Below are 57671 nucleotides of genomic sequence, written 5' to 3'. Positions count from 1 at the left end.
GATGATCCCGAAGCCTTCCGCGGCGGCGGTGTCGAGCAGCCCCTCGGTTTCGATCCAGCGATTCAGCATCGAATACGACGGCTGATGGATCAGCAGCGGAGTGCCCAGCTCCCGCAGGATTCCCGCCATCCGCGCCGAATGCTCGGCATCATAAGAAGAGATCCCGATGTACAACGCTTTGCCCTGCCGCACCGCGGTATCGAGCGCCGCCGCGGTCTCCTCCAGCGGCGTGGTCGGATCGAACCGGTGCGAGTAGAAGATGTCGACGTAGTCCAGACCGAGTCGCGACAACGACTGATCCAACGAGGCCAGCACGTATTTGCGCGAACCGCCGCCCTGTCCGTACGGGCCGGGCCACATGTCCCACCCGGCCTTGGTGGACACGATCAGCTCGTCGCGATACGCCGCCAGATCCTCCCGCAGCAACCGCCCGGCATTGATCTCCGCCGAGCCGTACGGCGGGCCGTAGTTGTTCGCCAGATCGAAATGCGTGATCCCCAGATCGAATGCGCGCAAGGCGATCTCACGCTGCACCGAGAACGGCCGATCATCACCGAAGTTGTGCCAGAACCCGAGTGAGAGCACCGGCAGATCCAGGCCCGACCGCCCGGTGCGCCGAAACTGCATGGTCCCGTCGTAGCGGGTGGGTTCGGCACTGTAGGTCATCGGACTCCTCTCACGGTGGGCTCAGTGATTCAAGCACGAGACGTCATCGGCGGCAGCGCATGCCGCGCTGGTTCCGCCATTCACACCGTGGGAGGTGGTGTGCTGACCGACAACTCCGGCAACGGCTCCCGATACGGCTCGATCTGCACCAGACTCAACTGCCCCGTACAGCCCTGGCTCAGCATCGAGGACGGCCGATCCGCGGTGAGCACGTTCGGATTGCCGTGCCGACAGAAACTCGGATCCGCCGGATCCGGGTCGTACCAGGCGCCGGTGGACAGCTGCGCGATCCCGGGCTGCACCGCATCGGAGACGACCAGACCCGCCAGGCAACTGCCGCGATCGTTGAAGATGCGCACCACCTCTCCCGCATTCAGCCCACGCGCGGCGGCTTCGTCCGGATGTAGACGCACCGGTTCGCGACCTGCCACCTTCACCGATTGGCTGTGCGCACCGACATCGAGCTGGCTGTGCAACTTGGTATGCGGCTGGTTCGCGATCAACTGCAACGGGAAGTGCTGGGCCGCACCACTTCCCAGCCACTCCTGCGGCTCGATCCAGACCGGATGTCCCGGACAGTCCGCGTAGCCGAAACTGTCGATGGTCTCGGAGAAGATCTCGATCCGCCCGCTCGGCGTACTCAGCGGGTGTGCCTCGGGATCGGCGCGGAAATCGGCGAACACCACCTGCTCCGCGTCGGTGACCCCGAGTTCGAATCCCTCTCCCGCCCAGAACTCCTCGAAGTCCGGAACGTCGGTGTGCCCCACTCCGGCATGCCACTGGTCGTACAGGTGTCGCAGCCATTCCTCGACGGTGCGTCCCTCGGTGAATTCCTTACCGATACCCAGTTTTTCGGCCACATCCGCCAGAATCGAATAGTCGTCGCGCGCCTGACCGTGTGGACGGGTCAGCGCGGGCATCGGGAAGAACATGCGATCGTTGTCGCCTGCCCCGTAATCGTCCCGCTCGACCGACATCGTGGACGGCAACACGATATCGGCATGTCGCGCGGTGCTCGTCCAGAACGGATCGTGCACCACGATCGTGTCCGGACGGCCGAACGCCTCCCGCAACCGCGCCAGGTTCTGATGGTGATGGAACGGATTGCCCCCGCACCAGTACACGAGCCGGATATCCGGATACACCAGCCTGCGGCCGTCGTAGTCGTACTCCGCACCGGGATCGAGCAGCATATCGGCGACCCGGGCGACCGGGATGAAGGTCTGCACCGGATTCACTCCCTGGGGGAGCCTCGGCACCGACACCTGCCGGGCGGGCTCGCCGATACTGCTGGTGGATCCGTAACCGTGCCCGAATCCGCCACCCGGCACCCCGATCCCGCCGAGCATCGCCGCGAGTACCACGCCCAGCCACACCGGCTGCTCACCGTGCTCGGCCCGCTGCAACGACCAGCTCACCGTGACGAACGTGCGCGCGGCCGCCATCTCCCGGGCCAGCTCGCGAATCCGGCCCGCGGGAACCCCGGTGATCGCCGCGGCCCACTCCGGATCCTTCACCACACCGTCGTGGGCGCCGCGCAGATACCGGGCGAACCGATCGAAGCCGACCGTGTATCGATCCAGGAAATCGGTATCGGCCAAACCTTCCGCATCGAGTACCTGCGCCAATGCCAGCATCAACGCCGCGTCGCTGCCCGGACGCGGCGCGATCCACTCCGCCTGCGCCTCGTCGGGCATATCGTCACGCAGTGGACTGACCGAGACGAATCGGCAGCCCCGAGCCCGCGCCGCGACGATCCAGCCGCGGGCGTGATGACGCGACACACCGCCGGGTGTCACCGCGGAATTCTTCGGCGACAACCCGCCGAACGCGACCACCAACTCGGTGTGCTCGGCCAGGACCGACTTCGAAGTGCCTTGTTGCAGCAGCCAATACAGATCGGCCAGCACATGCGGCAGCAGCACCGTCGAGGTGCCCATGCTGTAGCTGTTCACGTGCCGCACATAGCCGCCGAGGCAGTTCAGGAATCGGTGCACCTGACTTTGCGCGTGATGGAACCGCCCCGCACTGGCCCATCCGTACGACCCGCCGTAGACCGCCTCGGGCCCGAATTCGCCGTACACCCGGCGCAATTCGCCCGCCAGCAGATCCGTCGCCCGCTCCCAGGACACCGGCACATACGAATCCGCCCCGCGCCCCGGCGCGCCCGGCCCCTGCTCGAGCCACCCGCGCCGCACATACGGTTGAGAGATCCGCGTCGGATGATGTTGCGCCGAAGCGACATTCTCGATCAACGGCATCGGCTCAGGATCACCGCGCCACGGCCGGACCCGCGTCAGCCGCTCGCCATCGCTGACCGCCTCGAATGCCCCCCAGTGGGTCAGATGCGTCGTCATGGCTTCACGGTAGACCTCGCCACCGACAGATTCACACAACTGGACACACGACCATGTTCGGCGAACAATGACCAGCGCTCCGGAGCGTCCGACCAGTACAAGGTCGACGTCCCGGCTAGCGTTTCAGCTCGACCATCAGCAGTACTCGACGCCGAGGAGTCCGATGCGCCCGCTCACCCGACGCCACGCCCTGGCCGCCTTCGCCGCGGGCACCGCCGCCGCCCTGGCCGGACCCGCGGTCACCGCCGCGGCGCGCCCGGCACCCCCGGCGAACCTCCCGCCCTTGGGCCACGATTTCCTCTGGGGCGTCGCCAGCGCCGGATTCCAATGCGAAGGCCACGCTCTCGACAGCAACTGGACCCGCTACGTCGCGAAAAACCCCGACTACGACCCCTACCGCAACGCCGTGGACTTCTACAGCCGCTACCCGGCCGACATCGCCCTGGCCGCACAACTGGGCGTGCGGGTCTACCGCATCAGCATCGAATGGTCCCGCATCCAGCCCCATCCGGACACCTGGGACGAGGCGGGCTTCGCGTTCTACGACCACGTCGTGGACACCATCACCGCACACGGCATGCGCCCCATGCTCACCCTCGACCACTGGGTGTACCCGGGCTGGGTCGCGGACCGCGGCGGCTGGGCCAACCCCGACATGACCGCGCTGTGGCTCACCAACGCTCGAAAAGTGGTGGACCGCTACGCATCCCGCAATCCGCTCTGGGTCACCTTCAACGAACCCGCCTTCTACATCGTCAACGAGCTCACCAACGGTGGCCTGGCCGCGGACCGCGTGCCGATGATGCAGCAGCAGCTCGCCCGAGCGCACAACAGCATCTACGACCACATCCACCAGCGCCGGCACGGCGCACGCGTCACCAGTAACGTCGCCTACACCGTCGGCACCGCCGAGCCCGTCGTCAACGACCCCATGCTCGATGCCATCGCCGCCAAACTCGACTACATCGGGATCGACTACTACTACGGCTACAGCCCGCAATCGGTCCTGACCACGTCCCCCGCCGACTTCAAGAAGCTGTGGAATCAGCCGCTGCAGCCCGAAGGGATCTACTACGCGCTGGAATACTATGCGCGCCGATTCCCCGGCAAGCCGCTGTACATCGTCGAGAACGGCATGCCCACCTACAACGGGCAACCCCGCGCGGACCACTACACCCGTGCCGACGACCTGCGCGACACCGTCTACTGGCTCCAGCGCGCCAAGGCCGACGGCATGCCGCTGATCGGCTACAACTACTGGAGCATCACCGACAACTACGAATGGGGCAGTTACGCACCGCGTTTCGGCCTCTACACCGTCGACGTACTCACCGATCCGGCACTGACCCGACGGCCCACGGACGCCGTGCCCGCCTATTCGGCGATCACCCGCGCCGGGGGCGTCCCCGCCGGATACCGGCCCACTCGCGCCCCGGCAGCCTGCGCCCTCGGCGATGCCCCCACCAGCTGCGTCGACCCGGTCACGCTGCCGCACTGAGACGTTCATGGTTTGCTGCTGTGGTCACCGCACCACGACTGACGAAACCCCCTGCGCGCCTGCGCCTTCCGCGCATTCATGCTGGACCGTGGTGGCCGGGCGCTTCCTGGCCGGAGCCGCCCATGACTCAGCAGGATCATCCGCCCCTCGAGGTCCGAGCGGGCGTCCGACAACCTTCGACAGTCCGGCTCAGCTCACAGAGCGGACCATTCCTCGGACACGACGAAGGCCCGGAAGCGGTCCACCACCGGGGACTCGGGCTGGTCCGCGCGCCACACGAGCCCGAGCACCCGGTGCGCGGCGGGGTCGGTGAGGGGGAGGTAGACCGCATTCGGGTCGGCTCGGTGCGGGCGCGGCCGGGGTACGACGGTGACGCCGAGCCCGGCCGCGGCCAGGCTCTCCATGGTTGCGATCTCGGCGCTCTCGAAGGCGATCTCCGGCTGCTCGCCGACACGGGCGAGCAGGTCCTCGGTCAGTCTGCGCAGGCCGAAGTCCGGGCCCAGCAGGATGAACGGCTCACCCGCGGCCTCGGCGATCTCGACGCTGTCCTTGCCGGCGAGCCGGTGGCCGCGCGGCACGACCAGGCACAGTTGCTCGGTGTGGATCGTGTGCCAGGCCAGATCCCGGGAGTCCGGACGCGGGCCGGTCACGGCCAGATCCACGACGCCGTCGGTGACCAGCGCCTCCAGCTCGTACGTGGCCGCCTGCGTCAAGGTGAACTGCACCTGCGGCGCCCGCGCCCGGAACCCGCGGATCACCTCCGGCGCCAACCAGGTCGCCACCGAGTGCAAGAATCCGAGCCGGACCGTACCGTGCTCCGGATCCCGCAGCACCCGGATGTGCTCGGTCGCGGTGCGAAGTTCGAGCAGGCTGCGCCGCGTGTGCCGGAGCAGCACCTCACCGGACGGGTTCAGCCGCAGACGTCGATTGACGCGGTCGAACAGCGGCGCCCCGATCTCGTGCTCCAGCCGCGCGAGGCTGCGCGACAGGGTGGGCTGGGTGATGTTCAGCCGCTCGGCCGCCTGCGTCATGTGCGACGTCTCCGCCAGCGCCACGAACCACTCCAGATCCTCGGTGTTCATGCGTCGATCGTATCGAGACGATGAAAATGTTTCATTTCACGTATCACGGTTGCTGGGGCACGATTCAAGAACGCCGCTGAAGTCGACCGACGGAGGAACCAGCATGCCCACACCGGACACCGAGGGCATCCTCGCCGCAGCCCTGCGGGACTGGCGCCCACCGATCCTCGAATCCGCCCGGCGCGTCGACCCCTGGCAGTCCGCGGCCTTCGCCGCGCTGCTCGATGCCCCCGCTCCGGCGGACGAGCTGCCCCCGCTGTGGCACTGGTTCACCCTGATCGAGCACCCCGCGCAGGCCGAGATCGGCGAGGACGGGCACCCGGCCGACGGACCGTTCCTGCCGCCGATTCCGGGCCGCCGCCGGATGTTCGCGGGTGGTCGCTTCGAACAGTGGGCCCCCATCCCGCACGGCTGCGAGCTGTCCGCCCGCTCTGCGGTGGCCGAGGTGAACCTCAAGACCGGACGAACCGGGGAGATGGCATTCGTGACCGTCCGCCACGAGCTCGCGGCGGACGGCGAACCGGTCGCCCGCGAGGAGCAGGACATCGTGTACCGGTCAGAGCCGGCGGGCACGCCACCGCGGACGATGCCCAGGCCGGACGGCGACGAGCCCGAACCGGCCGGAGCGTGGCGGCGCAGTCTGGTCACCGATCCGGTGCTGCTCGCCCGCTTCAGCGGGCTCACCTACAACGGGCACCGCATCCACTACGACCGGCCGTACGTGACCGGCGTGGAGGGCTACCCGGACCTCGTCGTGCACGGGCCGCTGCTCGCCCTGCTCGCGCTGGAGCTGCCGCGCGTGCACGACGCTCGCGTGCGCAGCATCTCCTACCGGCTCGTCCGGCCCGCTTTCGTACCGGCAACGGTGGTGGCCGCGGGCTCCCGCGACGGCGACGAGCTGGAGGTCACCGTCGCCGCGCAGGGTGCCACGCCGTCGCTGACCGCCTCGATCCACCTCGTCTGAAAGGCCGGACCCGATGACATCCCAGGCCGCTCCCCCGCCGCTGCACGGCCTCACCGTGGTGAGCCTGGAGCAAGCCGTGGCCGCCCCGTTCGCCACCCGCCAGCTCGCCGACCTCGGTGCTCGCGTGATCAAGGTCGAGCGCCCGGGTTCCGGCGACTTCGCCCGCGGCTACGACGAAGCCGTGCACGGGAACTCCAGCTATTTCGTCTGGCTCAACCGCGGCAAGGAGTCGATCACCCTCGACGTCAAATCCCCGGACGGACACGCGGTGCTGGGCGAGTTGCTCGACCGCGCGGACGTCCTCGTGCAGAATCTCGGCCCCGGCGCGGCGGAACGGCTCGGTGTGGACGCGGCCTCGCTCGCGCGGAGCCACCCCCGGGTCATCCCCTGCACGGTGTCCGGCTGGGGCACCAGCGGTCCCTGGGCGGACCGCAAGGCCTACGACCTGCTCGTGCAGTGCGAGACCGGGCTGCTCTCGATCACCGGGACCGCGGACGAGATGGCCAAGGCCGGGATCTCGGTGGCCGACATCGCCGCCGGCATGTACGCGTACTCCGGCATCCTCACCGCTCTGCTGCGTCGCGCCACGACCGGGCTGGTGTCCGCGGTGGAGGTGTCTCTGTTCGAGGCGCTCGCGGAATGGATGGGCGCGCCCGCGTATTACACCCGCTACGGCGGTCGGCAGCCCGCCCGCGTCGGCGCGCAGCATGCCACCATCGCCCCGTACGGCCCCTATGACACCGCGGACGGCAGCCTGCTGCTGGCCGTGCAGAACGACCGCGAGTGGCACGCGCTGTGCACGGTCGTGCTCGGCGATCCGGCCGTCGCAACCGATCCTCGCTTCGCCTCCAATTCGGCGCGGGTGGCCCATCGCGCGGAACTGAACGAACTGATCGGCCGCACACTGAAGACGGTAACGACCACGGCCGCCGCGGCTCTGCTCGACGAGGCCGGTGTGGCCAACGCCGGCCTCAACCGGATCGAGGAGTTCCTCGACCACCCGGTGCTCGCCGAGCGCGGGCGGTGGCACGAGGTCGCCGTACCCGGCGGCGTCGTCGCAGCCCTGCGGCCCCCGGCCGATCTCGCCGACGTCGAGCCGGTGATGGGCGCGGTCCCCGCACTGGGCGAGCACACCGACACCATCCTGCGCGAACTCGGCCGCTCCGCCGCCGACCTCGCCGACCTGCACGACCGCGCCGTCGTCTGAACCTTCCCGACCCTTTCGAAAGGACACCACCATGAGCACGCTGAGCAGCGAGGAACGGTACGTCGTCGATACCGTCCGAGAGTTCGTCGATCGCGAGGTGAAACCCGTTGTCCAGCAACTGGAGCACGCGAACGAATACCCCGAGAAGATCATCGAGAAGATGAAGGCGCTCGGCATCTACGGCCTCGCGATCCCGGAACCCTGGGGCGAGGCGCCCGTCTCCATGCCCTGCTATGCACTGGTCACCGCCGAGCTGGCCCGGGGCTGGATGTCACTGGCCGGGGCGATGGGCGGGCACACCGTCGTCGCGAAACTACTGCTGGCCTTCGGCACTCAGGAGCAGAAGGACAGGTACCTGCCGCGAATGGCGACCGGGGAGCTGCGTGCGACCATGGCGCTCACCGAACCCGGCGGCGGGTCGGACCTGCAGGCGATGTCCACCCACGCCCGCCTCGACGGTGACTCCTACGTGATCAACGGGACCAAGACCTGGATCTCCAACGCCCGCCGCTCCGGGCTGATCGCCCTGCTGTGCAAGACCGACCCGAAAGCCGAACCCCGCCACAAGGGCGTCTCGGTACTGCTCGTGGAGCACGGACCGGGCCTGACGGTGTCCAAAGACCTGTCCAAGCTCGGGTACAAGGGCGTGGAGACGTGCGAGCTGGTCTTCGACGACATGCGGGTGCCCGCCTCCTCGGTGCTGGGCGGCGTCGAGGGCAAGGGGTTCGCGCAGATGATGAAAGGGCTCGAGACCGGCCGCATTCAGGTCGCCTCCCGGGCTCTGGGCGTGGGGCAGGCGGCATTCGACGATGCGTTGCGTTACGCCCAGGAGCGCGAATCGTTCGGCAAGCCGATCTGGCAGCACCAGTCCATCGGGAACTACCTGGCGGACATGGCCACCAAACTGACCGCGGCGCGCCAGCTGATCCTGTTCGCCGCGGAGAAGTTCGACGCCGGTGAGCGATGCGACATGGAGGCCGGGATGGCGAAGCTGTTCGCCTCCGAGACCGCGATGGAGATCGCGCTCGACGCGGTGCGGATCCACGGCGGCTACGGCTATTCCACCGAGTTCGACGTCGAGCGCTACTTCCGCGATGCACCGCTGATGATCGTCGGCGAAGGCACCAACGAGATCCAGCGCAACGTGATCGCCGCGCAGCTGGTCAAACGCGGCGGGCTCGACTGATGCCCGCACACGTGCGCGGTCCGGCACTGCTGTTCTGCCCCGGTGACCGGCCGGACCGGTTCGACAAGGCGCTCGCCGCGGCCGACTCGGTGATCCTCGACCTCGAGGACGCCGTCGGTCCGCAGCACAAGGACCTCGCTCGCAAACACGTGGTCGAGGCGCTGGGACGTCTCGACCACGAGGCCGTGCTGGTCCGGGTCAACGCCCTCGAAACCCCGTGGCACGAAGATGATCTCGCGGCGCTCGCCCCGTTCCCGAACGTCGTGGTGATGCTCCCGATGACCGTCTCCGCGGCGGCAGTCGAGTCGATCGCGCACCCGGTCGTCGCGCTGTGCGAAACCGCCCGCGGGATTCTCCGCGCTCCCGAGATCGCCGCGTCACGCAACTGCGTCGGGATGATGTGGGGCAGCGAGGATCTCGTCGCGGACCTCGGCGCTGACCGCGGGCGGGCAGCGGACGGCGGTTACCGCCCCGAGGCCGTGCACGCCCGAACCCAGATACTCTATGCCGCCCGCGCGAACGGGGTGCCACCGATCGATACCGTGCTGGTAGATATCGCCGACCTGGACACCCTCACGGCGGACAGCGCCACCGCGGCCGCCTCCGGCTATACCGCCAAGGCCTGCATTCACCCGACGCAGGTCGCGGTCGTGCGGTCCGCGTTCCGCCCCTCGGACGACGAGATCCGCTGGGCGCAAGACGTTCTCGCCGAAGCCGAGGCACACAGCGGGGTCTTCACCTTCGAAGGCCGCATGGTCGACGCACCCGTACTCACCCACGCCCGCGGTGTCCTGCGGCGGCTCCGGTAGTGCCACAAACCCAATACGATCGATGGGACGGACCCATACACTCACGCTGGTTCAGCCCTCCTGCGACACCCGCTTCGCGGCCCAGCGGTAGTCCGGCTTGCCGTTGCCCAAGCGCCGGATCTCGGTCACGAACACGAATTCCTTCGGCACCTTGAATCCGGCCAGCTCGAGTTTGCACACCCGACGCAGCGCCGCCGCGGTGAGTTCCGCCTCCGGCTGCGGGCACACCAGGGCCACGACCTCCTGCCCCCAGCGCGCGCTGGCCCGCCCCACCACCAGCGCGTCGGCGATCCGCGGATGTGCCCGCAGCACCTCCTCGACCTCCTCCACGAAAACCTTTTCGCCGCCGGTGTTGATCACCAGCGAGTCGCGGCCCAGGAATCGCAGGGTGCCATCGGCGGCCACGCTCGCGCGGTCGCCGGGGATGGCCATGCGCTGTCCGTCGATCTCCGGGAAGGTGCGCTCGGTGGTCTCGCGGTCGTCGAAGTAGCCGAGCGGAACCCGGCCCGTCCTTGCCGCCCAGCCGATCTCGCCGTCGCCGGGTTCGAGGAAACGGCTGCGATCGTGCGAGACCGCGGTCGCACCCGGCCCCGGATCGAAGGTGTCGACCTCGGCGCCGCGACGGCTGCGCCCGTAGGCCATACCGCCGGTCTCCGAGGCGCCGTACCCCTCCACGACCATCACGTGCGGCAACAGTTCCAGCAACTCGCGCCGGTGCTGCGCATTGGTCGCCGCTCCCCCGGTCCCGATGACGAACAGCGACGACAGATCGTAACGGCCACTACGCAATTCGCGCACCAGCGGGCCCGCATACGCGTCGCCGACGATCGTCATCAACGCCGCACGCTCACGCTGCGCGACCTCGAGTGCGGTACGGGGATCGAAGGATTCGCGATCGTCGTACAACACGATCGTCTGCCCGGCCAGCAGGCCCGCGAACGCGGTCATGATCCCGGCGGCATGTGACAGTGGCGACACCGCGAACCACACCTGCCCGGTCGCGTGCGCGAGTTCGCGCAGCGGCGCGGCGGATTCGTGATCGGCGCCGTTCATCGCCGACACGTACAGATCGCTCTGCCGCCACAGCACCCCCTTGGGACGTCCGGTGGTCCCGCCGGTGCACAGCATGATCACGTCGTCGGGGCTCGGCGCGACCACCCGCTCGGCGCTCCCGAGAGCGATCGCGGTCTCCAATGGCACCGTCCCCTCCGGCGCGGCGGCATCATCACCGTCCTCGATCGAGACCAGCAGCTCCACTCCCGCCGGCGCGGCCTCGGCGACCACCGGCCCGAAGGAACGGTGAAAGACGATGCCGCGCGGCCGGATACAGCCCAGCAGCTCGCGAATCTCACGCGCGGTGTAGTGGTAGTTGATGTTCACCGGGACGACCCGGGCCTGCACGCAGCCGATCAGCGTCTCGAGATACAGGTCGTTGCGCATGAGCAGCGCGACGCGGTCCTGGCCGCACTCCCAGCGCTGCAGTTTCTCGCGCGGCGTGTGCGCGCCGAAACCGCGCTCGGCCAGGAAGTCGGCGAACCGCCGGGCGCGCTGTGCCGATTCACCGAAAGTGCTCCTGCGAGAACCGCAGACGGTCATCGTTCGATCCGGGACGGCCTCGGCTACCGCGTCGAACACGGCCCCTATCCTCCATTCGCTCAACGCCGCCCCGATCTCCCACGGCCGCCGCGACGGGCGGACCTGACCGTTCTCTGGTAGATAACGCTGCTGTATCCCTGTCGGTCACCGCATCGTGAGCGTCGGCTCCGAACACCGGCGTCGAACCGACCGGAGACTGCCGCGCATCGTGGTGGCCCCCGACCGGGTTCGCCGCGACGCGCTGGGCAGCCTCCCTCGCGCTCATCGCGGCTGGAACCGCTGTGCTCCGTCGAGCCGCACGACCTCACCGTTGATGTAGGGGTTCTCCAGCAGGTGCTGGGCCAGGAACGCGAATTCGTCGGGTGCGCCGAGCCGCTTCGGGAACGGCACGGCGGCAGCGAATTTCGCGAGTTTCTCCTCGCCGAGGAATTCCATCAGGGGCGTGCGCATGGTGCCGGGCGCGATGGTGTTGAGCCGGATGCCCACCGAGCTCAGGTCCCGGGCGCCCGGCAGGGTCAGCCCGATCACCCCGCCCTTGGCCGCCGCGTAGGCGGACTGACCGATCTGGCCCTCGTACCCGGCGATCGAACTGGTCATCACGATCGCGCCGCGTTCACCGTTCGCCTTCGGATCCAGTGTCGCGATCCGGGCCGCGGCGACGCGCAACACGTTGAAGGTGCCGCTGAGATACAACCCGATCGTATCGGTGAAACCCTTGAAGGTGTGCGGGCTGCCGTCTCGGTTGACCACCCTCTCCAGGACTCCGAAGCCGCCGTGCGCGATCACCACGTACCGCGGCACACCCAGCTCGTCGGCCTTGGCCAGGCTGGCCGCGATGGCGTCCTCGTCGAGTACGTCGGTGTGCGCGTAGGCCACCTTGTTGCCGAGCTCGTCGGCCAGTTCCTTGCCTTTCTCGTCGTTGACATCGCCGATGAGGACCGCGGCTCCGGCGCCGTGCAGGCGACGCACCGTGGCCGCACCCAATCCACCGGCGCCACCGGTCACCACTACGACTTCACCTTCGAACGACACAGCGTCTCCTGACTTTCATGATCATTTGTCCGGGTGAGGCGGCCGCCGCGGCGGCCGAACGAAAACCCTTATGTACCGGTCCATTCGGGCTTGCGCTTCTGCGCGAATGCCGTCGCGCCCTCCTGCGCGTCCTTGGACTGGAAGACCGGGATGACGAGTTCGAGCTGTTTGCGCCACATCTCCTCGGTGGACCAGTCGCTCGACTTGACCAGGACCTCTTTGGTTTTGGCCACCGCGAGCGGGCCGTTGGCGGTGATCCGCTCGGCCAGCGCCAGCGATTTCTCCAGTGCCGCACCGGGTTCGGTCAGCTCGTTCACCAGGCCGTAGCCCGCGGCCGCCTCGGCGGTGAAGCTCTCGCCGGTCAGTGCCAGTTCCATCGCCTTCTGATACGGGATGCGATGTTGCAACCGCAGCAATCCGCCGCCCGCGGCGACCAGGCCCCGTTTGACCTCGGGGATACCGAATTTCGCGGTGCGCGAGGCCACGATGAGATCCGTCGCGAGCACCAGCTCGGTGCCACCGGCCAGGGCGTACCCTTCGACCGCCGCGATGATCGGCTTGACCGGTGGACGTTCGGTGAAACCGAGTCCGCGACCGGGCACGATCACCACCTCGCCCGCGGTGAACGCCTTCAGATCCATTCCCGCGCAGAAATTTCCGCCCGCACCGGTCAGCACGGCGACCGAGAGTTCGGGACTCTCGTCGAGTTCGTCGATCGCATCGGCCAGCCCCTGGCTGACCGCGGTGTTGATCGCATTGCGCGCCTCGGGCCGGTTGATCGTGATCACCAGCGTGCGCCCGCGGCGTTCGCGCAGCACTTCATCGGACATCTCAGACCTCCACCACGAGTGCGCCACCCTGGCCGCCACCGGCACACATCGCCGCGATGCCGATGCCGCCGCCGCGACGGCGCAGCTCGTACAGCAGCGTGGTCACCATGCGCGCGCCCGAGGCCGAAATCGGGTGTCCGAGACTGCATCCGCTGCCCGAGAAGTTCACCAGTTCCTCGTCGATCCCGTGCTCGCGACAGGCCGCGATCGGCACCGAGGCGAACGCCTCGTTGATCTCCCACAGCGCCACGTCCGAGACCTTCAAGCCCGCGCGATCCAGGATCTTGCCGATCACCTTGCCCGCTGCCAAGCCGTTGTCCGCGGGGGTCATCGCGGCATTGGCCCAGGCTCGCACGGTACCCATCACCTCGAGCCCCTCCGCGGCGGCGAAGTCGTCACCGACCACCGTGACCGCGGCGCCGGCATCGTTGATTCCGCTGCTGTTGCCCGCGGTGATCGAGAAGCCCTCGATCTCCGGATGCAGCACCGGCAGTGCGGCCAGCCGCTCCAGAGTCGTTCCTCGCCGGGGGAATTCGTCCACCGCGAAGTCGACCACCGAACCGTCGAGCTGCTGGACCTTAATCGGGACGATCTCGTCCAGGAATTTGCCCGCGTCGATCGCGGCGATGGCACGCTGATGCGACCGCAGCGCCCAGGCATCCATCTCCTCGCGCGAGATCCCGGCCTTCTTCGCGGTGTTCCACCCGACGGTGATCGCCATGTCCAGGGTCGGCGCGTCGGGCGTCTCGGGGTGCGAGGGCGGCATCCACGGCTCGACGAATTCCAGCTCGGCCTTCCCGGGCACCCGCCACTTCATCAGCGGCGCGGTCGACAGCGACTGCACGCCACCGGCGACGATCACCCGCTCCATCTCCGAGACGATGTGCGCCGCACCGTTGGCGATCGCGGTGAGACTGCCGGTGCAGTGCCGGTTCACGGCCTGTCCGGGGACGGTCTCCATGCCGCAGGCCACGGCCGCGTGTCGCGCCAGATCACCGCCGCCGTAGTTCAATTCGGCCAGGATGACGTCGTCGACCACCGTCGGATCGATACCTGCCCGGCGCACGGCCTCCGGCAGGACGGTGGTCGCCAATGTCTCCGCGGGCACATTCGCGAGCGCCCCTTTGAAGGATCGTCCGATCGCGGTCCGGACCGCACTCACGATGACGGGTTTCGCCATACCTCTCAACCTCTGCACCACTCGTGCCGCACCACTCGGGCGCGGCGAGCCAACACTGTTAGTACGAATTACTGTAACAAGTACGGTATAGCACCGTCATGGTTCGACCTCGATCATTCTTCTCACTTGCCCCACGGGACGGCCTTGACGTAACCGCCTGCGTCCACCCGCAATTGGCTGCCGGTGATGTAGCGCGCCCGGTCGCTCGCCAGGAAGACGACGAGATCCGATACGTCCTGCGGTTCGATGTACGGGATCGGCATGGCCTGCATCGCATGGAACGCGGGCTCGGCCTCCTCCCGGGTGGGCGAGGTCTTGTCCGGGCGGAACACCTGATACATGCCCTCGTTGTGCAGCATGTCGGTGTTCACGTTGGTCGGGTGCACGGCGTTGACCCGAATCGACTGCTTGGCCAGCTGGATCGACAGGTCGTTGACGTAGTGTGCGACAACCTGTTTCGCGAAGCTGTAGGCCGACCCGCCGGGACCCTGCTTGGTGGAGCTGCCCAGTTGCGCTGCCAGCGATCCGGTCGCGATGATGGCCCCGCCCGCACCCAGGTGCGGCAGGCTGCCCTGGATGACGTTGAACACCCCCGCGAGATCGGTGTCGATCGTGTCCGACCAGGACTGCATGCTCTGTCCCTTGCCCAGGGGCGCGATACCGGCGTTCGCGACGACGATGTCCAGGCGTCCCAGCGCCCGCACCCCGTCGGCGATGCAGGTCCAGACCGCGCTGCGTTCGCGCACGTCCACGATGACGGGATGGGCTCGCACGCCGTGCTTTTCGACCAGGCGGACGGTTTCGTCCAGATCCTCGGGCCGGGACAGCGGATAGGTGTTGCCGTCGAGGTCCGCGCACAGATCCAGGGCGATGATGCTCGCCCCCTCGGCCGCGAGATGCACCGCGTGCGAGCGGCCTTGCCCGCGTGCGGCACCGGAGATCACCGCTACCTTGCCATCCAATTTTCCCACGGGTGACATCCTTTTCCTCAGTTCGGTGATCGGCCCTGCGGCCACGAATCGGTCAGTGCTGCCTGGGAATCCGAATCCGGCTGCCGATGGTCTTGGTCTCGAGGTACTGCCCGAAGCCCTCCAGGCCGCACTGGCGGCCGACGCCGCTGTTCTTGTAGCCGCCGAACGGCGCGTCCGCGCCGTAGAACATGCCGCCGTTGACGCCGATCGAGCCGGTGCGGACCCGGCGTGCGACCGCCATGGCCCGGTCGGCCGATGCGGACAGCACCGCACCGGCCAGGCCGTAGGCGCTGTTGTTGGCGATGCGGATCGCCGCTTGGTCGTCGTCGAACGGGATCATCACCAGCACCGGCCCGAAGATCTCCTCCTGGGCGATCGCCAGATCGGGGTCCTCGCAGACGAATACGGTCGGTTGCACGTAGTGACCGCCCGCCAGTTCCGCGGGCAGCGACTCGACGCTCCCGCCTCCGGTCACCAGACGAGCGCCGTCCACCGTCGCACGGGTGCACGCGTCCAGGACACGCTCCTGCTGAGTCGCGGTGATCACCGGGCCGACCAGCGTGTCGGGTGACGCGGGATCGCCGACCGGGACCGCGTCGAACGCCGACGCGACACCGGCGACCATGTCGCCGAATGCCGAGCGATGCACCAGCATCCGGCTCGTCGCGGCGCATGCCTGCCCGGCGTGCACGCACACGCCCACCGCACTGCGCAGCGCGGTGACCGGATCAGCGTCCTCCAGCACGATCAGCGCCGACTTGCCGCCCAATTCGAGGAATGTGCGCTTCATCGTCTCCGCGCCCAGCCGCATCAGCCTCCGCCCGACCGCGGTCGACCCGGTGAACGAGATCATGTCCACCCGCGGATCGGTGGCCAGCAGGCTCGCGACGTCGTTGGACGGGGTGGGCACGATATTGACCACACCCGGCGGGATATCGGTGCGCTCGGCGATGATCCGGCCGATTCGGGTGGCGTTCCACGGCGTGTTCGGATCCGGCTTGAGTACGACGGTATTTCCCGCGGCCAGCGCGGGACCGAGCTTGTTCAGGATCACCTCGACCGGAAAATTCGACGGGCAGATCGCCGCGACCACGCCCACCGGTTCCTGAACCACCGTGCGCACATTGCGTTCGCCGAACAGCCCGCCGCCGGGAAGGGTTCGCTCCCATTCGAATTCATCGATCAACCGCGCGGGGTACCGCAACGATTCGGCCAGCGGCCAGTCCAGCTGCGCGTTGCGCAGAGTCATCGCGGGACATCCGACCTCCGCGACGAGTTCGTCGGCGAACTCCTGCTTTTCGTCCTCCAGCCCCTGCTGCAGTTGTCCCAGGCAGCGCCGGCGCAGCGCTCGATCGGTGGACCAGCCGGTCTCGTCGAACGCACGCCTGGCGGCCTCGATCGCGCGAAGCATGTCCCGCGGACCGGCCGCGGCGGTGACACCGAGCGAAGCGCCGGTGGCCGGGCTGAAGTTCGCGAACTCCTCGCCGTCGGTCGCCGAGGTCAGCTCGCCGTCGATCAGCAGACGAGTCTCGGCTCGCGCCGCTGCGCGGCGACCTACATCGGCACTGGTGGCCGGGGTCTGCCCGACGATCTCGCGCACATTCCCTCCTGATCCTCGGCAGCCGCATCCGCGATGTCACGAAATCCATTCTGGATGAGTAACTGTAACGTTTACCGTATAGTTCTTCAAGACATCGAGCGATCGGAAGAAGGGAACACCCATGTCGGGCCTGCTCAACGGCATTCGGGTTGTCGAACTGGCGTCCTGGACGTACGTCCCCTGCGGAGGCGCCGCCCTGGCGGACTGGGGCGCGGAGGTGATCAAGGTCGAGGACACCACCGGGGGTGATCCGTGCCGCAATCTGGTGGTCGGCGGTCTGACTCCCGAAAGTTCCCCGGTCCGTGCGAATTTCATGATGGAGCTGGGCAATCACGGTAAGCGCAGCATCGGGGTGAACATCAAGTCCGAGCGTGGCCGCGCGATCATCGGCAAGCTGATCGCCAGCGCGGACGTCTTCCTGACCAACTGGCTCCCGGGGCCGCTCGAGCGCGCGGGCCTGACCGTGCCGCAGATCCGGGAGTTCAACCCGAAGGTCGTCATCGCCCGCGGCAGCGGCCACGGCAGCCGAGGCGCCGAGCGGGACCGGGGCGGCTTCGACGCGGCCAGCTATATGGCCCGCGCCGGGGTCGCGTATGCCCTGTCCCCCAGCGACGTCGAATATCCGGTGACCCAGGGCCCGGCGTTCGGCGATCTGCAAGGCGGGATAACCCTCGCCGGAGGCATCGCCGCGGCCCTGTTCCATCGCGAGCGCACCGGCCGTGCCCCCATCGTGGACAGTTCCCTACTGGCCCAAGGCATGTGGGCGATCGCACCGGACATCGGGGCGGCGGACTACTACGGAGTCGATCGCATCCCCGCCGGGCCGGCGGGCACCGCACTCAACCCCGCGGTGAATCGCTACCAGACCCGCGACGGACGGTGGGTGCAGCTGATGCTGTTGCAGACCGACCGCTTCTGGCAGGGGTTCTGTGAGCGGATCGGCCGGCCCGATCTGGCGACCGACGAGCGCTTCGTTCCGCTGTCGAACCTGGTCGCCAACCAGGAAGCCGCCACCGCCGAATTGCGCAGGACGTTCGCCGAACGCGATCTGAGCGAATGGCAGAAGACGCTCGCCGACGAGCCCGCCGTCTGGGCCACCCTCGCCAGCCCTCGGGAAGTTCTGGACGATCCGCAGGTGGCAGCCAACGGGTATCTGATGGACGTCACCGACGACGCCGGTAAACACTACCGAACCGTCTGCGCCCCTGTGCAATTCGACGAAACGCCGCCGCCGCCGAGTCGCTCTCCCGAATACGGCGAGCACACCGAGACGATCCTGCTCGAGCTCGGGCTGGACTGGGACGACATCATCGCAGCCAAGGACGACGGCGCGATCCTCTGAGCGTCGGCACCCGTCCCGCGCGAGCAGTCCCTATTGACGAGTCCGCCAGGACAGCTACCCTAAGCTGTATCGTAAGCAATACAGTATGCCTTTTCGAAGGAGCGTGATCGTGGACGAGAACGACATGATCCTGATCAGCGTCGATGACCACATCATCGAACCGCCGGACATGTTCAAGAACCATCTGCCGCAGAAGTACGCCGCGGACGCCCCGCGGCTGATCCACACCGACGACGGCGCCGATGTGTGGAAGTTCCGCGAGGTCACGGTGCCGAACGTGGCGTTGAACGCCGTCGCGGGGCGCCCCAAGCACGAGTACGGCCTCGAACCCGAAGGGCTGGACGAGATCCGGCCCGGCTGTTACGACGTGCACCAGCGCGTCAAGGACATGAACGCGGGCGGGGTTCTGGCCTCGATGAACTTCCCGTCGTTCCCGGGCTTCGCGGCCCGGCTGTTCGCCACCGAGGACCCCGACTTCTCCCTGGCTCTCGTGCGCGCCTACAACGATTGGCACATCGATGAGTGGTGCGGCGCCTATCCCGGCCGCTTCATCCCGATGGCCTTGCCGGTGATCTGGGATGCGCAGGCGTGCGCGGCGGAGGTCCGCCGCTGCGCGGACAAGGGCGTGCATTCGCTGACGTTCTCGGAAAACCCTGCCGCACTGGGCTATCCGAGCTTCCACGACCCGTACTGGAATCCACTGTGGCAGGCACTGGTGGACACCGACACCGTGTGCAGCGTGCACATCGGATCCTCCGGCCGGTTGTCCGTGCCCGCGGTCGACTCGCCCCCGGATGTGATGATCACGCTGCAGCCGATGAACATCGTGCAGGCCGCCGCCGATCTGCTGTGGTCGCGGCCGGTCAAGGACTACCCGGACCTGAAGATCGCGCTGTCCGAGGGCGGCACCGGCTGGATCCCGTACTTTCTCGAACGCGTCGACCGTACCTACGAGATGCACTCGGCCTGGACGATGCAGGACTTCGGCGGCAAACTCCCCTCGGAGGTGTTCCGCGAGCACTTCCTGACCTGTTTCATCAGCGATCCGATCGGCGTGCGGCTGCGCAACGAGATCGGCATCGACAACATCTCCTGGGAAATGGACTACCCGCACAGCGATTCCATGTGGCCCGACGCCCCGGAGGTGCTGCACGAGGTGCTGCAGCGCGAGCAGGTGCCGGACGACGAGATCCACAAGATGACTCATCTCAACGCCATGCGCTGGTACTCCTTCGATCCGTTCCAGCACGTGCCGCGCGAGCAGGCGACCGTCGGTGCGCTGCGAGCCGCGGCCGCCGATCACGACGTCAGTATTCAGGCGCGCAGTCACAAGCACACATCGGCGGAAGACAAGCTCGCCGCCTTCCAGACCCAGATCAAAGCGGCCACCGCGCACACCGCGAGCTGACCCGGTGTCGCGGTCCTGACGGACGCCCACCTGGCCGGTCCGGGGCCAGGTGGGCGTCCGCCGTTTCTCTACGAATTTCGCGACTACGCCGGCCAACCCGCGCGGATCGCATGGCTTCGCGCAAACGACGGACGACCACTGCGACCGGAAAAGTGTTGCGGCGCAATCTGGTCGAAGCACTCCCCTAGCCGGACTGGTGCGCCCAGGCGCCGATCAGCTCAGCGGTCGTGGTGACCGTGGCCAGCAGGGACAGGGTGTTGTCGATGACGGCCGCGCCGTATTCGCGTGGGACGCCGGCCACCGCGTCACGTGGGAGCACGACGCGATAGGCGGCGTTCACCGCGTCCATCACCAGATTCGGGATGGCAACGTTGAGGGATACTCCGGTCGCGACGATCGTCGTGATGCCGAGATTGCGCAACACCGCGTCGAGATCGGTGCCACCCATGGGACCCAGACCGTGTCCGCGGGTCAGGACGAGGTCGGCTGGTTCGGGGCCCAGCTCGGGCAAGACCGCGGCTCCCGGACTTCCGGGCGTCACATCGACTCCGCGCCGCCCGATGTCGAACAGTTTCGCATTGTGGTTGGCGCCCTGGCCATCTGCGCGCCGCGTCACCACGCAGTGCACGATCCGAACTCCGGCCGCCCGCGCTACGGGCAGCAGTCTGCCGATATTGGGCAGCGCCTCGCGCCGGGCCTCGTGCGCCAGTGCCGCAAGCCCAGCATCCGGGCCCACCACCGCACCCTGGCACTCCTGAACGACCACGGCCGTGCGGTCCGGCGCGACCAGCTGTGCCGGTAACGCCGGGCGCGTCGCGGCGCCCGGATCCCGGCCGCCGCTCGATACGCTCACGCCGGGGTGCTCGCGGTGTCCTGCGGGGACACGTCGTAGAACTGTGTAGCCCATTTCCGCAGCGACAGATACGGTTTCACATCCTTGGGCGACAACGGAGGATGCTCGACGTACTTCTGGTATCGCCAGATGCTGAGGTCTTCCCAGACGGTGATCAAGAACTGCTTCTCCACCCGCTCGCGAACCTCCGGCGGCGGCACATCGGATTCGTCGCCGGGATTTCGCGGCCACCAGATGGAGTAGAACAGGTCCGAGCATTCGTCATCGACGGGCGTCGTCGCGAAGATGAGCCGGTGTTTCGAGGAACCTTCGAAGGCGCTGATCGACCCGCCCAGTCCGAACATCTGCGCATGGATTCGCATCGCCATCTTGTCCGGGTCGGCACTGCGCGCGTCCGGCCACCCGGTCAGGAAGGACCAGGTGTGGTCCTCCTCGCGCCAGTCCAGCATCTGCGGGGTGACCGTGGCGCCGTGCACGTATTCGAAATGCAAACTGTCCGGGCCGTTTTCGAGAACCACCTGTGGATGTACCGGCTCTCGCTCGCTCTTGCGGGAGAACTCCGGATACGGCCGGTAGTAGCCGGACGGGTCGGTTCCGACATCGGGGAACAGTTCGAAGATGTCGGGCATCTGCCATCGCGGCTCCTTGCCGTGGGGCTGATGCCACATGAACACACAACCGTTCTGTTCATCGACCGGGTAGACGCGCAGCCGCAGACCACGGTTGACCCGGTCCTCCCCCGGAATCCTGCGATTGCGCCCGTCCGGGCCCCATCGCCAGCCGTGGAACGGGCACTCGACGCAGTCACCGACCACCTTGCCGCCGTGGCCGATGTGCGCGCCGAGGTGCCGGCAGTGACCGGTGAGAATATGCAGCTCGCCGGATTCGTCGCGGTAGGCCACGAGATCCTCGCCGAAGTACCGCAGCGGCCGGGCCTGTCCCTTCGGGAACTCCGCGGACCACCCCACCATGAACCACCCGGTGACCTTCCAGGTGAAGGGAACCTTCACGTGACACCTCCAGAGGACACTTCAGTCGTACTGTTTTATTTACAGTAGTACATCCAGCAGGTCGGCGCGACCCCCGGCTCCAGCCGACCGCGGGTGATGCGGGCTCCGCTTTGCTGTGCCGCAGCGGCGATCTCGCGGATCACCGCGCCGATCGCAGCAACAGGACGCCACTGGGCGTCAGTCCACCGCTGGTGACGACCGCGACCCGGGCGTCGGGAATTTGGCGCACCCCGCCGTCGCCGCGCAGTTGGGTCACCGCTTCGTGCACCAGGCCCATACCGTGGGTCCGGCCGTGGGACAGCTGGCCGCCGTGGGTGTTCAACGGCAGGATCCCTTCTCGCGCAATGTTTCTGCCCCGGTCGAGGAAGTCCTTGGCCTCGCCGATGCCGCAGAAGCCGAGCGCTTCGATCCACGACAGGCAGTTGAAGGTGAACCCGTCGTAGAGTTCGGCGACATCGACGTCGCCGGGCCGCAAGGTCGTGCGGGTCCACAGATGCGCGGCTTGGCCGAGCACCTGCGGCTCGTGCGTCAGTGTGCTCTGGTCCCACTCCAGGCGTTCGAGGATCTGCGTGCCCACCGCCTCGACCAGTACCGGCGGCCTGGCCAGATCCCCCGCGGTCTCCCGCGCGGAGACGATCACCGCGACCGACCCGTCGCACGGCACATCGCAGTCGTACAGGCCGAACGGTGTGGTGATCGGCCGGGCCGACAGATAGTCGTCCATGGTGAGCGGATCGCGGTAGATCGCCGTGGGATTGTGTGCCGCGTTGGCCCGCTGATTGAGCGCGATCCAGCCCAGGGTCTCGCGATCGGTGCCGTAGGTGTGGAAGTGCCGTTGCGCGGTCTGGGCCAGGATGTGTGCGGCCGAGACGGCGCCGAAGGGCGCCAGCCAGCTGTCGGTGATGCCCGCCGACGGCGAAATCCGCCCGGCCCGAACCAATTGCGCGTAGGTGGACTCCCACACCGTCCGGAAGCACAGCACGTGCCTGGCGAAGCCCGCCGCCACCGCCAGCATCGCCGCGATCACCGAACCGCCCGGCCCGAACGTCTCGCCGCCGCCGTTGTACCAGGTCGGCCGGATCCCCAGCGCCGATTCCACCGCGGTGACACCACCTTCGCTGAACGGGCCGAGGGCACCGGAGCCGGGGTAGGTGGACAGACCGTCGATATCGGCCAGGCTCAGCCCCGCGTCCTCGACGGCCGCCCGGCACGCCTGCACGGTCAGCGACAGCGGATCGGCCATCAGTCGACGCCCCAAGCGCGACATGCCGATTCCCGTGAGCGCCACCTTGTCCTCGAACTTCTCGGCCGAAGCCATCGGCCGGACCAGCCCGCGTATCGCATCGGGCCGAATAGCGTCGGCGGGCAACGGATTCGGCGGGTTCGGCGGTGGCGCCGGGCGGAACATCGGTAACCAGACCGCACCGGCGCGCTCGAACACCACTTCCATCCGGATGCCGAGTTCGAGTTGCTCGGGGTCGCATTCCACGACGTTGGTCGTCAGCCGGACCCGCGAATCCTCCTCGAGCGCAACCTGTGCCACTACATAAGGCGGCGGCAGGCCGGGCGGGGCGAACCGGTGATTCACCGTGTAGCCGATGAGCGTCCCGAATCCGGAGACCACTCGCACACCCATGTCCGAGCCGTGGCAGCACCGGCACACCGGCTGCGGCGGATGGATCAACGCCGAACACGCGGCGCACTGCTGAATCCGCAGTCGTCCGTCCGCACCGGAGCTCCAGTAGAACTCGGTCTCGGGTGTCACGGACGGCAGCGGACGCGTCGGATCCTCGGGCACATATCCTCCTCGTGGCCCGGTGCGGATTACCGCTTCTGCTGTGCGGCTTGGTTTTTCATACCGTCCAGGGCCATCAGCACCGGTTGTCCGGTCTCGGAGATCGCGTGGGCGTGGCCCAGCTGATGGATGTCGAACACCGCTTGCACGGCGGCGGTGAACCCCTGGATGTCGAGGGTCTGGTTGACCGCGCGTTTCGCCGCGCGCAGGGCGAACGGATGTTTCGTCGCGATCTGTGCCGCCAGTTCCCTTGCCGCGGCATCGAGTTCGTCGCGCGCGACCACTTTGTTGACCATGCCGATCCGCAACGCTTCCTCGGCGTTGACGGGCCGGCCGGTGAACAGGACCTCCTTGGCCAGCCGGGCCCCCATCTCCCAGGTGTGCGCGTGGTATTCGACGCCGCCGATGCCCATCGCCACGACGGGATCGGAGAACCGGGCGTTGTCGGCGGCCACGATCAGATCACACGGCCAGGCCAGCAGCAGCCCTCCGGCGATGCAGACCCCCTGCACCGCGGCGATGGACGGCTTGGGGATGTTGCGCCACTTCAGTGAATAGCCGACGTAGCGGCGGGATTCGACCTCGTAGATGTCGGACACCAGCCACTTGTCCCGGTTGTCGTCCCAGGTGCTGCGGGCGACGTCGTGACCGGCGGAGAAGTGTTTGCCGTTGGCGCGCAACACGATCACCCGCACCTGCGGGTCGTCCGCGGCCCGGGTCCACGCGGCGTCGAGCTCGTCGAGCAACGCCATATTCTGCGCGTTGTGCACCTCGGGCCGGTTGAGCGAGATCGTCGCGATGCCCTCGGCAACCTCGTAGCGGACCAGATCGGTACTCATACTCGACCTTTCATCGTTTCGCCGCGACCGGCGCGGCATAGTTCGCCCGTCCCAGGCCCAGAACATGCTCGGCGATCATGTTGCGGAAGACCTCCAGGGTGCCGCCGTAGATTCCGCACAGCGGCGCCCAGCGGTAGACGTACTCCGCGCCGCCCTCGTCCGCGGCCCCTTCGGCATCGATCGGCAGCGCGGAGGCCGCGCCGAGCAGGTCCATCAGATCCGGGGAGATGTCGCGCATCGTCTGGGCGATCGCGACGCGGCCGAACATGCTGGGCGCGGACAGCGCCGCTTCCATCCGCGCGATGCTGCGGCCCAGCCGATACGCGACCGCCCCGTCGTCGATCAGGCGGCGACCGTCGGGACCTTGCCTGCCCGCGATACCGGCGATCCGGTCCACCGAGGTCGCCATCATGGTGCCCTGGTGCACCATGATGGACACGTCCTGCAGGCCGTCCGCGTCCGCGTCGACCACGCCGTGCTCGACGGCCAAGGGCTGCAACAGGACTCGCCATCCGTCGTTGACCTCGCCGAGCCGGTACCTGTCGTCCACGCGGACGTCGGTGTAGAACACGATGTTCGTCCGGTCGCCGTCCACGGTCCGGATGCCCTGGATCTCGATTCCCGGCGTGTCCAGGGGAACCAGGAACATGGTGAGGCTCTTGTGTTTTCGCGCCTCGGGATCGGTGTTGGTGATCAGGAAGACGTACTGGCAGTTGTGCGCTCCGGTGGTGAACATCTTGGAGCCGTTGATGATCCACTGCTCACCGTCGCGAACGGCCTTGGTCTTACAGGTCGCCACATCCGAGCCGCCGTCGGGCTCGGTGTAGCCCAGACACAACCGGACCTGTCCGGATGCCACCCGCGGCAGCACTTCGCTCTGCAACTCGGGCGAACCGAAATGCTCGACCGAGGCCGCCACTATCGCCGTGGTGCCCCAGGTGACCCACGGCACGTGTACCCGACGCCGCTCCAGATCCCACAGCCTGCGCTGCACCCGGGTCATCCCGCCCTCGCCCCCGGTGTTCAGTTCCGCCGACAGCCAGCCATCCGCGCCCATGGCCAGGTGCACGCCCTCGTCGAAGTTGTCACCGGTTTCCCGATCACGCCGCCGGACCTCATCGGTGACGTGGGTGTCGAGGAACTTTCGCACCCGATCGTGGAAGGCTTGCTCCTCGCCCGACAGTTGCACTCGCGAGAAATCCATCGCTGTCTCCGTTCTAAACCTGAACCGCGGCAAAGCATTCGGCGACCCGCGCCGCACTGGCTCCCGGATCGCCCCCGGCCAACGACCAGCCCCGGGCACGCAGCAGATACGCGGACGAGACGGATTCCGCGCTGACGCCGAGGCCGCCCTGCACATGCACGGCGGTGGTCGCGGCCTTCGCGGCCTCCTCGGCCAGGTACACGAACGCCGCCGGTGCGAGGCCGGGCTGGGCATCGGGTTCGTTGTCCAGGAACCAGGCCGCGCGGCGGGCCAGATTGCGCCCGGACTGCACCACGATCGCGATGTTGGCCAGTGGATGGGAGATCCCCTGGAGTGTGGAGATGGGCACGCCCATGGTGTAGCGGTTCCTGGCGAATTCCGCGGCCACGGTCAGGGTCTCCTCCACCAGGCCCACCAGCGCCGCCGCGGTGAGCAGCCGCCATTCGTCCAGTGCCACAACGTATTGCGCCAGCGCCTCGGCGCCGGACGCGACGACGGTCCGGTGGTCGGCCGCCGCGGGATCGATCCATGCCATGGGCAGCCGCCCGATGTTGTCGGTCCTGGCCGGGCGGGTGTCGAAACTCAACCGGACGATGTCGCTGCCGTCCCGGACCAGAATGTGATCGGCCACCGCACCGGAGGGGATCAGCCGCGGCCCGGTGACGGCGTCGAGACGAGCATCCAGAGCCACCACGGTCTTGCCCGCGACAATATCCGAGTCGTCAGGCCCCAACGCTCCCAGGCGAGCCAGCAGCCGGGCCGCGCAGACATGATCGATCCACGGAACGGGTGCGATGGTGCGGCCGAGTTCTTCGGCGACCAGGGTCAGATCGACCAGTGTCGCGCCGTCGCCGCCCACCGATTCGGGCAGGGCCATCGAGGTGGCGCCGGTGCCGCACAGCTGTTCCCACAGATTCTTGTCGAATCCGATCGGTTCGGCGGCGCGGACGATATCGATGGTGCTGCGCGTCCGGAAGAATTTCGTGTAGACCGCCTGCAACTCGGTCTGGTCCGCGGACAGGCTGTAATCCTGTCTGCGCAGTTCGTAGCGATCCATCGTCATCACTCCTGGTTCCGGAGCGCTCGGTCCCGGGCGCTCCGGTCTGTGAAAAAGAACTCGTGTGCGTTGTTGTAGAGGTAGTTCTCCAGCACGTCGTGCGGCAGATCCAGCGCGAGCGCCTCCGGCACCACCCGCGACATGCGCAACACCGGCCAGTCCGAGCCGAAAATTATCTTGTTCCGGCCCCGGGTCCGCATGAAGTGAATCAGGCTGTCCGGCAACCGCTTCGGCGACCAGGCCGAGGTCATCAGACGAAGATTCTCGTATTTCATGAGCAGCCGGATCGCGGTGTCCCACCACGGGTCCGCGCCGTGGATCATGCACAGGCGCAGTTCGGGGAACCGATAGCAGACCCGGTCCAGATAGATGGGGTTCTGCACCTCGCCCGGAATCGGCGGGCCGGGCAGGCCGGTGTTCATGCACAGGGGCAGGCCCAATTCGGCGCACTTGTAGTACAGCGGGTAGTACACCGCGTCCGTCGGCGGATACTGCCCATCACCCCAGAAGCTGGGTCCGGCGGTCGTGTACACCACCGGCAGGCTCGCGACCAGAGATTCCAGTTCGCGCAGCGAGGACACCGGATGCAGCAGGTCCACCCCGTTGATCGCCAGCGAGAAGCGGTCCGGACATTTCTCGGCGAATTCGACAGCGGTCTTGGACGGCTTGGCCATCGAGTACATCAGCACGGCTTTCTCGACGCCGTGCTCGTCCATTTCGCCGGTCAGCTCGCCGAGTTCCACCTGCGAGTAGAGCGAGGCCGGACCTTTGAAATAGTCGTCTCGAACCTTCAGCATGTACGTCGGCTGTTCTCGTTCGCCGAAGTGCACGTTGACCAGGCAGTCGATCACCCTACCCACTCGCGCTACCGCGCTGCCGTCGCGACCGGCACGCCGAGGAACTCCAAGGCGTTGTCCCGCATGATCTTTCGGACGTCCGCCGCGTCGAAGCCGGTCAGCTCGCCGGTGAAGTCCAGCGGTTGCTCGAGGCCCTCGCCGTGTGGCCAGTCCGAGCCGAACAGGATGCGCTCGACGCCGATCGTCTCGGCCAGCCGCGGCAGGTCGTCCTCGTAGTAGGGCGCCACCCACACGTGCTCGCGCAGGGTCTGGACCGGATCGTTCGGGAACGATCGCGGAGATTGGTTGGCCAGCTTCTTCATTCGCTTGCACAGCCGGGCCACGAAATCCGAGCCGTTCTCGATGCTGGCTACCCGCAGCGCCGGATGGCGATCGAACACGCCGTGGATGACCAGCGAGGCCATGGTGTCGTGGATGGCGCGATCGTCGACGAGAATCTTGTCCAGGGCGTCGCCGGGGCCGCCGAACGGCTCGAAGGTGTCCTTGCCGCCCCACATCGCGGCGATCTTCAGATATCCGCTGTCTCCCAGGTGGAATGCGACCGGCACGTTCGCCTCGGCCAGGCGCGCCCACACCGGATCGTTCGCCGGGTCACCCAGCGAGCGCGGCTTGCCGATGCCGGGCACCGGCGCGGGACGGATGTGCACCATGCGCGCACCGCGCGCGAGGACGAACTCGACCTCGGCGACGGCGGCGACCGGGTCGGCGAGCGAGATCATCGGCGCGGCAACGACTCTGCGGTCCGGCCGGTCGAAACCCCAGTCCTCGTCGAGCCACAGGTTGAACGCGTGCAGCGAGGCCATCGTGGCCTCGATATCACCCTTGAGGGCCTCCTCGACGCCGCATCCGAACGTGGGGAACATGAAGATCGTCTCGATGCCCTGCTGGTCGACCACGGCCGCGCGTGCGTCCCGGTCGCGGTATTCGGGCCGCAGTTCCAGGCTCTCGACCTTCATCAGTGTGGCCGGGTCCACTCCCTCGGGGACCTGGCCGCGGAAGATCAGGTCCAGGCAGCCGGGCACGATGATCGGGTCGAAGGTCGGGTTCGGGATGAAGCGATTGACCCGGTCGCCGATGACCGCGGTGTGGTACTTGCCGTCCTGGACGATCTGCACACCGCGGCGGCGGAACTTGCGGTCCAGGTGCCGGGTGAACGCGTCCAGCGGCTCGTAGTAGTGATTGTCGACGTCGATCGCCTTGTAGTCGAGCGCGGTCATCGCAGTCCTTTCATCTCACCGGATGGTCGTAGCGGCCCTTTCGACGGCAGGCCTCCGTGCGAGCGCGCGAGTCCCGCCCGCGCGGGCGCCGAACTCCGCCGCTGCACACCGGGGCACCCTTCGCCGCAAGTCGAATAGATATCACTACTGTATACCTATCAGTATCGTGTTGTACACGGGTTCCGCGGGGGTTCACGGCATGATGGCCGCGCGCACCACCGGCTCCGCGGCGGCCTGTCGCGCGTACAAACCCCGCTGCAGCGACGCCAGCAGGGCGTTGCGGGTCTCCGCGGGATTGATGAGTTCGTCGAATCCCATGTGCTGTGCCGAGTGGTAGGAAGCCTGCAACTCCATCTCGCGCAGTGACGCGGCGAGATCCTGTTCGGCGTTGGAGGCGTTGCTCAGCGCCGCGGCGCTCATCGCGCCCATCGTCGCGCCCGGATAGGCGAAGGTGCCGACCTGGTTGTCGAAGCTGATCAGCGACATCACCATCGAGCCGAATCCGTATGCCTTGCGCAGGGTTACGTGCAACTTCATCGTGGTCGCGGTGGTCTGCGCGACGAACATCCTTGCCCCGCTGCGCAATACGCCCGCCTGCTCGGATTCGCTGCCCGGCAGCATGCCCGGATTGTCGGCCAGGAACACGATCGGCAGATGGAACGAGTCGGCGACGGTGATGAAATGCGCGGCCTTGTCCGCGGCGTCCGCGTCGATCGATCCGGCCAGCACCTGCGGCTGATTGGCCACCACCGCGACCGGATGACCACCCAGATGCGCGAGCGCGCAGATGATCGCCTCGCCGAAATCGGGCTGCACCTCGAACCAGTCGGTGTCGTCGAAGACCACGTCCAGCACGGTGCGCATATCGTAGGTGCGCCGATTGTCGCGGGAGATGAGTCCGAGCAGTTCCGGGGTGGCCCGGGGCCCGGTCGCGGTGGACGGCGGGGACGAGGGCGGATAGGACCACGCACTCGGCGGGAAGTAGGCCAGATAGCGGCGGATCTCGTCGAGCACCGCCTCGTCGGTCTCACCGAGATTGTGGATCAGCCCGCTGGGCACCGCGACGTCCGGACCGCCGAGATCCTCCTTCGAAACCTCTTCTCCCGTCGAGACTTTCACCACCGGCGGCCCGGCGGTGAAGATCGCGCCCTGACGGCTCATGATGGCGAAATCCGCCACCGGGGCGACCAGCGCGCCGTGTCCGGCCGAGGCCCCCAGCACCCCGGTCACCATCGGCACGCGCCCCGAGCACCGCGCCTGGGCCAGCAGATCGGTCGGGGTGCGCCCGTAATGGTCGCCGGTGGGCCGGAATCCCGCGCCCTCCAGCAACATCACCAGCGGCACCCGGTTGCGCACCGCGAGCTCGGCGAGGCGGTAGCGCTTGGAATTGCTGCCCGGCGCGATACTTCCGGCCAGCGTGGTGAAATCCTCCGCGCCCACCATCACCGGCGCGCCGTGGATCAATCCGGAACCGGCCACGATCGCATCGGCGGCGACCTCGCCGCCGACCAGGGTGCCGAACTCCTGGAACGTTCCCGGATCCACGAGGTGCTCGATCCGGGACCGGGCATCCAGTTTGCCCTTGCCGCGATGTTTGGCGACCCGTTCGGGACCTCCCATCGCCTGCACCCGCACTCGGCGCCGATCGAGGTCGGCGAGCGTCTCGTCCCAGGTCTGGGCATTGGTCATGGTGTCGTCCTTCTGCAGTTCGGCTCGCCGGCAACAGGTTTCGCCCGCGCTCAGGCCAGCGTGTAGCGGATCGGCAGATGTTTGAGTCCGCCCACGAAGGTGGTGGCGCTGAGTGCGGGCACACCGTTGAGTTCGATGGAGGTCAGCCGCGGCAGCAGTTCGGCGAGGAACTTGCCGATCTCCATCCGGGCCAGGCCCGCCCCGAGACAGAAATGCACGCCGAAGCCGAACGCCACGTGTTTGTTGGGTTCGCGCTCGATGTCGAAGCGGAACGGATCGGTGAACGCGTCCTCGTCGCGATTGCCCGACACGTAGGACAGCAGCAGCGAGTCCCCTGCCGCGATCGGCACGCCGTTGAGCGTGGTGTCCTGCGCGGCGGTGCGCATGAACGCCTTGACCGGGGTGACCCACCGGATGATCTCCTCGGTCGCCAGCGGCATCAGATCCAGGTTCGCGCGCAGGTTTTCGCGTTGCTCGGGATGTTCGACGAGCGCGCGCAGCCCACCGGCGATACTGCTGCTGGTGGTGTCGTGCCCGGCGGTGGCGATGATCGCGTAGTACGACATGGTGTCCACATCGCTCAGCGGCTCGCCGTCGATGCGGGCGTTGGCGATGGTCGAGCCCAGGTCGCCGGTGGGGTGCTCCCGCCACGAGGCGGTCAGGTGCTGGAAGTACTGGAACATCTCCAGCAGCGCGTTCATCGTCTCGTCCGACGGCGCACTGCGTTTGAGTTCGTCGTCGTCACTGCCGACCAGCTCCTGCGTGAGTTTCAACATGCGCGGAAAGTCCGACTCGGGCACGCCCAGCAGCGACATGATCACGTACAGCGGGAAGTTGACCGCGACCTCCTGCACGAAATCGCATTCCCCGCCCGCCTCGCGCATCCGATCGACGTACTGCTCGGCGAGCTGCTCGATCCGCTCGCCCATGGCTTTCATGGCCTTCGGGCTGAACCAGTCCGCGGCGATCGAGCGCACCACCCGGTGCTGCGGATCGTCCATGTGGATCAGCGTGCGAATCCCCGCAGCGGACTGCATCTCATCGGAGGCGGCGCTCATCAGGACCGGCCGGGGCCAGTTGGTGAACAGCCGGTTCGCCCGCTCGACCGCCAGGATGTCCGCATGCTTGGTGATGGCCCAGAACGGCCGGTAGCCCGGCGCGTCCACCAGCGAAACAGGTTCGCTCGCACGCACTTTCGCCAGCGTGGCATGCAATCGGGCCTCATCGGTGTAGGAGTGCGGATCGGCCAGGATCTTCGCGGTGTCATCGACGATCGGCATGCTCATGAGCTGACTCTTTCGTTGCGTACGTCTCGGTGCTCACCGGGTGCGAAACGCATGCGCACCGGTCCGTTGTGACGGCCACTAGAGTGATTTATAGTGACCCTTACTGTCAAGCATTCTATAACCCTTCGCGCACGGGATTGGTGATATCCATGGACTCTGAGCAACGCAAGGTCGTCGTCGTGGGCGCCGGCTCGGGGATCGGCGCCGCGACCGCCGCGCACTTCCACCGCAACGGCGATCACGTCCTGGCAGTGGACCTGCGCCCCAACCAGACTCCGGCCGCGCGGCACGAGCGGTGCGATCTGCGCGACGCCTCGGCGATCGCGGCCCTGCTGGAGCGGATCGGGTCCGGCTGGGATCTGCTGGCCTATGTCGCGGGCGTGCCGGGCACCGCACCGGCCACGGACGTGCTGAGGGTGAACTACCTGGGCATGCGGCTGATGACCGAGGGCATGCTGCCGCGCCTGCGCGAGGGCGGCGCGATCGTGACCGTCGCGTCGGTGGCCGCACTCGGCTGGCAGGAACGCATTCCGGCATTGACGGGACTGCTGGCAGCGACCGACGCCGAGGCCGTGGAACGCTGGCAGCAGGACCAGGATCCCGCCTACCCGGTGTACAGCACCTCCAAGCAGGCCGCGATCATCTTCGCCAAGCGACTGGCCCCCACCGCGTGGCAGAAGTACGGCGTCCGGGTGAACACCGTGAGCCCCGGGCCCACCGAGACCCCGATCCTCGCCGATTTCGAGGCATCCATGGGCAAGGAGGTCCTCGACACGGTGAAGGCCACCATCGGCAGGCACGCGCGGGTGGACGACATCGTCCCGGTCATCGCGTTCCTGGGCTCCTCGCAGGCTCGGTGGATCAACGGTCAGGACATCCACGTGGACGGCGGATTCGTCGCACCGCTGGTCGCCGGAACACCGATTCGGTTGTGACACAGCGCTCCCGGAGCGCCGGGCATTCGGCGAAATATCCGCGCCCACCCCGTCGCGACTATACTGTATGGATTACAGTAGACAAGGCCGCCGTATTCCGCGATGAGCCACGAACCCCGAGGTGAGCTGTGACCAGCCCTGCACGAGACGAATCCGCGATCGCCGCGGACGTTCTCGATCTACGTGACCCCTATCCCTACTTCGCCGCCAGACGCGGCGAGGCGGGGGTGTTCCACGGCACGGTGATGGACTACTCCAAGACACCGGAATCGTTGCGGCCCAAGGACACCTACGCCGCGGTCTCCTACGCCGCGGTGAGCGCGGCGCTGCGGAACAACCGCGTATTCACCTCGAAGCTCTACGATTCCACCATCGGCGTGTTCATGGGCCCGACGATCCTGGCGATGTCGGGATCCGCGCACAAGGCGCACCGGGCCCTGGTGACCACCGCCTTCCGGCCGCAGTCGCTGCTGCGGTGGGAGCCGCAGATCGTGCGGCCGATCTGCGAGGCGCTGATCGACGAATTCGCCGAACGTGGCCGGGCGGATCTGATCAAGGAGTTCACCTTCGAGTTCCCGACGCGGGTCATCGCACGTCTGTTGGGGCTGCCCGAAGAGGATCTGCCGTTCTTCCGCAAGGCCGCCGTGGCGATCATCAGCTACGCCGACAAGGTTCCGCGGGCGCTGCAGGCCTCGAACGATCTGAAGGATTATTTCCTCGAGCGCATCGAAGAACGCCGCAGCACACCGACCGAGGACATCATCGGCGATCTGGTCGCCGCGCAGATCGATGGCGAGAAGCTGAGCGACGAGGCGATCTACTCGTTCCTGCGATTGTTGCTGCCCGCCGGGCTGGAAACCACCTATCGCTCCGCGGGAAATCTGCTCTATCTGCTGTTGCGTCACCCCGAGCAGTTCGCCGCCGTGCAACAGAATCGGGACCTCGTTCCGCAGGCCATCGAGGAGGGGTTGCGCTACGAGACTCCGCTGACGCTGGTGCAGCGGTACGTCACCGAAGACGCCGAGCTCGAGGGCGCCACGATTCCCCGGGGCGCGGTGCTGGATCTGTGCCTGGGATCGGCCAACCGCGACGAAACCCGCTGGGACCGGCCCGAGGAGTTCGACATCTTCCGCTCGCACACCCCGCACATCAGCTTCACCGCCGGCGCGCACACCTGCCTGGGCCTGCATCTGGCGCGCATGGAAACGCGGGTCGCGGTGGAATGCCTGCTCGACCGGCTGAGGAACTTCACCCTGCTGCCCGAGGGCGACCCGCACATTTTCGGACAGCCGTTCCGTTCCCCCAACACGCTGCCCGTCACCTTCGACATCGCCGCCCCGCACCGGTGATGCGATGCCGAAAGTACTTCGTCGGCAGCGGGATTCGACACCGGAACCGTTGCGGCTCGGCGTAATCGGCCCGAAGCGGCAGACCAGCCCGCACATCGGTTCGGAAAGGACGACCTCATGAGTGAGGACCCTGCACTTCTGCGTGACGAGGCCGCGGGCGTGCTGACGTTGACCCTGAACCGGCCACGCCGCAAGAACGCGATCAACCGCGAACTGTGGCGGGCGCTGGCGGATGCGTTCGCGCAGATCGCGCAGAGCGGGACGATCCGCGCGGTCGTCCTGACCGGCGCGGACGGTAATTTCTGTTCCGGCGCAGACATTTCCGACGCCGAGGGCATGGACGAGTTTCCCGATCCCGGCGAGGAGATGCGCGCGATCAACGCTGTGGTGCGGGAACTGCACGAACTGCCGGTTCCGACGATCGCGAAGGTGCGCGGCGTCGCGGCCGGTGCGGGATGGAATATCGCCCTGGGCTGCGATCTGGTGGTGGCCGCCGAGGATGCGCGGTTCTGCCAGATCTTCATTCGCCGCGCGCTGTCGCCGGATTGCGGCGGTTCCTGGCTGCTGCCCCGCTTGGTCGGCCTGCAACAGGCCAAACGCCTGACGCTGCTGGCGGACACGATCGGCGCCGCGGAGGCGCACTCGCTGGGCCTGGTCACCTGGGTCCGGCCGCAGGAGTCGGTCGACGCCTTCGTCGCGCAGGTGGCCGCCCGGCTCGCGGCCGGACCGCCACGAGCGTTGGCGCTGACCAAGGAGCTGATGAACGAGGGCGCCGACCGCACCCTGCCCGAGGCGCTCGAGGGCGAGGTGCGCGCACAGACCGCCAATCTGTCCGGCTCGGATGTGCTCGAGGCGTTCGCCGCGTTCGCCCAGAAGCGAGACCCGGTCTTCACCGGCGGGTCCTGGGGCACAGGAGGATAACGTGGCCAAACGCGCAACCACGGAGAACCGGCGTCGCCGCGAGCGGGGCTCGCTGAACCCCGAGGACATCATCGACGGCGCCTTCGAACTCGCCCAGCGAGTCTCCATCGACGGCCTGAGCATGCCGCTGCTGGGACGTCATCTTAACGTGGGGGTGACCAGTATCTACTGGTACTTCCGCAAGAAGGACGACCTGCTCAACGCGATGACCGACCGCGCGCTGCGGCTGTACGTCTACACCGCGCCCTACCCGTCGGTGGAGGCGTCGAAGTGGCGCGAGAGCCTGGTCAACCACGCCAGGATCCTGCGGCGCACGTTCCTGGACAACCCCATTCTGTGCGACCTGATCCTGATCAGATCCGCGTTGAGTCAGCACGCCGGGCGAGTCGGAGCCGAGCAGCTCGAACGCACGGTGGCCACGCTCGTGGACGCGGGCCTGTCGATCGAGCAGGCATTGGACACCTACTCGGCGATCAACCTGCATATTCGCGGATCGGTTGTGCTGCAACGGCTCTACGACAAGAACCAGGACGGCGAAGGATCCTCGCGTGCCTACTACGACAGCATCGTGGTCGATCCGCAGACCACACCGCTGCTGGCCGCGGCCGCTGCCAGGGGCCTGCGCTCGGGCGCGCCCGACGAACGGAACTTCGAATACGGGCTGGGCTGCATCCTGGACCACATCGGGCGGCTGATCGAGCGCAATGCCGAGGCCCGCGCGAATTCCGTTGCGCCGCACCGGCCAGGCGACCCTGCGGGCCGCTAGGCCGGGGCTGCTGCGCACGCCGGCTCCGGTCGGGCGCGGACCAGGACGATCAAGCTCGACGTACCCGGCCACCGGGCCGCGCGATCCCGCGCACCGACAGACCGCTGTCCGCGGTGACGAGCGATCCGGTCATCGCAGCCGCATCGGAGCGAGAGGCGAGCAGAGTGAAGATCCCGTTGTAGGCGTCCGCGGACGGAACCTCTTGCAGTGGAAGCTTTTCCCGAGTTCCGTCCAGGACCGAATCGGCGGCCGTCTGGCCGAGCGCGGTGGTGCCGCGCAGCCGGGTCGGCGCCACACCCGGTGCCACCCCGTTCACGCGGATATCGGGCGCCAGCTCGTAGGCGAGTTGCCGCACCACACCGTGAACGGCGTGCTTGGACGCGGTGTACAGGACGCCGCCACCCGCGGCATTCGTACTGGCATACGAACCAGTGATGATGACACTGCCACGAGACGCCACCAGCGCGTCCAGAGCGGCCCGCACACCGAGCAGCGGCGCCAGGACGTTCACACCGAACAATTCGGTGAACGCTCCGGCCAGTTGGTCGCCCGGGATCTCCTCGATCGGCCGCGCCCCATCGGTGATGCCCGCGTTGCCGACGAAGACGTCGAGCCGACCCCATTCACTCACGGCGGCATCCACGGCCGCGACATTGCCCTCCCAGGTGGCGACGTCGGCCACCATCGGCCGGACCGAATCCCCCAGTCCGCCACGCAATTCGAGTACCCGGTCGGAGATGTCGACCGCGACGACGCGCGCACCCTCCGCAACATATCGTTCGACCACCGCCCGGCCGATTCCCGCCCCCGCGCCGGTGAAGACGACGACCTGACCATCCAATGCGCCCATCGGGGCTCCTTTCCGGGCTCGGTGCGGCACCACCTCGCCTATTTGTACACATAATTGGATACACTTCTACAGCGGCGACGGAATGCGCCGTTCGCCGATGACCTTAGGATGATGCCGATGACTACCCCTGCTCGACGGATCCGCGCCGGTACCACCGTCGATGCGCTGTACCGGACTCTGCGGGAGCGCATCATCACAGGTGTCTACGCACCCGGGTGGCGCATGTCCCAGGAGCAGCTTGCCAACGAGCTCGAGGTGAGCCGCACTCCCCTGCGCGAGGCGTTGCAGCGACTGGAAGCGGACGGCCTGGTGGTGGCGCACGCCAACCGCGGCATGCATGTGGCTCCGCTGGTGAATTCCGAAACCGAGCAGAGTTATGCGCTGCGCCTGCTGCTGGAGCCGCCGACCGTGGCGGCGATCGTCGAATTGCTCGGCGACGACGATATCGAGCAGATGCGAAATCATCTCGAGCAGATGCGTACTCATCGTTCGCACAGTCGCCGTTTCCAGGAAGCGCACCAACTGTTCCACGACGTGGCGCTGACACGGTACCCGTCGAATTTCGCCGAACTCACCAGTTCCCTGCACACCATGATCTACCGGCATCAGAGCGTCTATCTCTCGCATGCCCGCACCCCGGACGATTTCATCGACAGTGATCAATTCTTTCTGGACGCGATCGGTAATCGCAATGCGGCTTCGGCACGCCGGATCATGGAGTTCCATTTGATCGATGCCGCCGTGGGCCTGGTACTCGATGCCGATCCCGATCATTGTTTCGACTCCTTGCTGCTGGCGATACGCGGCCGCGACATCGTGATCGAGCACGACGAACAGGGACGGATCCAACGTCCCGCGCCGATCTACTGGATCGATTCCGATCCGGTACTGCCGGATTTCGCCACCTCCAACCTGACTCTGATGGCGCCGCCCGAGCCGCCGGCCTGAGAACCGGCCGGCCCGGGCGGCATTCGCTCAGATGATCCGTGCGGCGAAGAACGCGGTGTGGATCGCGTCGTACACCCGTCCCGGTCGCAGCGCCGAGCCGATCACGTGCACATCGATTCCGGCGCTGCGCAATTCGTCGGCGAGTTCGTTCGACGCGGGAATACGGCCCAGCGCTGGTACCACCGTGTCGGCGGGTAGCACCTCGACCCCGTCCGCGGTACGGAGTGAGACGCCGTCGGCGGTAACCTCGGTCACTTGCGCGCCGGTGCGAATACGCACCCCGGCCTGCCGCATGAACTGTGGCAGCTTCATGACGTCGTAGACCACCTCGTCTCCGGTGAGCAGCGAATCCTGTTGCTCCACAACCGTTACCTCGACATCACCCATCTCGGCGATCCGCAACGAGGTCTCGCACCCCTGCATCCCGCCGCCGATCACCACGATCCGCCCACGCAGCGGAGCATCGGCGCGCACTCGCGCCGCGGGTATCACGGGCACATCCGTGGCGATCGGGAAGTCCGGTTCCCGCAGGGGCGCGCCGGTGGCGAGCACCACCGAATCCACGCCGCTGGCAAGCAGTTCCGTCGCCGTGGCCCGGGCCGGCACCACCGCGATATCGCGGCGCCGGACCTCGTGCACGAGATGCTGCACCAATGCCGCGATATCCTGTTTGACCGTGGATCCCAGCGCGTGGGTGAGCAGGCCCCCGAGTTCGCCGGGTTCGAACAGCCGCACCTCGTGCCCGCGGTCGCTCAGTACGGCGGCACTGCGCAGGCCGGCGGGTCCGGCGCCCACGACCGCAACCGACCTCACGGCGCCGGCCACGGTGATCGGGAACCGGCCCTCCTCGGTCACGGACGGATTCACCGTGCACCCGACCGAGCGGCCTTTGTCCACGCCGCGATGCAGACAACCGTCGTTGCATCGGATGCACGGCACGATCTCGAGTGCCCGCCCCGCCTGCGCCTTGCGCGCCCAATCGGGATCAGCGAGCATGGCACGGCCCAGCGAGACGAAATCGGCCGAGCCGGAGGCGATGACATCGTTGGCAACCTCCGGGGAGACCAGCGAACCCGAGCCGATCACCGGAATCGACAGCTCGGGACGGAACTTCTCCCAGCCCCAGCGGTGCGGTGCGCGAGTGTTGAACCAGGGGCTGACCTCCCATTCCATGGTGGCGTGGTGGCCGCCGGAGGCATGGATGACATCGACCCCGTGCGCTTCGAGCATCCGGCACAGCTCGACGGTCTCCTCGATGGGAATGCCGTCGGGCTCGTAGTCGGTGACCGAAACCCGCACGCTCAGCGGAAAATCGCGTGGCACCGTGGCGCGGATGGCGTCGACGATCCGGATGAGGATGCGGGAGCGGTTCCCGAAGCTGCCGCCGTAGTCGTCGGTGCGCGTATTCGTGTGCGGGGAAAGGAAATTGGTGATCAGATATCCGTGTCCCGCATGCACCTCGACCAGGTCGAAGCGGGCCTTCCACGCGCGCAGCGCGGCCTGGGCGAAGGCGGTGACGATGTCATCGATCTCGGCGACGGTCACCGGCTGCGGGACCACCCCGGCCACCGCCTCGACGTAGTCCCAGGAACTGTCGCTGGCCGATTTGATCGGCGCGGTGCCGAGGAATTTCTGGCGGCCGCCGTGGGCGAGCTGCAGGCCGATCTTGGCGCCGGTGGCATGTACCTCGTCGACGAGCCATCCCCATCCGGCGATGTGCTCGTGGCGGCTCATCCCGGGCTGGTTGTGGATCGCTTTGCTGGCGTCGTCGTCGATGTAGGTGTACTCGGTCATGATCAGGCCGACGCCACCCTCGCCGAGGCGGCGATAGTGGTCGACGGTTCGCCGGCTGATCGTGCCGTCCATATTGGCCGTCGCGCTGCTGTTCGGTGATTTCACCACGCGATTGCGGACTTCGACCGGACCGATGCGGCCGGGCTGAAAAAGAGCATCGAAGCTCATGGGATCTCGATTCGTGATGTGGGCTGTGGGAATTCGAGAGATTCGGGAGCTGCGGGGGTATGGCGATTACGGGGCGAGCAGTGCCCCGGCGCGCGGAACGACCGGATCGAGGTCGAGACTGCGCAGCACCCGCCACGTGGTCGCCGCGGCGGCCGACAGCACCGGAATATCGAACTGCTGCTGCAGCTCGTCGAGGATCGGCAGCGACGGCATCTGCACACACGCGCTGATGACCAGGGCCTGGGCGCCGGAGGTGTCGACCGTGCGAGCGTGTTCGAGCAGATTGCGCGGATCCAGGCGCCCGACAGCCAGGTTGTCGGCCACCTCGAGACTCAGCGAATCCACCACCTCGAAGCCCTCGTGCTCGATGTAGTCACACACCGTCGCGGTCAGCGGCTTCATATACGGGGTGACGACGGCGATCTTGCGCACATCCAGGTGGGCCAGCGCCTCGGTCAGCGCGCCCGCCGAGGAGAGCACCGGAATGGCTTCGCCGCTCTCCTCTTTCGCGACCTGCGCCAGTTTGGATTCCGAGACGGCGTGATAGCCGCGGCTCTGCGCCATGATCGCCACCAGACAGGCGTAGGCCATCGCGTCGACGCGGGCGTCGGCGAGTTCGGCCGCACAGCGCAGCGAATCGGCATCCATCTGCGTCAGCTGCTCCGGCGTCACATGCTGCATCCGCATGCGGGAGGAGTGGAAAGTGAACTGCTCGTCGGGCCGTACCTCGGCGCGGGCCCGCAACATGGCCGGAATTTCCGTTTCCATGGTGGTGTTGGAGCTGGGCACGATCATGCCCACTCGTTTCGTCGTCATCGACTGGCTACCTTCGTATCGAGTGGTGAAAGGGTCATCTGTCGGCCGAGCCCAGCCCCTCGGCGATCAGCCGGGTGAAGAACTCGGGCGCCTGCCCGGCGATGACCTCGAGGGCCATCGCATCGAGCAGGATGTGCGCTCCGGTGCGCGGGACGTGGATCTCCAGGCGTTCCCCGTTGCGGGTCCACACCTTGCGGAATCGGGCGCCGGTGAATTCGTTGCCGACTCCGGACCATTCGTCGGCCCGGACCACCCCGGCAGGCAGATCGGCGGCGTTCGGCGCGCTCATCGCGCCACCTCCGCCCTGCGCCCCGGGAGGTCCAGTACGCGCGGGTCGGCGTTGTACTCCTCGGCCCCGCGCCGGCCGGCCAGCACAGGAAGGGCGGACCGGGCCCGGGTGACGCCCCCGAGATCGAGTTCGACCACCCGTACGGCCTCGGGATCCTCACCCAGATCGGCGAGCACTTCACCCCACGGCGACACCACGAGCGCATGCCCGTACGTGGCGAACGCGTCGACGAGCTCCGGGTCCGGCGAATGCACGGTCGCCGGTGCGACCACGTAGGCCAGATTCTCGATGGCCCGCGCGCGCAGCAACGTATGCCAGTGCGCGGCGCCGGTCGACTGCACGAACGCCGCTGGAACCAGCAGCACCTCGGCGCCGGCAGCGGCCAGTGCCCGCGAGAGTTCGGGGAAGCGTACGTCGTAGCAGATGGTCAGGCCGATGCGGATGCCGTGCAGGTCCAGCAGTACCGGTCCGGCACCGGGTCGCTCCACCGTCGATGCCTCGAAGGACCGGCCGCCGATGGTGGCGTCGAACAGGTGCATCTTGTCGTAGCGTCCGACGAGCTCGCCGTCCGCGTCGATCACCAGCGCCGAGTTGTAGGTCGCCTCGGGGGTGCGGTTCTTCATCCCGCCCAGCACCACCGCGACACCGTGGGTGGCCACGGCCCGACGCAACTGCCGCACCTCGTCGGAGTCCTCGTGCAGGGCCGCCGCGCGCATCTGCGCGTTGGTGCCCAGCATCAGCCCGTTCTCCGGCAGCGTCACCAGCTGTGCGCCGGCGGCCGCCGCCCGGTCGATCAGCCGCAGGGCAATAGCCAGATTGGCGGCGATATCGGTGGTCGCGTGCCACTGGGTCAGGCCCACTTTCAGGGTCCGCGAGGTCATGACGCCAGCCCCGCCGCCATCGCCGCACCCTCACTCCGAGCACGAGCGAGATCCATGTTCACCACGGTCCAGCCCCCACCGGAGGCTTCCATCGGCTCGTAGGTGTACACGGTGCCGTGCACGCCGGGACCGATCAGACCGAGCATGATCATCCAGTTCTGGATCTCGTACTGACCGTGCTCGAGCAGCGGATACGGCTCGAGCGAACATAGATCCAGACCGCGTCCGGTCTCCAGCAGCTTCAGGATGTAGGTGTCGAATTCGACGTCCACGCCACCGAAATGCCCGGGATCCAGCCAGTGCGACAGGCCGCCGGTGGCCAGGAACGCCACCTTCAGCCCCGACCGCGTCACCACCCCGCGCAGCGCCTCGCCGAAGCGGCGTGCGTTGAACGGGGAGAAGCTGCGGTGCGGCTGGGTGATGATCGGGATCACCGGCAGATCCGGGCGCGGCAGCACCAGGCGCAGTGGCACGATCAGCCCGTGGTCGAGGTCGACGCGCTCGGCCCGTTCCACCTCCAACCCCGCCGCGCGCACCGCGTCAGCCAATTCGCCCGCGAGAGAGGGCATTCCGGTGAGGTTCAGATCCAGGTCGCCGCGCTTGAAGAATTCCATCGAGCCGGCGTGGCCCGCGCCGGTGCCGATCACGGTGTGACCGGTCTCGAAGCTCTGGAAGTGGCAATCGGCGGTCACCAGAACGACATCCGGGTCGGCGGCGAGGAGATCGCGCCGCAGGCGTTCGTACCCGTCGAGCAGCCGGGACACCGCGTCGGCCGGATCGATCTCGGGCCGGGCCAGCAGATCCGGCACGTGCGAGCAGCCTCCCGCGAAGACCACGCCGGCGGGCACGTCGGGGTCGGCCAGCGGCAGGCTGTCGTCGACGATGAATCCGCCCTGGCTGGCCGCGTCGCCCAGATCGTCGTTGAACCAGCGGCTCACCAGAATGGTCAGGCCGTCGTTGAGTCCGATGGCGCGCAACCGATCTCGGTTGCCGGACAGGATGGTCTCGGCCCATTCCCGGTCGATGCCCAGCAGCTCCGGCGCGCGCGAAGGCTGTGCCTTCACCTGCTCGAGCAGTTCGGTGTCTCTGGCCATCGCCAGGACGGCTTGTTCGATCGCGTTCTTGTCCACGGTGCTCACTCCTGTTCGACGAGGGCGCCATCGCGGACCACGGCCACCCCGTCGATCCGCACGGTGCAGCCGCGCATCGGCACGTCCAGGTGCGCGGGTGTCTCCCGGTCGGCGAACCGGTTGGATCCGGTCGACCACATGAAATTGCCTGCGGTCGAACGCAGTTCCTGGCCGTAGAGCGAGCGCGGGTCGTAGACGTCGAACGCCGACCAGCGCGCGTGCGGCAGCACGCCCCAGCCCATGTGGCTGGTGGCCCACACCTCCTCGTCGCCCCAGGCTTCGAAGTAGTCGTTGAGCACGTGCGCGTCGGTACCGGCGCCGGAGATCTTCCTGATGTAGCCCTTCTCCACCTCGATCGTCACCGTGTCCCGCACATAGCGCTGCCAAGGAATCAGCGCGTCGCCGGGCTGCAGCACGATGCGGCCCTCGGCGGTGCGGTCGTTCGGGAAGCACGCGACGAAACCCGAGGGCCAGTGGTCCCAGCGGCCCGGCTCGTCGACGTAACCCCATTGGTGGGTGATCGGCAGGTCCGCGCCGGAGATGTCGGCGGTCAGATCGGTACCGGCGGCGCTGGTCACGTGCAGGGTCGATCCGGCGCGCAGTCTGCGGCCGCCGGCCTCCACGGTGGCGCGCAGGTTCGCATCACCCATCAGTCGTTCGAGCACATCGTTCGGTTCGGCGACGAACAGCATCCGCTTGCCGTTCCCGGTGATCCGGGTGCGCACATCGGAATGGATCAGCCCACCGACGGTGACGTCGACGACGAAATCGCACTCCCCCGCCGCGGCCAGCAACGGCGCGACCTCGCGTCCGTCGGCCTCGTATGGGGGCAGCATCGGATTGGACAGGCTCGATGCGTGCAGCACCAGGACACCGGCGCCCAGCTGTCGCGCGGCTGCCACCGCGGATTCGACGTACTCGGTCTTCTGGCCGAGTTCGGCGATCACCGCGACGGTTTCGCCGGGGGTGACCTTGCACAACCGGAACTGTTCGACGAAATTCTCGGTCAGGGTCTTGGGCATGGCTACTTCCTTCTCGATTGCGAAAAATGTTCTCCGGGTGGGTGTTTCACCCCGGATGCGGCAGGTCAGTGTGCGGCGCGCACCGCTCCGCCGTCGACGGACAGCGCGGTGCCGGTGATGAACGACGCCCGCGCGGAGGCGAGGAATGCGACCGCATCGGCGATTTCGCTCGCCTGCGCCCAGCGGCCCGCCGGAATATCGGCGACGACGCGCGCGATCTCCTGCTCGACGGTGGTGCCGTTGCGACCCGACTTCGACTCGACGATCCCTTGCATCCGGTCGGTTCCGGTGGCGCCGGGCATGATCTGGTTCACCCGCACGCCCGACGGCGCCAGTTCGCCGGCGAGGGTTTTGACGAATGCCGAGGCGGCCGAACGGTACGAGGCGGACAGCACGCCACCCGCGGCGGGCTGGCGTACCCAGGTCGAGGACAACAGGATGATCGCGCCCGTACCTTTGTCGCACATCACCCGCGCGGCCGAGGTGGCCAGCTGCACCACCGGACGCAGCAGGGTGTCATGGGCGGCGGACCAGTCGTCCCACTTCGCGTCCAATGCCGGAATGATCTGTGGCCCAGGGGTATTGAGCACCATGACGTCCAGCGCGCCGTAGCCGGCCACCACGGTGTCGACGAGGGCCGCGGTAGCGTCGGCGTCGCTCAGATCATGAGCGAACGGGACGATGGACCCGTTGCCGACGGTCTCGGGCTCCCCGGTGGCGGTCCGGGCGGCCGCGATCACCGTCATTCCTTCGGCGGCGAGCCGTTCGGCCGTCGCCCGGCCGATTCCGCGCGAGGCCGCTGTCACCAGCGCCACACCGTTTTCCAGGCCCAGATACACACTTACTCCTTCAGCTGATCGATCGTCTTACCGCCGGTGCCCACGGTCGGGCCGCCGGCATCGCAGGGTTCAGATCTCGCGGATCGCGTTCTCCGCGCACAGCGAGATCACCCGGCGCACCAGCGTCTGGTCTGGCTCCGGGACGCTGCCGTCGCCGACGACCGCGGCGTAACCCCAGTCATCGGAGCGAAAGACGCTGGGGCACATGTCCAGGCACGTGCCGTACCCGTCGCATTTGGTGTTGTCCACGATCACCCGCATGCTCACTGCTCCTTCGGTACATCACGTCGCGCGAGTTCTTCCGCGCCGCTTCGAGCCAGCGCCGCGGCGCCGTCGATGAGGCCGCACACCCCGCGGCCGGGCAGGTCCGAACCCCATCGGGTCAGATCGGCCAGATGGCGCGCAGCGTCCTCGCCGCGCAGAATCTGCCGGAACGCCCGCGCGATCGCCTTGGTCCCGGTGAAGCACGAACCGCACTGCAACGCGCTCTCGTTCTGGAACCAGACGCTGAGCTCCCCGGCCAGCGCGACCAGGTCGTCCCCGGGCCCCAGGACCGTGATCGCGCCGCAGCCCAGTCCGGTGCCCGCCGCACGCATCGCGTCGTAGCAGCACGACAGCGCGCCGACATCACCGAGTGAGATGCCGTTGAACCAACCGCCGAGCAGCGCGCCGGTCATCGGCGCGTCACCGCCGCCGGCCGCGGTGGCCAACTCGGAAACTGTTGCTCCGAGTGGCATTTCGTACACTCCAGGCTGCGCCACCCGGCCGGTGACGGTGAACAGCGCGGTGCCGCACGAGGCCGCGGTGCCCGCCCGGGCGAACTCGGCGGCGCCGTACCGGCGGATCCACGCCGCGTGGGCGAAGGTCTCCACGTTGCTCACCAGCGTCGGCAGGCCACGCACGCCCACCTCGAACGGGCGGGGCGGCTTGCTGACCGGCTTGGCCGGGCGGCCGTTGATGGCGGCGACGACCGCTGATTCCTCGCCCGCTACGTACCCCGCGGGTGCTTGGTGCACCCGCAGCACCACACCTGGTGGAACCAGTCCGGCCGCAACGACTTCGGCGACGGCGGCACGGACCGATGCCACAACGGCGGGTTCGCAAGCGTAGACGACAGCATCGCTGGAGCCTGTGACGACCGCGGCGGTCAGCAGACCGTCGAGCACCAGATGCGGCCGGCGGGTGAGCAGCCACGCGTCCTTGCCCGATGCGGGTTCGCCCTCGTGACCGTTGGCGACCACCACACTGTCCGAACTCGCCGCCACCGCCGACCATTTGCGGTAGGCGGGGAATCCGGCGCCGCCGCGGCCACGCAGACCCGACCGGGCCAATTCGGCGAGAAACTCCCCGGAATCGGTGGTGGGCTCGAAGAATCCGAGGCCCCGCTCCTGGTTCAGTCCCCAGTCGGGAGATTCGACCCCGGGGACGACCAGCCTGCCGGGCACGTCTCCGGCCACGCGGGCCGGAATCTCGAGGGCGGGAGCCAGGTGGAGCGAGGATCGCAGAGCGGTGGTCATGACAGCCCCTCGAGGATCGTGTGGGCAGTGGCGAGCGGGATCATGTCCCCGTATTTGGCATCGATGTCGAGCAGGGCGGCGCGGTGCGGTCCGTCCTCGCGGTCACCCACGCATTCCCGGACGACGAAGGCGGGCAGATCCGCGGCACAGGCGTCGACGACGGTCGCCCGGACACAGCCGGAGGTCGTCGCTCCGGCGACGAGCACGGTGTCGATCCCGGCGGCGTTCAACTGTTGCGCAAGATCGGTACCGGCGAATGCCGAGGCGGCCTGCTTGATCACCAGCACATCGTCGTCACGCCGGCCGAGCCGCTGATCGATGTCCACGCTGCGGTCACCGGCTCGCAGTTCCCGCATCGCGGGCATCTTGCGCAGCCAGGTACCGGCTGCCCCGTCATCGTCGACGGGGAAGGCGATGGTCGTGAAGTAGACCGGCACGCTGTTGTCGCGCGCCGTATCCACCAATTCCCGGGCCGCGGCGACCACCGCATCCATCTCGAAACCGGGGGCGTACCGCGCGTCGGTGAATCCGTACTGCAGATCGACCACGACGAGCGCGGGACGTGTACCCGGAGTGAGTGTCCCCAGCAGGCCGCCGTCCCGATACCGGGCGCGGACCCGCTCGTCCGCCGTCGCGGCGTCCTCGCGGCTCAAAACTCGTGCTCCGGCCACTGCCCCGGCTCGGCACGCATCAGGTCCGCGTAGTACGCGTACATGTTGCGCTGGACGCCCTCCTCGTAGCGGGTCCAGAAGACCTTGCCGGGACCGGGCCAATCCTGCACGGGATGGGCCATGCCGATGCCGGGCATGCCCATCTCATAGTTGAGTTCGAAGTCCAGCAACTCCGCCGCGACCGAACGGCCCGTGCGTCCCACCGTGATCCACGGTTCGGTGTCGTCCATCTCGAACGCGCCGCCGAGGGAGAAGGTGCCCAGCCCCGCGCGGTAGGCGCGATCCTTCTGTTCGGGCGTCATGTTCTTGTAGCCGAGGAACCAGTTCCACATCTCGACCTGCCCGGGGCCTTTCGGCTGCCAGCACCGGACGGTCAGCACGCCGGTGGGCGGATGGTGCGATCCGTCCTCGGTCATCGGCAGCGCCAGAATGGAGAAGTTGGGGAAGACGTTTCCGACGATCACCCGAGAACGCCGTGCCACTTCGAGCTGCGGTGCGGAGATGTTCGTGGTATCGAAATTCTTCGCGAGGCTTTCCGGAAATCCGAAGAAGTTCGGACCGGGTTCGTCGGCATCCTCGGCCATCGAGAACGACAGCGAATGTCCGGGCGAGGCCTGAATGTGATATCCCATCATGTTCTCACTGAAGGGAACCGGGAACGCGCCGATGGCATAGACCGATTTGTGCAGCGTACCGAGGTGATAGTCGTCGCCGGAGAAATTATCAGCGCCCGATTTCCAGTTCGCGTCGAGAACGAAGCGCTGCGGCTTACCCAGCACCTCCACTCCGCCCTCGTCCAGCCCGAACAGAAGATCCAGGTACCAGGCCATACCCCCGAGGTATTCGCGCAGCGGCGGCGCCGTCGAATCGAGTGTCGCGAATATCAGCCCATGGAAGGATTCGACCTGCGCGGCCCTGGCCAGCCCGTTCTCCTCCTTGCGCATATTTCCGAAGGCGTTCTTCCACAGCGGCGCACCGATCAGACTGCCGTCGGAGGAATAGGTCCAGCCATGGTATGGGCAGCGGAAATGCGAGGTGTTCCCGGAATCAGCCCGGCAGATCTGGACCCCGCGGTGTTTGCAGGCATCGAACAGGACGTGTACGTCGCCTTTCTCGTCCCGGGTGACGACGAAAGAATCCTCCCCGATCCGGCGCACGACGTAGTCGCCGTTCGCCTCGATCTCGGACTCGTGTGCCATGAAAACCCAGGTGCGGCCGAATATCTTGCGTAATTCCGTCTGATGCACCTCGGAATTTCCGAAGATGTTCGCGGGAATCCGCCCGCTGGGCAGTCCTGTCTCGATCCGGTCCATCAAGGTCCGGACGCGCGGCGAAATCGAGGGTTCCCGTATCGCGGTCATAGATGTACTCCTGGGCTGAAATCGAGCGATTGAACGACCTGATGAACCGGGTCGCTCAGAAGAAAAGAGACAGATTGTGGGTGCCGATCACCGTCAAGTCCAGATAGACCACGCGATGCAGCAGTTTGAGGCGGCCGTCTTCGCGGCGCAGCACGTCCCGGCGCTCACCCGAGAGCATCTGGGGAATCGTCTGATCCTGCCGGGTGCGGTAGATGAGGATATTGCTGCGACCGGTGAGCAACTGCGCATCGCCGCTCTCGTGCTCGCGCACCCGGATATTGGCGACGAAGTGACGCACTCGTGAGGGCGGATCCTCGGCCCACGCGTACTTGGTCTCCCCACGCGCGACCCGCGATTCGAGCGAGCCCAGATTCTCGTTCAGGTGAAAGGCGGTCTCGGAGAAGCCGAAGCCACGCGCTCGTTCGACGGTTTCGCGGATCGGCACCTGGTACACGATGTCCGGGCTGACCAGGTCGGTCAGCCACTGCCGCTCGTTCAGGTCGTCGAGCAGTTCCGCCTCGTAGAAGTAGAAGTCCACGACCTGCGCATACCGCGGGTCGTTCGGTGTGAGTCGGCGCTGCGCCACCGTCTGTTGCTGGGTCATTCGATCCCCTCAAAGTGCATACACTTTTGGATGCAGATCAGTGTGGCCCAAGACATGAGGCAGCGCAAGGGGTGAATCGAACTGGTTACACCGGCGCAACGTCAGCGCAGAACGCTGCGATGGGTCGTTCGCGGCATCGACCGGGTCGCCCGCGGAGTCGGGCAGCCCGAGCAGGCGCGGCGGTTCAGCGCCCGTCCGGTTCGGGCACGTGGAAGTGCGCATCGCGCAACCGGAATGCTTCCTTGGTGCCGTGTTCGGCGCGAGTCTTGACGAAGTTGAACTCCCCGGGGGAGAACTGCAGATTCGTGCCGAAGGCGTGGAACAGGTAGCTGGCCACCTCCTCGCCCTGGTATGCCTGGCTCTGCTCGACCAGCCGGAAGGCCTCCTTGGCGATGACGACGCCGTCGGCGGGCATCTTGGCGGCCTTCTCGGCCCAGTAGCGGGCGCGGGCGGTCACCGCGGCGGGATCGCATGTCTCGGTGAAGATTCCGAGATGTTCGACCGTGCTCGCCTCGACGATGTCGCCGGTCAGCAGCAGCCGGCGCGAAAGTACCGGGCCGAGCCGGTGGAAGAACATGTGCAGGCTGCCCAGTGCGGGCCCGAGAAAGCGCGCCGCGGGCATGCCGATCCGGGTGTCGCGGGCGATCACGGAGATATCGGCCATCAGCGCCATCTCGAAGCCACCGCCCAGGGCGTAGCCGCTGATCTCACCCACGACGACCTTCGGGAAGCCCATCAGATTGTGATAGAAGCCGAAGGACTTGCGGTCCACGGTCAGCCGCCTGCGCTGACTGGGCCGCGCCTTGGCCGGGTGGTCATCGTTACCCGCGGACGCCTTGTCGCCGTACCACCCGTAGGCGTTGTTCATGTCCGCGCCGGTGCTGAACACGCCGTCGGCTCCGCGCAGCAGGACCACGGTGACATCGTCGTCCTCGGCCGCCTCGTCGAGGAACCGTGCCAGCCCGTCGCGCATCGTGGCGTCGTAGGAGTTGCGCTGGCCGGGGTTGTTCAGGGTGATGGTGAGGATCCGCCCGTCGGCGTCCACCTCGCGGAGTATGCGGCCGTCTGCGGTGCTGGAGGTGCTCATCGGGGTTCCTCTTCCTTCTCGCCGCTGGGGCGGTGTCGCATCCGCCACGTTACTAAGACCAACGGTACCAACTACTGTATATATATCAGTATCGGTTGTCCGGCGACACCGTCGCGACGAAAGGAACTCCCATGCCGTTCGACACCATCGAATATCGCGTCGACGGGCATACGGCCACGCTCACCCTGAACCGCCCGGACGCCCTGAACGCGCTGAGCCCGCACATGATCACCGAACTGCGGACCGCGTACACCGAGGCCGAGAACGACGACCGGGTCTGGACGCTCGTGGTCACCGGCACCGGACGCGCCTTCTGCACAGGCGCGGACGTCAAGGCGATCCCCGGCGACGGCAAGGTGCTCAACGAGCGGCCGTACCTGTCGACCTACGAGCAGTGGGAGGCTCCGCAGGAGGGCACCCCGCCGTTCCGGACGATGACCAAACCGGTGCTGGCGGCGATCAACGGATTGTGTTGCGGCGCAGGGCTGGACTGGGTGACCACCGGCGATATCGTGATCGCCTCCGAACGCGCGCAGTTCTTCGATCCGCACGTGAGCATCGGGCTGGTCGCCGGTCGCGAGATGGTGCGCCTGGCGCGGGTTCTGCCGCGCACGGTCGCGCTGCGCGTCGCGCTGACCGGCAAGCACGAGCGGATGAGCGCGCAACGCGCGTACGAGCTGGGCATGATCACCGAGATCGTCGAGCACGACCGGCTGCTCGAACGCGCGCACGCGATCGCCGAGATCGTGAATTCCAATGCGCCCCTGGCGGTTCGCGGCACCCGCCTGGCCATCCTCAAGGGTCTGGACGTGCCGCTGCACGAGGCCGAGATGCTCGCCGAATCGTTCCGCGAGCGCGTCACCCGCACCGAGGACGCACTCGAAGGGCCGCGAGCGTTCGTGGAGAAGAGAAAGCCGCAATGGCAATGCCGATGAGCTACTCCGATCATGTCCTGAGCCGGCGGATCGCCGAAACGCTGGCCCTGCCACCGGATTCACCGGCGATCGAATACGACCGGGTGTGGCGCACGTGGGGTGAGCTCGGTGCTGCGGCGTGGCGGATCCGCGGGTTCGTCACCGCACATCCCGTGGGCCGCAGGCAGATCGGCATCCTGTTGCGCAACCGGCCCGAACAGGTCGCGGCCCTGCTCGGGGTGCTGCTGGGCGGCGGCACGGTGGTGGTGATCAACCCCTCGCGCGGCGAGGACCGCACCCGCGCCGATATCGCCGCGTTGCACCTCCCGCTGATCATCGGCGCTCCGGACGACCTCGCCCACTTGGTCACTCCCGCACCGGGATCGGCCACGCTGGCGATCACGGACCTGGGAGCCGACCCGCACCTGTCCACCACCGCCGGGCGGCGCCACCACAGCGGCACCGCGCAATCCGGGGTGGCGGTGCGCATGCTCACCAGCGGCACCACCGGACCGCCCAAGCGCATCGATATCACCTACGACATGCTGGCCCGCAGCGTGATCGGCCGCGATCCCGAGAGCACACCCGCTCCGGCGCAACCGCGTTCGGGAGTCGCCATCGTCAACGCTCCGCTGGTCCACATCGGCGGGGTGTTCCGGATCCTGCAGTGCATCGCCGAGGCACGCCCGTTCGTACTGCTGCCGCGGTTCCAGCTCGAATCCTGGGCTCGCGCGGTGCGCACGCACCGCCCCAAGGCGGTCTCACTGGTCCCGGCGGCGGTGCGCGCGGTACTGCACTCGGATCTGACCAGCGATGACCTGGCAAGCATCCGCGTGGTCACCTCGGGCACGGCGCCGTTGTCGGCCGAGGACGCCGACGCGTTCCACGAGAAGTTCGGCATCCCGATCCTGACCTCCTATGCGGCAACGGAATTCGGTGGCGGAGTCGCGGGCTGGACCCTGGCCGATCACCGGAAGTACTGGGATGCCAAGCGCGGCAGCGTCGGACGCGCCTCCGGCGGGGCGCGGCTGCGGGTCGTCGGCGAGGACGGCACCGTACTCCCGCCCGATCGGCCCGGCCTGCTGGAGGTCGTTCCCGGACAGCTCGGGCCGTCGGCGGGCTGGATGCGGACGACCGATCTGGCGCGCATCGACGACGACGGATTCCTGTGGATCCTGGGTCGCGCGGACCAGGCGATCATCCGGGGCGGGTTCAAGATCATGCCCGACGATGTGCGCAACGCGCTCGAGCGGCACCCGGACGTCGCCGGCGCCGCGGTGGTTTCGCGGCCCGACGCTCGTCTGGGTGAAGTTCCGGTGGCCATGGTCGAGCTGCGGGACCACCGGAACCTCACCGAGGCGGACCTGAGCAGCTACCTGCGAGACCGGCTGGCTCCCTATGAGATTCCGGCGGAAATCGAGATCGTGCCGGACATTCCCAGAACGCCGTCGGGCAAGGCGGACTTGGCCGCGGTTCGACGGCACCTCGACCAGTCCCCGCACGCCCGCAGCAGCGAACGTCGCTGACGCTCAGCACGAACACGTAATCCGCCGAGTCCACGCGCACCACCACCGATCAGCAACACATGTCCGGCGATCGACCGCCGGGAGCAGACAGGACCCGCTCATGACAACTCCGGCCATCGGATCCGACATCGTCAGCGCCGAGGATTTCCGTGAAATCCTGAATCAGACAAGAGATTTCGTGCGTTCGGTGGTGATGAAACAGGAACAGCGGATCGCCGAGGACAACCGCGTCCCGGACCGGATCGCCGAGCAGGCCAAGGCGATGGGCCTGTTCGGCTACGCCATCCCGCAGCAATGGGGCGGGCTGGGCCTGGATCTCACCCAGGATGTCGAACTGGCGATGGAACTGGGCTACACCACTCTCGCGCTGCGATCGATGTTCGGCACCAACAACGGTATCGCCGGGCAGGTCCTGGTCGGATTCGGCACCACCGAGCAGAAGACGCAGTGGCTCGAACGCATCGCGACCGGTGCGGTGGTCGCCTCGTTCGCGCTGACCGAATCCGGCGCCGGATCGAACCCGGCCTCGCTGCGCACGACCGCCCGGGGATCCGGCGCGGACTGGATCATCAACGGCGAGAAGCGATTCATCACCAACGCCCCGGTCGCGGATCTGTTCGTGGTCTTCGCCCGCACCCGCCCCGCCGACGAGGACGGACCGGGAATCTCGGTATTCCTCGTTCCCGCGGGCACTCCCGGCATCGAGGTCGGCCCGAAGGATCGCAAGATGGGTCAGGAGGGCGCCTGGACCGCCGAGGTCCGGTTCCAGGATGTGCGGGTCGGGCCCGAGGCGTTGATCGGCGGCGGCCAGGACATCGGCTACCGCGCGGCGATGACCTCCCTGGCCCGGGGACGGGTACACATCGCGGCGCTGGCGGTCGGAGCCGCGCAGCGCGCGCTGGACGAGTCGGTGACCTACGCCGCCACAGCCACCCAGGGCGGGCAGCCGATCGGCGGATTCCAACTGGTGCAGGCCCTGCTGGCCGATATGCAGACCGGAGTCATGGCCGGGCGGGCACTCGTGCGCGAGGCCGCGCGCGCCTGGGTCGCCGGGGAAGACCGCCGCATCGCTCCATCGGTGGCCAAGCTCTACTGCACCGAAATGGCCGGGCGAGTGGCGGATTCGGCAGTCCAGGTCCACGGCGGCACCGGGTACATGCGCGGCGTCCCGGTCGAGCGCATCTACCGCGACGTGCGCCTGCTGCGCCTCTACGAGGGCACCAGCGAGATCCAGCGCCTGATCATCGGCGGCGGCCTGCTCGGCAAAGCCCGTGCGCGGTAGCGATCCTCAGCGGGCCGCTGATCGGCCCACCCGGTCAGTCGGCGGCGATCGCCTGCTCGCGCGCCCAGCGATAGTCCGCTTTGCCGACCGGGCTGCGCACGATCGCGGGACGGAACACGACGACTTTCGGAAGCTTGTACCGCGCAATCGATTTCGCGGCGTGGGCGATGAGCGCCGCCGGGTCCGGGTCGGTGCCGTTCTCGGGCGCGACGATCGCCACGACCTCTTGGCCCCAGCGTTCGCTGGGCCGTCCCACCACCACGACATCGGCGACGTCGGGGTGGGAGGAGATCGCCATCTCGACCTCTTCGACGAAGATCTTCTCCCCGCCGGAGTTGATCGTCACCGCGTCGCGGCCGAGCAGTTCGATCGAGCCGTTGGCCAGATGACGGGCCCGGTCCCCGGGCAGGACGTAGCGGCGGCCATCGATGGTCGGGAAGGTCCGGGCGGTCTTGGCCGCGTCGCCCTTGTAGCCCAGGGGCGTGAAGCGGCGCTGGGCGAGCCAGCCGATGCCGTCGTGACCGGGCTCGAGCACCGCACCGAAGTCCTCGGCGACCACGCAGGTGTCGACACCGGCGGCGAAGGTCCCGGTGGAGACCAGTCCGGCGGCCGAGACGTGATGCATCTGCGCACCGGTCTCCGAGGCTCCGACGGCGTCGAGCACGACCAGGTTCGGGACCGCTTCGATCCACCGCTGTTTGAGCGCCGGGCTCAGCACCGCGCCGCCGTTGGCCAGCGCCACCAGTGAGGACACATCGGCGGAGGTGGATTCGATCGCGGCCAGGATCGGGCGCGCGACCGCGTCGCCGACCACGATCACGATCGAGACCTTTTCGCGTTCGATGGTGCGCACCACGTCCTCGGGATCGACATGATCGGTGATCGAGGCGAAGATGATCGTCTGCCCGGTGGTCATCGCGGTCAGCACCGCCCACTGTGCCGCGCCGTGGATCAGGGGCGGCAGAATCATCAGATCGACCCCCGGGTTCGCCGCGGCCCGCTGCCCGACCTCGGCGGCGGATTGCACGAGCGCGCCGGTGTTGTTGTCCCGGCCGCCGCACGCGGCCATGAAGATGTCGTACTGCCGCCACAGCACCCCCTTCGGCATCCCGGTCGTGCCCCCGGTGTACAGCACGTACAGGTCGTCCGGGGAGGGTTCGGGCAGGTGCGGGTCCGGTGCGGCCTCGGCCAGGACGTTCTCGTAATCGACTGCGCCGGGCAGCAGTTCGTTACCCGAGTCGTCGGCGATCTGGATGAGCACGCGCAGCCGGGGAAGGTCGGCGATCAGCGGGGCCAGGCGCGGCGCGAACGCGGCGTGGTAGATCAGCGCGGTGGCGCCGGAGTCCTCCAGGAGCTGGCGCAGTTCGTTCTCGACGTAACGGTAGTTCACGTTGAACGGCGCCACGCGCGCCCGGAAGGAGCCGATGAGGCTCTCGACGAACTCGTGTCCGTTGTAGGCGTGGATCCCGAGCAGATCCTGGCCGACCTCGTGGCCCGCGAGTCCGGAACGTTCTGTGTGACAACCGAGTCCGCGTTCGCGTAGATATCCCGCCAGTCTCCGGGACCGCTCGGCGATCTGGGCGTAGGTGTGGCGCTGTTCTCCCTGCACCACCAGTTCGCGATCGGGCAGCGCTGCCGCGGCGGCGTCGGCCGCGGCGACGAGGGTCAGTGCTGTTGTCGAGAGGTCGGGCTCGGCGGCGGAGCGAGACAACGGTGCCTCCTTGGGGTCGCTCGCCCGCGTGGGCAGGCGGATTCGGGCTGAGATTGCGATGGGTCGTGTCGGCGCGCACGCGCTGGTTTCTGGCAACGGCTATCGGTCGGCGGTCGCGCGCAGGCGCCGGGCTCCGGCGAGCCGGCGGCGGGTGCGCCGGTGCGCGCGCGACAGCATCAGTTCGGTCGACCGGCGGATCAGGTCGCCGAACGGCGGTGCGGCACGTGCGGTGATCAGGAACGGCAGATCGCTCCCGACGACCGTGCGGTAATGGGTGAAGGTGTCGAAACCGGCTTTGCCGCGATAGGCCCCCATCCCGCTGTGTCCCACTCCCCCGAACGGCGCATCCTCGGGAAACATGTTGAGTGCGAAGTCGTTTCGCGAGACGCCCCCGCTGCGCGTGCGCCGGACGAAGGCGCGGAAGTCCGCGTCGGCGGGCCCGTACCAGTAGGCCACGAGCGGGGCCGGATCCGCGTCGAGCCGGGTGATCACATCCTCGAGCGAGGAGTAGGTCCGCACGAGCAGAACCGGGCCGAAGACCTCCTCGGCGGCGATGGCCATCTCGTCGGTGACCTCGCCGACGATGGTCGGAGACACCTTGTGCGACAACGGATCCGGCGCGTCCTCTCCTTCGGGTATCACCTGCGTGATCCGGGCTCCGCGGCTGCGCGCGTCATCGATGAGCCCCACGATGCGGTCGTAATTGGCCTGATCGACCGCCGCGGTGTAGTCCTGGTTCTGCGCGATGGCCGGGAACAGCTTGCCGAATGCCTCCTGTGCCGCGGCGGTGAATTCCTCGGCTCGCCCGTGGGGAACGTAGACGCAGTCCGGGCTCACGCAGACCTGTCCGCCGTTGACCATGCGTGCTCGCGCGATGCGAGCCGCCGCGCGGGCGATGTCCACATCGGGTGCGACGACGACCGGATTCTTGCCGCCCAGCTCCAGGGTGACCGGCACCAGATGGGCCGCGGCGGCCTGCTGCACCAGCCGGCCCACCCGTGTCGAGCCGGTGAAGAACAGGTGGTCGAACGCGAGTCCGGCGAACGCGGCCGCGACGTCCGGGCCGCCGGTGACGACCGCGAGTTCGTCCGTGCCGAAGTATCGCGGCGCGAGTGTCCGGGTGAGTTCGGCTGTGCGCGAGGTGATCTCGGACATCTTGAGGATCACCCGGTTGCCCGCCGCGAATGCGGCCGCGGCGGGTGCGATCACGAGCTGGAGCGGGAAGTTCCAGGGCCCGATGATGCCGACGACCCCCAGCGGCGTCGGCTCCACTCGGGCGTTGATCCCGTACAGCCGGGCGATCGGTTTCGGGTTGCGCGGCCGCATCCAGCGCGCGAGGTGTGAGCGGGTGTGTTCGATGCTCGAGAGCATCCCCATGATCTCGGCGAACAGGATTCCCGTGCGTGAGCGCGTTCCGAAGTCCTGCGCGAGCGCCTCGACGTAGTCGTCCAGATTGTCCAGCACCAGGGCCAGCAGACGGTCGATCCGGTTGCGCCGCAACGCCGCCGACGGCGGCCCAGCATGCCGGTGCGCCCGGCGCTGCAGCTCGAGCAGGGCGGCCGGATCCACGGGCTCGGCGGCGGCATCATCGGCCATCGGCCCGATGGCGTGTCTGGTCATTCGTGTCGTCTCCTGGTAGGGCTCAGCCGAGTTCGAGTGGGCCGTGGTGGATCACGTCCGCCAGCTGTGCCAGCTCGATACCGTTGTCTTTCGTCGCCGCCAGGCACGCGGCCACATCCTTGCGCAGGTAGGGCGCTGCCATGCGTTCGAACTTCGCCAGTCCTCCGGTGCGGTGAATCGACTCGGCCGCATAACTGCGGGCGCTGCACGCCAGCAGGGCGCCCAGCAGCTCCTGGTCACCGATCCCCAACTCCCGCCCCACTTCCGCGGCTGCGGCGACCAGTTGGGCGTTGGCCGCGAACAGCGCGTTGTTGATCAGCTTCACGCTCAGCGCACTGCCCAGCGCGCCGGTCGCGACGATGGTGTCCGCGTAGGACTCGAGCACCGGGCGCACTCGTTCGGCCGATGTCGCCGGACCGCCCAGCAGTACGGTCAGGTGCCCGGCGGCGATGTCCTCGGCGGAGCCGCTGACCGGCCCGTCGAGCAGTACCGGCCCCTCGGGATGCCCGGCGGCCAGGTCCTGCACGGTGGCCATGGTTCCGGTGGTGTGCGAGACGACCACGCACTCCGTGCTCGCCGCGGCCAGCACTCCCGAGGGCCCGTCCAGGACCTGTACGAGCTGTTCGTCGGAGAACACGCAGACGATGACGATATCGCCGGCGGCGGCCTCGACGACCGAACCGACGATCTGCGCACCGGCCGCCGCCATCCGCTCGCGCACCGATGCCCGGCGAGCGAACAGCTTCACCCGATGGCCTGCCTCGAGCAACCTCGAGACCATCGGCTCGCCCATCTGCCCGGCCCCGATGAACCCGACAACCTGCGACATCCGCGTGCTCCTCACCAGCTCCGAACCGGGCGTAAACGCGTACCGCGAAGCTAGACAGTGATGAATCCAGTAAGACTGACTGTAACATCGAACAGCCCGCTGGACAGCTGGATTCAGTGAGATACAGTTGCTCTTACAATAACTACGACGACAGTCCCGTTCACCAGGCCGATCCGCATCGCCTCGAGGGGTGGACGCGCTACGGTTCCCGCAGTGATCGAAACAGGCGCCGCATCAGGAGGGCACGTGACCGGACGACTCGAGGACAAGGTCGTATTCATCACCGGGGCCGCACGCGGTCAAGGA

General features: G+C 67.6%; 52 protein-coding genes (2 of these 52 cut by a window edge). 16 read left to right on the top strand and 36 right to left on the bottom strand.

What is annotated here, in order from left to right:
• Together mgrA and K7711_RS13550 are read right to left on the bottom strand one after the other, a co-directional pair.
• On the bottom strand, positions 1–666 hold the 5' portion of the coding sequence (gene mgrA / locus K7711_RS13555) for an L-glyceraldehyde 3-phosphate reductase (RefSeq protein ID WP_222969159.1). Its footprint begins 378 nt before the window's first position; the window shows 666 of its 1044 coding nt (coding positions 1–666); its start codon is at positions 664–666; the stop codon falls past the left edge of the window.
• Positions 667–746: 80 nt separating this feature from the next.
• A complete protein-coding gene (locus K7711_RS13550; RefSeq protein WP_222969157.1) occupies positions 747–3023 on the bottom strand; it encodes a molybdopterin-dependent oxidoreductase in 2277 nt (758 codons plus the stop codon).
• Positions 3024–3186: 163 nt separating this feature from the next.
• On the opposite strand from K7711_RS13550, the gene K7711_RS13545 reads away from it, so the two are divergent.
• Complete coding sequence (locus K7711_RS13545) at positions 3187–4521, top strand: family 1 glycosylhydrolase (RefSeq protein ID WP_222969155.1); 1335 nt, start codon at positions 3187–3189, stop codon at positions 4519–4521.
• 194 nt (positions 4522–4715) lie between these two features.
• Here the strand turns inward: K7711_RS13545 and K7711_RS13540 are convergent, their stop codons facing one another.
• Positions 4716–5603 carry a LysR family transcriptional regulator gene (locus K7711_RS13540; RefSeq protein WP_222969152.1) on the bottom strand — a complete coding sequence of 296 codons (888 nt, stop codon included), beginning with the start codon at positions 5601–5603 and terminating at the stop codon, positions 4716–4718.
• Between the two features lie 103 nt (positions 5604–5706).
• Between K7711_RS13540 and K7711_RS13535 the strand changes: the two genes are divergently transcribed.
• The 4 genes from K7711_RS13535 to K7711_RS13520 are packed head-to-tail and all read left to right on the top strand — an operon-like array spanning position 5707 to position 9769.
• Complete coding sequence (locus K7711_RS13535) at positions 5707–6567, top strand: HTD2 family dehydratase (protein ID WP_222969150.1); 861 nt, start codon at positions 5707–5709, stop codon at positions 6565–6567.
• A 13-nt stretch (positions 6568–6580) separates the two neighbouring features.
• Positions 6581–7774: a CaiB/BaiF CoA transferase family protein gene (locus K7711_RS13530; RefSeq protein ID WP_222969148.1), complete on the top strand. Its 1194-nt coding sequence runs from the start codon at positions 6581–6583 to the stop codon at positions 7772–7774.
• 31 nt (positions 7775–7805) lie between these two features.
• Complete coding sequence (locus tag K7711_RS13525; RefSeq protein ID WP_222969146.1) at positions 7806–8960, top strand: acyl-CoA dehydrogenase family protein; 1155 nt, start codon at positions 7806–7808, stop codon at positions 8958–8960.
• The gene (locus K7711_RS13520; protein WP_222969144.1) at positions 8960–9769 is read left to right on the top strand and encodes an HpcH/HpaI aldolase/citrate lyase family protein; all 810 of its coding nucleotides are present in this window, start codon (positions 8960–8962) and stop codon (positions 9767–9769) included. Before K7711_RS13525 ends, K7711_RS13520 begins: the two co-directional genes overlap by 1 nt.
• Positions 9770–9820: 51 nt before the next feature.
• Here K7711_RS13520 and K7711_RS13515 read toward each other — a convergent pair whose 3' ends face one another.
• The 6 genes from K7711_RS13515 to K7711_RS13490 all read right to left on the bottom strand — a co-directional run bounded on the left by K7711_RS13515 (position 9821) and on the right by K7711_RS13490 (position 16978).
• Positions 9821–11428, bottom strand: a complete 1608-nt coding sequence (locus K7711_RS13515; RefSeq protein ID WP_222969141.1) for an AMP-binding protein — start codon at positions 11426–11428, stop codon at positions 9821–9823.
• Positions 11429–11626: 198 nt separating this feature from the next.
• Positions 11627–12397, bottom strand: a complete 771-nt coding sequence (locus K7711_RS13510; protein WP_222969139.1) for an SDR family NAD(P)-dependent oxidoreductase — start codon at positions 12395–12397, stop codon at positions 11627–11629.
• A 68-nt stretch (positions 12398–12465) separates the two neighbouring features.
• The gene (locus K7711_RS13505) at positions 12466–13227 is read right to left on the bottom strand and encodes a crotonase/enoyl-CoA hydratase family protein (RefSeq protein WP_222969137.1); all 762 of its coding nucleotides are present in this window, start codon (positions 13225–13227) and stop codon (positions 12466–12468) included.
• 1 nt (position 13228) lies between these two features.
• Positions 13229–14407 (bottom strand): thiolase family protein, encoded by a 1179-nt coding sequence (locus K7711_RS13500; protein WP_222969135.1) that lies wholly within the window; start codon positions 14405–14407, stop codon positions 13229–13231.
• 122 nt (positions 14408–14529) lie between these two features.
• Entirely contained in the window at positions 14530–15378 is an 849-nt protein-coding gene (locus K7711_RS13495) for a mycofactocin-coupled SDR family oxidoreductase (protein WP_222969132.1), read from the bottom strand.
• A gap of 52 nt (positions 15379–15430) precedes the next feature.
• A complete protein-coding gene (locus K7711_RS13490) occupies positions 15431–16978 on the bottom strand; it encodes an aldehyde dehydrogenase family protein (protein WP_222969130.1) in 1548 nt (515 codons plus the stop codon).
• Positions 16979–17099: 121 nt separating this feature from the next.
• On the opposite strand from K7711_RS13490, the gene K7711_RS13485 reads away from it, so the two are divergent.
• Together K7711_RS13485 and K7711_RS13480 are read left to right on the top strand one after the other, a co-directional pair.
• Positions 17100–18320, top strand: coding sequence for a CaiB/BaiF CoA transferase family protein (locus K7711_RS13485; protein WP_222969128.1), 1221 nt, complete (start codon positions 17100–17102; stop codon positions 18318–18320).
• Positions 18321–18429: 109 nt separating this feature from the next.
• Complete coding sequence (locus tag K7711_RS13480; RefSeq protein ID WP_222969126.1) at positions 18430–19728, top strand: amidohydrolase family protein; 1299 nt, start codon at positions 18430–18432, stop codon at positions 19726–19728.
• Between the two features lie 184 nt (positions 19729–19912).
• Here the strand turns inward: K7711_RS13480 and K7711_RS13475 are convergent, their stop codons facing one another.
• The 10 genes from K7711_RS13475 to K7711_RS13430 all read right to left on the bottom strand — a co-directional run bounded on the left by K7711_RS13475 (position 19913) and on the right by K7711_RS13430 (position 31535).
• Complete coding sequence (locus K7711_RS13475) at positions 19913–20518, bottom strand: cysteine hydrolase family protein (RefSeq protein WP_235747173.1); 606 nt, start codon at positions 20516–20518, stop codon at positions 19913–19915.
• A 59-nt stretch (positions 20519–20577) separates the two neighbouring features.
• On the bottom strand, positions 20578–21591 hold the full coding sequence (locus K7711_RS13470) for an aromatic ring-hydroxylating oxygenase subunit alpha (protein ID WP_222969122.1): 1014 nt from the start codon (positions 21589–21591) through the stop codon (positions 20578–20580).
• A 139-nt stretch (positions 21592–21730) separates the two neighbouring features.
• Positions 21731–23389: a thiolase C-terminal domain-containing protein gene (locus K7711_RS13465; protein ID WP_222969120.1), complete on the bottom strand. Its 1659-nt coding sequence runs from the start codon at positions 23387–23389 to the stop codon at positions 21731–21733.
• 26 nt (positions 23390–23415) lie between these two features.
• Entirely contained in the window at positions 23416–24225 is an 810-nt protein-coding gene (locus tag K7711_RS13460) for an enoyl-CoA hydratase (RefSeq protein ID WP_222969118.1), read from the bottom strand.
• A 10-nt stretch (positions 24226–24235) separates the two neighbouring features.
• The gene (locus K7711_RS13455; RefSeq protein ID WP_222969116.1) at positions 24236–25429 is read right to left on the bottom strand and encodes an acyl-CoA dehydrogenase family protein; all 1194 of its coding nucleotides are present in this window, start codon (positions 25427–25429) and stop codon (positions 24236–24238) included.
• A 13-nt stretch (positions 25430–25442) separates the two neighbouring features.
• Positions 25443–26486 carry an acyl-CoA dehydrogenase family protein gene (locus tag K7711_RS13450; protein WP_222969114.1) on the bottom strand — a complete coding sequence of 348 codons (1044 nt, stop codon included), beginning with the start codon at positions 26484–26486 and terminating at the stop codon, positions 25443–25445.
• Positions 26487–26491: 5 nt separating this feature from the next.
• The gene (locus tag K7711_RS13445) at positions 26492–27283 is read right to left on the bottom strand and encodes an amidohydrolase family protein (protein ID WP_222969392.1); all 792 of its coding nucleotides are present in this window, start codon (positions 27281–27283) and stop codon (positions 26492–26494) included.
• 68 nt (positions 27284–27351) lie between these two features.
• Positions 27352–28560: an amidohydrolase family protein gene (locus K7711_RS13440; protein ID WP_222969112.1), complete on the bottom strand. Its 1209-nt coding sequence runs from the start codon at positions 28558–28560 to the stop codon at positions 27352–27354.
• Positions 28561–28752: 192 nt separating this feature from the next.
• A complete protein-coding gene (locus K7711_RS13435; RefSeq protein ID WP_222969110.1) occupies positions 28753–30249 on the bottom strand; it encodes an acyl-CoA carboxylase subunit beta in 1497 nt (498 codons plus the stop codon).
• Positions 30250–30299: 50 nt separating this feature from the next.
• Complete coding sequence (locus tag K7711_RS13430; protein WP_222969108.1) at positions 30300–31535, bottom strand: cytochrome P450; 1236 nt, start codon at positions 31533–31535, stop codon at positions 30300–30302.
• A 149-nt stretch (positions 31536–31684) separates the two neighbouring features.
• Here K7711_RS13430 and K7711_RS13425 point away from each other — a divergent pair, with 149 nt between their 5' ends.
• The 4 genes from K7711_RS13425 (at position 31685) to K7711_RS13410 (ending at position 35506) form a co-directional block, all read left to right on the top strand.
• Positions 31685–32470: a coniferyl-alcohol dehydrogenase gene (locus K7711_RS13425; protein ID WP_222969106.1), complete on the top strand. Its 786-nt coding sequence runs from the start codon at positions 31685–31687 to the stop codon at positions 32468–32470.
• A gap of 128 nt (positions 32471–32598) precedes the next feature.
• A complete protein-coding gene (locus K7711_RS13420) occupies positions 32599–33819 on the top strand; it encodes a cytochrome P450 (RefSeq protein ID WP_308014689.1) in 1221 nt (406 codons plus the stop codon).
• Between the two features lie 117 nt (positions 33820–33936).
• Positions 33937–34740, top strand: coding sequence for an enoyl-CoA hydratase/isomerase family protein (locus K7711_RS13415; RefSeq protein WP_222969104.1), 804 nt, complete (start codon positions 33937–33939; stop codon positions 34738–34740).
• Between the two features lies 1 nt (position 34741).
• On the top strand, positions 34742–35506 hold the full coding sequence (locus tag K7711_RS13410) for a TetR/AcrR family transcriptional regulator C-terminal domain-containing protein (protein WP_222969101.1): 765 nt from the start codon (positions 34742–34744) through the stop codon (positions 35504–35506).
• Between the two features lie 49 nt (positions 35507–35555).
• Here the strand turns inward: K7711_RS13410 and K7711_RS13405 are convergent, their stop codons facing one another.
• On the bottom strand, positions 35556–36356 hold the full coding sequence (locus K7711_RS13405; RefSeq protein WP_222969099.1) for an SDR family NAD(P)-dependent oxidoreductase: 801 nt from the start codon (positions 36354–36356) through the stop codon (positions 35556–35558).
• Between the two features lie 117 nt (positions 36357–36473).
• On the opposite strand from K7711_RS13405, the gene K7711_RS13400 reads away from it, so the two are divergent.
• The gene (locus K7711_RS13400; protein ID WP_222969097.1) at positions 36474–37304 is read left to right on the top strand and encodes a GntR family transcriptional regulator; all 831 of its coding nucleotides are present in this window, start codon (positions 36474–36476) and stop codon (positions 37302–37304) included.
• Positions 37305–37331: 27 nt separating this feature from the next.
• Here K7711_RS13400 and K7711_RS13395 read toward each other — a convergent pair whose 3' ends face one another.
• The 13 genes from K7711_RS13395 to K7711_RS13335 all read right to left on the bottom strand — a co-directional run bounded on the left by K7711_RS13395 (position 37332) and on the right by K7711_RS13335 (position 49483).
• A complete protein-coding gene (locus K7711_RS13395) occupies positions 37332–39266 on the bottom strand; it encodes an NAD(P)/FAD-dependent oxidoreductase (protein WP_222969094.1) in 1935 nt (644 codons plus the stop codon).
• 66 nt (positions 39267–39332) lie between these two features.
• Positions 39333–40082 (bottom strand): maleate cis-trans isomerase family protein, encoded by a 750-nt coding sequence (locus K7711_RS13390; RefSeq protein ID WP_308014687.1) that lies wholly within the window; start codon positions 40080–40082, stop codon positions 39333–39335.
• A gap of 34 nt (positions 40083–40116) precedes the next feature.
• Entirely contained in the window at positions 40117–40371 is a 255-nt protein-coding gene (locus K7711_RS13385; protein WP_222969092.1) for a hypothetical protein, read from the bottom strand.
• Entirely contained in the window at positions 40368–41252 is an 885-nt protein-coding gene (locus K7711_RS13380; RefSeq protein ID WP_222969090.1) for a nitrilase-related carbon-nitrogen hydrolase, read from the bottom strand. The genes K7711_RS13385 and K7711_RS13380 overlap by 4 nt, the downstream gene beginning before the upstream one ends.
• Positions 41249–42382, bottom strand: a complete 1134-nt coding sequence (locus K7711_RS13375; RefSeq protein WP_308014685.1) for a DODA-type extradiol aromatic ring-opening family dioxygenase — start codon at positions 42380–42382, stop codon at positions 41249–41251. Before K7711_RS13375 ends, K7711_RS13380 begins: the two co-directional genes overlap by 4 nt.
• A 5-nt stretch (positions 42383–42387) precedes the next feature.
• On the bottom strand, positions 42388–43404 hold the full coding sequence (locus tag K7711_RS13370; protein WP_222969088.1) for a 2,5-dihydroxypyridine 5,6-dioxygenase NicX family protein: 1017 nt from the start codon (positions 43402–43404) through the stop codon (positions 42388–42390).
• 65 nt (positions 43405–43469) lie between these two features.
• Positions 43470–44243, bottom strand: a complete 774-nt coding sequence (locus tag K7711_RS13365; RefSeq protein WP_222969086.1) for an SDR family oxidoreductase — start codon at positions 44241–44243, stop codon at positions 43470–43472.
• A gap of 69 nt (positions 44244–44312) precedes the next feature.
• Complete coding sequence (locus tag K7711_RS13360) at positions 44313–44504, bottom strand: ferredoxin (RefSeq protein WP_222969084.1); 192 nt, start codon at positions 44502–44504, stop codon at positions 44313–44315.
• Between the two features lie 2 nt (positions 44505–44506).
• Positions 44507–45760, bottom strand: coding sequence for an NADH-ubiquinone oxidoreductase-F iron-sulfur binding region domain-containing protein (locus K7711_RS13355; RefSeq protein ID WP_222969082.1), 1254 nt, complete (start codon positions 45758–45760; stop codon positions 44507–44509).
• A complete protein-coding gene (locus K7711_RS13350) occupies positions 45757–46413 on the bottom strand; it encodes an isochorismatase family protein (RefSeq protein ID WP_308014684.1) in 657 nt (218 codons plus the stop codon). The genes K7711_RS13355 and K7711_RS13350 overlap by 4 nt, the downstream gene beginning before the upstream one ends.
• Complete coding sequence (locus tag K7711_RS13345) at positions 46410–47792, bottom strand: aromatic ring-hydroxylating oxygenase subunit alpha (RefSeq protein WP_222969078.1); 1383 nt, start codon at positions 47790–47792, stop codon at positions 46410–46412. Before K7711_RS13345 ends, K7711_RS13350 begins: the two co-directional genes overlap by 4 nt.
• Before the next feature lie 55 nt (positions 47793–47847).
• Positions 47848–48396: an aromatic-ring-hydroxylating dioxygenase subunit beta gene (locus K7711_RS13340; RefSeq protein ID WP_222969076.1), complete on the bottom strand. Its 549-nt coding sequence runs from the start codon at positions 48394–48396 to the stop codon at positions 47848–47850.
• A 184-nt stretch (positions 48397–48580) separates the two neighbouring features.
• Positions 48581–49483, bottom strand: coding sequence for an enoyl-CoA hydratase/isomerase family protein (locus K7711_RS13335; RefSeq protein ID WP_222969074.1), 903 nt, complete (start codon positions 49481–49483; stop codon positions 48581–48583).
• Positions 49484–49614: 131 nt separating this feature from the next.
• Here K7711_RS13335 and K7711_RS13330 point away from each other — a divergent pair, with 131 nt between their 5' ends.
• The 3 genes from K7711_RS13330 to K7711_RS13320 all read left to right on the top strand — a co-directional run bounded on the left by K7711_RS13330 (position 49615) and on the right by K7711_RS13320 (position 53205).
• Positions 49615–50418, top strand: a complete 804-nt coding sequence (locus K7711_RS13330) for an enoyl-CoA hydratase/isomerase family protein (RefSeq protein ID WP_222969072.1) — start codon at positions 49615–49617, stop codon at positions 50416–50418.
• Positions 50403–51923, top strand: a complete 1521-nt coding sequence (locus K7711_RS13325; protein WP_235747034.1) for a class I adenylate-forming enzyme family protein — start codon at positions 50403–50405, stop codon at positions 51921–51923. Before K7711_RS13330 ends, K7711_RS13325 begins: the two co-directional genes overlap by 16 nt.
• Positions 51924–52023: 100 nt before the next feature.
• Positions 52024–53205 carry an acyl-CoA dehydrogenase family protein gene (locus K7711_RS13320; RefSeq protein ID WP_222969070.1) on the top strand — a complete coding sequence of 394 codons (1182 nt, stop codon included), beginning with the start codon at positions 52024–52026 and terminating at the stop codon, positions 53203–53205.
• 34 nt (positions 53206–53239) lie between these two features.
• Here the strand turns inward: K7711_RS13320 and K7711_RS13315 are convergent, their stop codons facing one another.
• The 3 genes from K7711_RS13315 to K7711_RS13305 form a co-directional block, all read right to left on the bottom strand.
• Positions 53240–54916 (bottom strand): acyl-CoA synthetase, encoded by a 1677-nt coding sequence (locus tag K7711_RS13315; protein WP_222969068.1) that lies wholly within the window; start codon positions 54914–54916, stop codon positions 53240–53242.
• Positions 54917–55015: 99 nt separating this feature from the next.
• Positions 55016–56512 (bottom strand): aldehyde dehydrogenase family protein, encoded by a 1497-nt coding sequence (locus K7711_RS13310; protein WP_235747167.1) that lies wholly within the window; start codon positions 56510–56512, stop codon positions 55016–55018.
• Positions 56513–56558: 46 nt separating this feature from the next.
• The gene (locus tag K7711_RS13305) at positions 56559–57365 is read right to left on the bottom strand and encodes an NAD(P)-dependent oxidoreductase (RefSeq protein ID WP_222969066.1); all 807 of its coding nucleotides are present in this window, start codon (positions 57363–57365) and stop codon (positions 56559–56561) included.
• A 246-nt stretch (positions 57366–57611) separates the two neighbouring features.
• On the opposite strand from K7711_RS13305, the gene K7711_RS13300 reads away from it, so the two are divergent.
• Positions 57612–57671: the beginning of a mycofactocin-coupled SDR family oxidoreductase gene (locus tag K7711_RS13300; RefSeq protein ID WP_222969064.1), read on the top strand. The gene runs 762 nt beyond the window's last position; the window shows 60 of its 822 coding nt (coding positions 1–60); it begins with the start codon at positions 57612–57614; its stop codon lies off the right edge, out of view.

This window comes from Nocardia coffeae (genome assembly GCF_019890715.1).
Classification (GTDB): Bacteria; Actinomycetota; Actinomycetes; order Mycobacteriales; family Mycobacteriaceae; genus Nocardia; species Nocardia jiangxiensis.
The sequence above is the reverse complement of the archived record's forward strand: the minus strand, read 5'-3'. Positions and strand labels throughout refer to the sequence as shown.

What these genes read in the sequence shown, in the direction of transcription:
- K7711_RS13540 (WP_222969152.1), bottom strand. Translation starts at nt 5,603, where the DNA reads ATGAACACCGAGGATCTGGAGTGGTTCGTGGCGCTGGCGGAGACGTCG.
- K7711_RS13440 (WP_222969112.1), bottom strand. Translation starts at nt 28,560, where the DNA reads ATGACCGCGCTCGACTACAAGGCGATCGACGTCGACAATCACTACTAC.
- K7711_RS13340 (WP_222969076.1), bottom strand. Translation starts at nt 48,396, where the DNA reads ATGACCCAGCAACAGACGGTGGCGCAGCGCCGACTCACACCGAACGAC.
- K7711_RS13435 (WP_222969110.1), bottom strand. Translation starts at nt 30,249, where the DNA reads ATGACCAATGCCCAGACCTGGGACGAGACGCTCGCCGACCTCGATCGG.
- K7711_RS13330 (WP_222969072.1), top strand. Translation starts at nt 49,615, where the DNA reads ATGCCGTTCGACACCATCGAATATCGCGTCGACGGGCATACGGCCACG.
- K7711_RS13370 (WP_222969088.1), bottom strand. Translation starts at nt 43,404, where the DNA reads ATGCCCAAGACCCTGACCGAGAATTTCGTCGAACAGTTCCGGTTGTGC.
- K7711_RS13325 (WP_235747034.1), top strand. Translation starts at nt 50,403, where the DNA reads ATGGCAATGCCGATGAGCTACTCCGATCATGTCCTGAGCCGGCGGATC.
- K7711_RS13535 (WP_222969150.1), top strand. Translation starts at nt 5,707, where the DNA reads ATGCCCACACCGGACACCGAGGGCATCCTCGCCGCAGCCCTGCGGGAC.
- K7711_RS13520 (WP_222969144.1), top strand. Translation starts at nt 8,960, where the DNA reads ATGCCCGCACACGTGCGCGGTCCGGCACTGCTGTTCTGCCCCGGTGAC.
- K7711_RS13305 (WP_222969066.1), bottom strand. Translation starts at nt 57,365, where the DNA reads ATGTCGCAGGTTGTCGGGTTCATCGGGGCCGGGCAGATGGGCGAGCCG.
- K7711_RS13460 (WP_222969118.1), bottom strand. Translation starts at nt 24,225, where the DNA reads ATGAGTACCGATCTGGTCCGCTACGAGGTTGCCGAGGGCATCGCGACG.
- K7711_RS13500 (WP_222969135.1), bottom strand. Translation starts at nt 14,407, where the DNA reads ATGGCGAAACCCGTCATCGTGAGTGCGGTCCGGACCGCGATCGGACGA.
- K7711_RS13455 (WP_222969116.1), bottom strand. Translation starts at nt 25,429, where the DNA reads ATGGATTTCTCGCGAGTGCAACTGTCGGGCGAGGAGCAAGCCTTCCAC.
- K7711_RS13345 (WP_222969078.1), bottom strand. Translation starts at nt 47,792, where the DNA reads ATGACCGCGATACGGGAACCCTCGATTTCGCCGCGCGTCCGGACCTTG.
- K7711_RS13335 (WP_222969074.1), bottom strand. Translation starts at nt 49,483, where the DNA reads ATGAGCACCTCCAGCACCGCAGACGGCCGCATACTCCGCGAGGTGGAC.
- K7711_RS13425 (WP_222969106.1), top strand. Translation starts at nt 31,685, where the DNA reads ATGGACTCTGAGCAACGCAAGGTCGTCGTCGTGGGCGCCGGCTCGGGG.
- K7711_RS13405 (WP_222969099.1), bottom strand. Translation starts at nt 36,356, where the DNA reads ATGGGCGCATTGGATGGTCAGGTCGTCGTCTTCACCGGCGCGGGGGCG.
- K7711_RS13390 (WP_308014687.1), bottom strand. Translation starts at nt 40,082, where the DNA reads ATGACGACGAAACGAGTGGGCATGATCGTGCCCAGCTCCAACACCACC.
- K7711_RS13505 (WP_222969137.1), bottom strand. Translation starts at nt 13,227, where the DNA reads ATGTCCGATGAAGTGCTGCGCGAACGCCGCGGGCGCACGCTGGTGATC.
- K7711_RS13320 (WP_222969070.1), top strand. Translation starts at nt 52,024, where the DNA reads ATGACAACTCCGGCCATCGGATCCGACATCGTCAGCGCCGAGGATTTC.
- K7711_RS13450 (WP_222969114.1), bottom strand. Translation starts at nt 26,486, where the DNA reads ATGGATCGCTACGAACTGCGCAGACAGGATTACAGCCTGTCCGCGGAC.
- K7711_RS13445 (WP_222969392.1), bottom strand. Translation starts at nt 27,283, where the DNA reads ATGCTGAAGGTTCGAGACGACTATTTCAAAGGTCCGGCCTCGCTCTAC.
- K7711_RS13485 (WP_222969128.1), top strand. Translation starts at nt 17,100, where the DNA reads ATGTCGGGCCTGCTCAACGGCATTCGGGTTGTCGAACTGGCGTCCTGG.
- K7711_RS13385 (WP_222969092.1), bottom strand. Translation starts at nt 40,371, where the DNA reads ATGAGCGCGCCGAACGCCGCCGATCTGCCTGCCGGGGTGGTCCGGGCC.
- K7711_RS13360 (WP_222969084.1), bottom strand. Translation starts at nt 44,504, where the DNA reads ATGCGGGTGATCGTGGACAACACCAAATGCGACGGGTACGGCACGTGC.
- K7711_RS13355 (WP_222969082.1), bottom strand. Translation starts at nt 45,760, where the DNA reads ATGACCACCGCTCTGCGATCCTCGCTCCACCTGGCTCCCGCCCTCGAG.
- K7711_RS13415 (WP_222969104.1), top strand. Translation starts at nt 33,937, where the DNA reads ATGAGTGAGGACCCTGCACTTCTGCGTGACGAGGCCGCGGGCGTGCTG.
- K7711_RS13545 (WP_222969155.1), top strand. Translation starts at nt 3,187, where the DNA reads ATGCGCCCGCTCACCCGACGCCACGCCCTGGCCGCCTTCGCCGCGGGC.
- K7711_RS13430 (WP_222969108.1), bottom strand. Translation starts at nt 31,535, where the DNA reads ATGAGCATGCCGATCGTCGATGACACCGCGAAGATCCTGGCCGATCCG.
- K7711_RS13395 (WP_222969094.1), bottom strand. Translation starts at nt 39,266, where the DNA reads ATGAGCTTCGATGCTCTTTTTCAGCCCGGCCGCATCGGTCCGGTCGAA.
- K7711_RS13310 (WP_235747167.1), bottom strand. Translation starts at nt 56,512, where the DNA reads ATGGCCGATGATGCCGCCGCCGAGCCCGTGGATCCGGCCGCCCTGCTC.
- K7711_RS13525 (WP_222969146.1), top strand. Translation starts at nt 7,806, where the DNA reads ATGAGCACGCTGAGCAGCGAGGAACGGTACGTCGTCGATACCGTCCGA.
- K7711_RS13530 (WP_222969148.1), top strand. Translation starts at nt 6,581, where the DNA reads ATGACATCCCAGGCCGCTCCCCCGCCGCTGCACGGCCTCACCGTGGTG.
- K7711_RS13380 (WP_222969090.1), bottom strand. Translation starts at nt 41,252, where the DNA reads ATGACCTCGCGGACCCTGAAAGTGGGCCTGACCCAGTGGCACGCGACC.
- K7711_RS13400 (WP_222969097.1), top strand. Translation starts at nt 36,474, where the DNA reads ATGACTACCCCTGCTCGACGGATCCGCGCCGGTACCACCGTCGATGCG.
- K7711_RS13550 (WP_222969157.1), bottom strand. Translation starts at nt 3,023, where the DNA reads ATGACGACGCATCTGACCCACTGGGGGGCATTCGAGGCGGTCAGCGAT.